The 57,671-nt window shown below is 41.9% G+C and carries 45 protein-coding genes and 1 tRNA gene (1 of these 46 running past the window's edge); 22 read left to right on the top strand and 24 right to left on the bottom strand.

The window, feature by feature from the left end:
* The 5 genes from AAE02nite_RS10940 to AAE02nite_RS10920 form a co-directional block, all read right to left on the bottom strand.
* Window positions 1-1,132 carry the 5' portion of a glycoside hydrolase family 88/105 protein gene (locus tag AAE02nite_RS10940; protein ID WP_218033473.1) on the bottom strand. 23 nt of this gene lie to the left of the window's left edge, so 1,132 of the gene's 1,155 nt are visible here — the first part of the coding sequence; its start codon is at window positions 1,130-1,132; its stop codon lies beyond the left edge, outside the window.
* Between the two features lie 230 nt (window positions 1,133-1,362).
* Window positions 1,363-3,597, bottom strand: a complete 2,235-nt coding sequence (locus AAE02nite_RS10935) for a glycoside hydrolase family 43 protein (RefSeq protein WP_246150962.1) — start codon at window positions 3,595-3,597, stop codon at window positions 1,363-1,365.
* 78 nt (window positions 3,598-3,675) lie between these two features.
* The gene (locus tag AAE02nite_RS10930; protein WP_146897772.1) at window positions 3,676-4,941 is read right to left on the bottom strand and encodes a DUF2264 domain-containing protein; all 1,266 of its coding nucleotides are present in this window, start codon (window positions 4,939-4,941) and stop codon (window positions 3,676-3,678) included.
* 114 nt (window positions 4,942-5,055) lie between these two features.
* Window positions 5,056-6,681 carry a RagB/SusD family nutrient uptake outer membrane protein gene (locus AAE02nite_RS10925; protein WP_146897771.1) on the bottom strand — a complete coding sequence of 542 codons (1,626 nt, stop codon included), beginning with the start codon at window positions 6,679-6,681 and terminating at the stop codon, window positions 5,056-5,058.
* Between the two features lie 24 nt (window positions 6,682-6,705).
* Window positions 6,706-9,663, bottom strand: a complete 2,958-nt coding sequence (locus AAE02nite_RS10920) for a SusC/RagA family TonB-linked outer membrane protein (protein WP_146897770.1) — start codon at window positions 9,661-9,663, stop codon at window positions 6,706-6,708.
* A gap of 954 nt (window positions 9,664-10,617) precedes the next feature.
* Between AAE02nite_RS10920 and AAE02nite_RS10915 the strand changes: the two genes are divergently transcribed.
* Window positions 10,618-11,814, top strand: coding sequence for a site-specific integrase (locus AAE02nite_RS10915; RefSeq protein WP_146897769.1), 1,197 nt, complete (start codon window positions 10,618-10,620; stop codon window positions 11,812-11,814).
* 272 nt (window positions 11,815-12,086) lie between these two features.
* Here the strand turns inward: AAE02nite_RS10915 and AAE02nite_RS10910 are convergent, their stop codons facing one another.
* Entirely contained in the window at window positions 12,087-12,959 is an 873-nt protein-coding gene (locus AAE02nite_RS10910; protein WP_170252576.1) for a DUF6371 domain-containing protein, read from the bottom strand.
* A gap of 101 nt (window positions 12,960-13,060) precedes the next feature.
* On the opposite strand from AAE02nite_RS10910, the gene AAE02nite_RS10905 reads away from it, so the two are divergent.
* Together AAE02nite_RS10905 and AAE02nite_RS10900 are read left to right on the top strand one after the other, a co-directional pair.
* On the top strand, window positions 13,061-13,318 hold the full coding sequence (locus AAE02nite_RS10905; protein ID WP_146897767.1) for a hypothetical protein: 258 nt from the start codon (window positions 13,061-13,063) through the stop codon (window positions 13,316-13,318).
* A gap of 58 nt (window positions 13,319-13,376) precedes the next feature.
* A complete protein-coding gene (locus AAE02nite_RS10900) occupies window positions 13,377-14,255 on the top strand; it encodes a DNA/RNA non-specific endonuclease (RefSeq protein ID WP_246150959.1) in 879 nt (292 codons plus the stop codon).
* 88 nt (window positions 14,256-14,343) lie between these two features.
* On the opposite strand, the gene AAE02nite_RS10895 is transcribed toward AAE02nite_RS10900, so the two are convergent.
* Window positions 14,344-14,817, bottom strand: a complete 474-nt coding sequence (locus AAE02nite_RS10895; RefSeq protein ID WP_146897766.1) for a hypothetical protein — start codon at window positions 14,815-14,817, stop codon at window positions 14,344-14,346.
* Between the two features lie 85 nt (window positions 14,818-14,902).
* Here AAE02nite_RS10895 and AAE02nite_RS10890 point away from each other — a divergent pair, with 85 nt between their 5' ends.
* On the top strand, window positions 14,903-15,145 hold the full coding sequence (locus AAE02nite_RS10890) for a hypothetical protein (RefSeq protein ID WP_146897765.1): 243 nt from the start codon (window positions 14,903-14,905) through the stop codon (window positions 15,143-15,145).
* A 12-nt stretch (window positions 15,146-15,157) separates the two neighbouring features.
* Here the strand turns inward: AAE02nite_RS10890 and AAE02nite_RS10885 are convergent, their stop codons facing one another.
* Window positions 15,158-15,406 (bottom strand): hypothetical protein, encoded by a 249-nt coding sequence (locus AAE02nite_RS10885; protein ID WP_146897764.1) that lies wholly within the window; start codon window positions 15,404-15,406, stop codon window positions 15,158-15,160.
* A 24-nt stretch (window positions 15,407-15,430) separates the two neighbouring features.
* Between AAE02nite_RS10885 and AAE02nite_RS10880 the strand changes: the two genes are divergently transcribed.
* Window positions 15,431-16,192: an SOS response-associated peptidase gene (locus tag AAE02nite_RS10880; protein ID WP_146897763.1), complete on the top strand. Its 762-nt coding sequence runs from the start codon at window positions 15,431-15,433 to the stop codon at window positions 16,190-16,192.
* Window positions 16,193-16,232: 40 nt separating this feature from the next.
* Here AAE02nite_RS10880 and AAE02nite_RS10875 read toward each other — a convergent pair whose 3' ends face one another.
* Both AAE02nite_RS10875 and AAE02nite_RS10870 read right to left on the bottom strand, forming a co-directional pair.
* A complete protein-coding gene (locus AAE02nite_RS10875; protein ID WP_146897762.1) occupies window positions 16,233-16,673 on the bottom strand; it encodes a hypothetical protein in 441 nt (146 codons plus the stop codon).
* Window positions 16,670-17,068 (bottom strand): hypothetical protein, encoded by a 399-nt coding sequence (locus AAE02nite_RS10870; protein ID WP_146897761.1) that lies wholly within the window; start codon window positions 17,066-17,068, stop codon window positions 16,670-16,672. Before AAE02nite_RS10870 ends, AAE02nite_RS10875 begins: the two co-directional genes overlap by 4 nt.
* A 215-nt stretch (window positions 17,069-17,283) precedes the next feature.
* Here AAE02nite_RS10870 and dinB point away from each other — a divergent pair, with 215 nt between their 5' ends.
* A complete protein-coding gene (gene dinB / locus AAE02nite_RS10865) occupies window positions 17,284-18,450 on the top strand; it encodes a DNA polymerase IV (protein WP_146897760.1) in 1,167 nt (388 codons plus the stop codon).
* 4 nt (window positions 18,451-18,454) lie between these two features.
* Window positions 18,455-21,397: a DNA polymerase III subunit alpha gene (locus AAE02nite_RS10860; RefSeq protein ID WP_146897759.1), complete on the top strand. Its 2,943-nt coding sequence runs from the start codon at window positions 18,455-18,457 to the stop codon at window positions 21,395-21,397.
* A gap of 2,965 nt (window positions 21,398-24,362) precedes the next feature.
* On the opposite strand, the gene AAE02nite_RS26280 is transcribed toward AAE02nite_RS10860, so the two are convergent.
* Complete coding sequence (locus AAE02nite_RS26280; protein ID WP_170252575.1) at window positions 24,363-24,539, bottom strand: hypothetical protein; 177 nt, start codon at window positions 24,537-24,539, stop codon at window positions 24,363-24,365.
* Window positions 24,540-25,283: 744 nt separating this feature from the next.
* Between AAE02nite_RS26280 and AAE02nite_RS10855 the strand changes: the two genes are divergently transcribed.
* The 3 genes from AAE02nite_RS10855 (at window position 25,284) to AAE02nite_RS10845 (ending at window position 27,435) form a co-directional block, all read left to right on the top strand.
* Complete coding sequence (locus tag AAE02nite_RS10855; protein WP_146897758.1) at window positions 25,284-25,907, top strand: DUF4145 domain-containing protein; 624 nt, start codon at window positions 25,284-25,286, stop codon at window positions 25,905-25,907.
* A 156-nt stretch (window positions 25,908-26,063) separates the two neighbouring features.
* Window positions 26,064-26,738, top strand: a complete 675-nt coding sequence (locus AAE02nite_RS10850) for a recombinase family protein (RefSeq protein ID WP_146897757.1) — start codon at window positions 26,064-26,066, stop codon at window positions 26,736-26,738.
* Window positions 26,739-26,796: 58 nt separating this feature from the next.
* On the top strand, window positions 26,797-27,435 hold the full coding sequence (locus AAE02nite_RS10845; RefSeq protein WP_146897756.1) for a hypothetical protein: 639 nt from the start codon (window positions 26,797-26,799) through the stop codon (window positions 27,433-27,435).
* Between the two features lie 82 nt (window positions 27,436-27,517).
* Here the strand turns inward: AAE02nite_RS10845 and AAE02nite_RS10840 are convergent, their stop codons facing one another.
* The 3 genes from AAE02nite_RS10840 to AAE02nite_RS10830 all read right to left on the bottom strand — a co-directional run bounded on the left by AAE02nite_RS10840 (window position 27,518) and on the right by AAE02nite_RS10830 (window position 29,517).
* A complete protein-coding gene (locus AAE02nite_RS10840; RefSeq protein WP_146897755.1) occupies window positions 27,518-27,769 on the bottom strand; it encodes a hypothetical protein in 252 nt (83 codons plus the stop codon).
* 157 nt (window positions 27,770-27,926) lie between these two features.
* Window positions 27,927-28,670 (bottom strand): TIR domain-containing protein, encoded by a 744-nt coding sequence (locus tag AAE02nite_RS10835; RefSeq protein ID WP_246150974.1) that lies wholly within the window; start codon window positions 28,668-28,670, stop codon window positions 27,927-27,929.
* A gap of 262 nt (window positions 28,671-28,932) precedes the next feature.
* On the bottom strand, window positions 28,933-29,517 hold the full coding sequence (locus AAE02nite_RS10830; protein WP_146897753.1) for a DUF3267 domain-containing protein: 585 nt from the start codon (window positions 29,515-29,517) through the stop codon (window positions 28,933-28,935).
* A 249-nt stretch (window positions 29,518-29,766) separates the two neighbouring features.
* Here AAE02nite_RS10830 and AAE02nite_RS10825 point away from each other — a divergent pair, with 249 nt between their 5' ends.
* From AAE02nite_RS10825 to AAE02nite_RS10810, 4 genes are all read left to right on the top strand, one after another.
* On the top strand, window positions 29,767-30,726 hold the full coding sequence (locus tag AAE02nite_RS10825; protein WP_146897752.1) for a hypothetical protein: 960 nt from the start codon (window positions 29,767-29,769) through the stop codon (window positions 30,724-30,726).
* Between the two features lie 198 nt (window positions 30,727-30,924).
* Window positions 30,925-31,317, top strand: coding sequence for a hypothetical protein (locus AAE02nite_RS10820; RefSeq protein WP_146897751.1), 393 nt, complete (start codon window positions 30,925-30,927; stop codon window positions 31,315-31,317).
* Window positions 31,318-31,572: 255 nt separating this feature from the next.
* The gene (locus AAE02nite_RS10815; RefSeq protein ID WP_146897750.1) at window positions 31,573-32,250 is read left to right on the top strand and encodes a DUF433 domain-containing protein; all 678 of its coding nucleotides are present in this window, start codon (window positions 31,573-31,575) and stop codon (window positions 32,248-32,250) included.
* Window positions 32,247-32,654 (top strand): PIN-like domain-containing protein, encoded by a 408-nt coding sequence (locus AAE02nite_RS10810; protein ID WP_146897749.1) that lies wholly within the window; start codon window positions 32,247-32,249, stop codon window positions 32,652-32,654. The genes AAE02nite_RS10815 and AAE02nite_RS10810 overlap by 4 nt, the downstream gene beginning before the upstream one ends.
* A 44-nt stretch (window positions 32,655-32,698) precedes the next feature.
* Here the strand turns inward: AAE02nite_RS10810 and AAE02nite_RS10805 are convergent, their stop codons facing one another.
* Window positions 32,699-33,646: a hypothetical protein gene (locus AAE02nite_RS10805; protein ID WP_146897748.1), complete on the bottom strand. Its 948-nt coding sequence runs from the start codon at window positions 33,644-33,646 to the stop codon at window positions 32,699-32,701.
* 101 nt (window positions 33,647-33,747) lie between these two features.
* Between AAE02nite_RS10805 and AAE02nite_RS10800 the strand changes: the two genes are divergently transcribed.
* Window positions 33,748-34,008, top strand: coding sequence for a helix-turn-helix domain-containing protein (locus tag AAE02nite_RS10800; RefSeq protein WP_146897747.1), 261 nt, complete (start codon window positions 33,748-33,750; stop codon window positions 34,006-34,008).
* Window positions 34,009-34,334: 326 nt separating this feature from the next.
* Here the strand turns inward: AAE02nite_RS10800 and AAE02nite_RS10795 are convergent, their stop codons facing one another.
* The 5 genes from AAE02nite_RS10795 to AAE02nite_RS10775 are packed head-to-tail and all read right to left on the bottom strand — an operon-like array spanning window position 34,335 to window position 41,655.
* Window positions 34,335-35,033 (bottom strand): M48 family metallopeptidase, encoded by a 699-nt coding sequence (locus AAE02nite_RS10795; RefSeq protein ID WP_246150957.1) that lies wholly within the window; start codon window positions 35,031-35,033, stop codon window positions 34,335-34,337.
* Window positions 35,030-38,269 (bottom strand): type I restriction endonuclease subunit R, encoded by a 3,240-nt coding sequence (locus AAE02nite_RS10790; protein ID WP_146897746.1) that lies wholly within the window; start codon window positions 38,267-38,269, stop codon window positions 35,030-35,032. The genes AAE02nite_RS10795 and AAE02nite_RS10790 overlap by 4 nt, the downstream gene beginning before the upstream one ends.
* 4 nt (window positions 38,270-38,273) lie before the next feature.
* Complete coding sequence (locus tag AAE02nite_RS10785; protein ID WP_146897745.1) at window positions 38,274-39,545, bottom strand: restriction endonuclease subunit S; 1,272 nt, start codon at window positions 39,543-39,545, stop codon at window positions 38,274-38,276.
* Complete coding sequence (locus AAE02nite_RS10780) at window positions 39,542-41,080, bottom strand: type I restriction-modification system subunit M (protein ID WP_146897744.1); 1,539 nt, start codon at window positions 41,078-41,080, stop codon at window positions 39,542-39,544. Before AAE02nite_RS10780 ends, AAE02nite_RS10785 begins: the two co-directional genes overlap by 4 nt.
* 14 nt (window positions 41,081-41,094) lie before the next feature.
* Window positions 41,095-41,655: a restriction endonuclease subunit S gene (locus AAE02nite_RS10775; protein ID WP_146897743.1), complete on the bottom strand. Its 561-nt coding sequence runs from the start codon at window positions 41,653-41,655 to the stop codon at window positions 41,095-41,097.
* Between the two features lie 388 nt (window positions 41,656-42,043).
* Here AAE02nite_RS10775 and AAE02nite_RS10770 point away from each other — a divergent pair, with 388 nt between their 5' ends.
* The 3 genes from AAE02nite_RS10770 (at window position 42,044) to AAE02nite_RS10760 (ending at window position 45,435) form a co-directional block, all read left to right on the top strand.
* The gene (locus tag AAE02nite_RS10770) at window positions 42,044-42,832 is read left to right on the top strand and encodes a hypothetical protein (protein ID WP_146897742.1); all 789 of its coding nucleotides are present in this window, start codon (window positions 42,044-42,046) and stop codon (window positions 42,830-42,832) included.
* 66 nt (window positions 42,833-42,898) lie between these two features.
* The gene (locus AAE02nite_RS10765) at window positions 42,899-43,186 is read left to right on the top strand and encodes a helix-turn-helix domain-containing protein (RefSeq protein ID WP_146897741.1); all 288 of its coding nucleotides are present in this window, start codon (window positions 42,899-42,901) and stop codon (window positions 43,184-43,186) included.
* Window positions 43,186-45,435 (top strand): DUF3987 domain-containing protein, encoded by a 2,250-nt coding sequence (locus AAE02nite_RS10760; protein WP_146897740.1) that lies wholly within the window; start codon window positions 43,186-43,188, stop codon window positions 45,433-45,435. The genes AAE02nite_RS10765 and AAE02nite_RS10760 overlap by 1 nt, the downstream gene beginning before the upstream one ends.
* Window positions 45,436-45,677: 242 nt before the next feature.
* On the opposite strand, the gene AAE02nite_RS10755 is transcribed toward AAE02nite_RS10760, so the two are convergent.
* The 4 genes from AAE02nite_RS10755 to AAE02nite_RS10740 form a co-directional block, all read right to left on the bottom strand.
* Window positions 45,678-45,749, bottom strand: a tRNA-Arg gene (locus AAE02nite_RS10755).
* A gap of 588 nt (window positions 45,750-46,337) precedes the next feature.
* Entirely contained in the window at window positions 46,338-46,574 is a 237-nt protein-coding gene (locus AAE02nite_RS10750; protein ID WP_146897739.1) for a hypothetical protein, read from the bottom strand.
* Window positions 46,575-47,264: 690 nt separating this feature from the next.
* A complete protein-coding gene (locus tag AAE02nite_RS10745; protein WP_170252574.1) occupies window positions 47,265-47,930 on the bottom strand; it encodes a metallophosphoesterase family protein in 666 nt (221 codons plus the stop codon).
* Window positions 47,931-48,090: 160 nt separating this feature from the next.
* Window positions 48,091-49,041 (bottom strand): aldo/keto reductase, encoded by a 951-nt coding sequence (locus AAE02nite_RS10740; RefSeq protein ID WP_146897737.1) that lies wholly within the window; start codon window positions 49,039-49,041, stop codon window positions 48,091-48,093.
* A 219-nt stretch (window positions 49,042-49,260) separates the two neighbouring features.
* On the opposite strand from AAE02nite_RS10740, the gene AAE02nite_RS10735 reads away from it, so the two are divergent.
* From AAE02nite_RS10735 to purU, 4 genes are all read left to right on the top strand, one after another.
* Entirely contained in the window at window positions 49,261-50,151 is an 891-nt protein-coding gene (locus AAE02nite_RS10735; RefSeq protein WP_146897736.1) for a TolB family protein, read from the top strand.
* A 96-nt stretch (window positions 50,152-50,247) separates the two neighbouring features.
* Window positions 50,248-53,223: a M16 family metallopeptidase gene (locus AAE02nite_RS10730; RefSeq protein WP_146897735.1), complete on the top strand. Its 2,976-nt coding sequence runs from the start codon at window positions 50,248-50,250 to the stop codon at window positions 53,221-53,223.
* Between the two features lie 129 nt (window positions 53,224-53,352).
* Window positions 53,353-56,328: a M16 family metallopeptidase gene (locus tag AAE02nite_RS10725; RefSeq protein WP_146897734.1), complete on the top strand. Its 2,976-nt coding sequence runs from the start codon at window positions 53,353-53,355 to the stop codon at window positions 56,326-56,328.
* A gap of 467 nt (window positions 56,329-56,795) precedes the next feature.
* Window positions 56,796-57,635 (top strand): formyltetrahydrofolate deformylase, encoded by an 840-nt coding sequence (purU, locus tag AAE02nite_RS10720; protein WP_146897733.1) that lies wholly within the window; start codon window positions 56,796-56,798, stop codon window positions 57,633-57,635.
* The last annotated feature ends 36 nt before the right edge of the window (window positions 57,636-57,671 follow it).

The following is a 57,671-nucleotide window of genomic DNA, read 5'->3' as shown; positions in this document are numbered from 1 at the left end:
CACAGGCCGCCAGCAGAAACGCCCCTACGCCAAAGCCTGTTGTAGAATTTGTATCTACTACCTGGCCAGGGATAGCCCGCTCGCCGATAGGCTGTACGTAACCCACTTTCCCGCTGGGCTGCAAAGCCACCGTGGTTAAATAATGATAGCCTTTGGCCGCTACCGGCAGGTAGGTTTGTTTATCCAGCAGGCCATTGTTTATGCCCCAGAGCATGCCATAGGTAAAGAAAGCCGTGCCGCTGGTTTCGGGGCCGGGCGCATGGGCCGGGTCCAGAATGCTCCGAGTCCAGTAGCCTTCGGGTTGCTGCGATTTGGCAATGGCTTGGGCCATATCCCGGAACCGTTGTTCATATTTTGTCCGATGCGGGTCGTTTTTGGGTACATCCTGCAATATTTTGGCTAAGCCGGCAAACACCCAGCCATCGCCGCGGGCCCAGAAATCTTTTTTTCTGTTGGCACTTTTATGTTTCGGGTACACGTATTTGGCATCACGGTAATAAAGTTGTTCCTCCGGGTCGTACATGATGGAATCGGCGTAGCTCAGGTAGTCGTGCAGTTTTTCCAAGTATAATTTATTCCCGGTTACTTGGTAGAGCTTGGTCATTACCGGCATAACCATGTACAAGCCGTCGGCCCACCACCAGTAATCATTTTTAGGCGTGCTTATCTGATATTCCATTACCTCCAGGGCGCGGGCAATTTTTTTCGGGTCTTTTCCTTTATCCAGTTGGTACAGGTCTATGTAAGTCTGAAAGCAAATTTGCCAATCGCCAAACAACACGTAATCGTCTTTCTCACCGTAAGAATATTTCCACTCGCTCTTGTCCGTAGATTTGGCACCCATCCATTGGTTTTTCTCGGCCCAGGCTTCGGAATATTTCCGGTAACCTTCGTTTTTGGTAAGCTTGTAAGCTTCCATATTACCGGTATGGTAAGCAGCCACATCCCAGAAAGCCCAGCCGTGGTTCGGGTTAGTCTGCTGCCAATACTGGTTCACCTGGTTTATAACCTTGGCTACCTCTTCTTCAGATTTAGGTAGAAGTAGATTTTGTTTTCTCGTTATCGAGGAGGTCGCGCAGGAACTGAGTAACCCTATTAAAAGTGTAAAGTAAATAAATGTTTTTGACTGCATACGTGGATATAAAACTACGGACTTCGATTTTATTTCTTTTGAGATAATACTCCTCATATTAAGCGCTTTACTGCATTAAAAGATAGGTTTCTGCTTTGCGTTCGCCTGCTACCTGCCCTGCTCGGGCTAAAAGATGCTTTCCAGAAATTTAATTTTAGCAATGGTCGATATTTGCAGTTGTGGAACATGTATTATCGGTTAATTTTCTTCGAAATAAAATCCTTTATAAATTACTTCAGGCGGATCGCCTTTATGCCTTCGTGGGTGGGCTTTACTTGTTTTATACTGCCATCGGGGTTAAACTCCAGTTTATCAATGCAAACCTCGCGGTTGTAACCGGCGGCCCCGCCCATGCTAATTCCTTTGGGGTAGTTAAAGCGGTGGTAAACCAGGTACCACTCATCTTTACCCGGAATTTGCAGTACCGCGTTATGGCCGGTGGCATAAATGCCCGCTTCCGGATTTTTGGCAATGACCAGGTTGTTGGCGGGTATTTTTATTTTGCCCAGCGGGGAATCGGCCGTGCCGTAACGGACCCGGTAATTTTCGCTCCGGGTATCGTCTTCGGACCACATAATGTAATAAGTGCCATTGCGGTAAAAAACAGTGGCTCCTTCCCGGAAAGTAGCATCGGGCGTTAATATTTTGGTAGTGCCGGGTTTTAAAGAAACCATGTCGTTATTCAGTTCAGCTCCGGCCATATAGCCGTTACCCCAATACAAATAGCTCTTGCCGGTTTTCGGGTCGGTGAATACGTCCGGGTCAATCTGCTGGCCGTTTTTAATACCTTCGGGAAATTTATCAATCAATGGTTTGCCGGAATCCACAAAAGGGCCGGTGGGGTTATCGGCCACGGCCACGCCAATTTTCTGGGCGGCGGTGAAGTAGTAAAAATATTTGTATTGGCCATTAATTTTCTTCTCGGTGATGCAGGGTGCCCAGGCATTTCGCTTGGCCCAGCTTACATCTTTTGGCAAATCCAAAATGATGCCTTCATCCTGCCAATCGACTAAATTATTCGAAGAAAAAGTTTTAAAATAGGTACCAGACCAACCCGTAAAACCATCGCTGGTGGGGTAGATATAAAACTTACCGGTTTTCTCGGCATATAGAACATCTGGGTCGGCATAATAACCTTCCAGCACCGGGTTGTGGGCCTCGCGGGCAACTGCCGTATAAGTTTGCGGAGCTTTGCCTTTTATGGTTACGGTATAAGTTACCGGTCCGGCGGTAAAATTCTGAGCCGATTGCGGGGTAATGGTAATGCCGGGAAAGGTGGTAAATTCCGGGTTAAAAGAATTTATATTGGTACCGGCTTTTACCGGCAGGCTAAGTTTTTTACCAACGGTGTCTAAGGCAATATTTATTTTCTTAAGTTCTTTCGCCCGGGCCGATTGCATCACATCATCGGTAGTTCCCCACTGGCTGACCAAGGCTTCGGCTTCCTGGGCGGTAATGGGCAGCACGGTGCCGTGCCGGGGATGAAAATTCATGGACACTTCCTGGTCAATAACCGAAAAATTCTGCAAGTCCTGGCTTTTGGTAAACTGGTACTTGCCTTTGGTGTACACATCGTACATCAAAATATAGCCCTCGCCGTTATTTAGTTTAAACACGCCCGAGCCTTCTACCGGGTCTTTGGTCTGCTGCAAATACTTATCTTGTAAGATATAGCCTTCGGTTAGCTTATCCGATACGGCCATTTTTATACCGGCACCTTCGCCTTCGGTTTTAAAGAACAAGTGGTATTTGCCATCTTTCAACACAATATCCCCATCAATACAGGCACCGTTGGTCGGGCTGAAAAAGAGTTGTTTGGGCGTAGTTTCTAAGGCAGTAAAGTCTTTGTTGGCATAGGCATAATATATTTTATCCGGATCGTTCCCGTGCTTCATGGAGAAGTAAATCATGTATTTTTTGGCTTGCGGATCGTAAATGGTTTGGGGCGCCCATACCCGGAGCAAGTTGTCCTGACCCGGAAATTGCTTTTGAATATTCACCACGCTGGAGGTCCAGTTAAGCAGGTCCGTTGATTTTAACAGCACCATGGCCCGGTTCGAGTTCCAGCCGTTGGCCGAAACCATATCGGTTACCACCATGTAAAAAGTTTTGCCATCGGCGCCGCGTAAAATATGCGGGTCGCGTACGCCCCCGGTAGAACTGATTTTGGCGGAGCTGATAACCGGCTTGTTATGGTTGAGCGCCTGGTAATTATAGCCATCGTTACTTAAAGCAAACCGGATAGCTTCTTCACTCTTGTTGTTACCGGTAAAGTAAGTAAATAAATAAGCGCTATATTTTTCATTTGCCTGTGCTGCCGCCGAATTATTACTCGATCGGCTGGTTAATTGCTGCCCGCAAGCGGAGAGGAGCAGGCCCAGGATTAGCATACAACGATATGGCGCAGGTACTTTTTTAAGAAAAGCAGGAGAGCTATTAAGCCAATTTGTAAAGCCGATTTTCATTATTTTAGATTCTAAATAAAGGTTTTGCCACTTATTAAATATTCAAAATTCTCTTTTAGCCGCTCCTGCTCGCTGTCACTACTTCAAATCCAATGCATGGTCGGCCGGAAAATCCTGCCCGGTCCAGGCCTTTACCGCGGTCCAGGGAGCTGCCGGTGCGGCCCAGAAGGGATCGCTTTCGGGTAAACCCAGCGGGAGAAAGATAGTAGCGCAAAGGTAAAGGCTGCCGGTGGTAATATAAAAATCGGCGGCATCGGGCTGGTGCCCGTATAGCCCAATATTCAACCAACCAGTTTTGGTGAAGGTGGTGGGCGCTTCCAAGGTTTTTTTAATAACGGCAGTTAAGGCTCCCCGGACCTGGGCCGGCTTCAGCGATTCCGGTAATTGCCGGCGGTTCGCCATATCGGCCAAGTGATGAAAAGCGCCGCCCCGGTAGGCAATAGACCGGCCAATTACCGGGAAAGAGCCATCGGTATTAATTAGCCTTTCCTGTATTTCGGCGTAGCGTTTACCTATTTTATCGAATTTAGGCACATAGCCTTTGTAGCGGTTATTCTTTTTATTTACCACTTCCAGAATAGTGGCCAGGTAAGGCTGAATAACATAGCTGTTATAATAATCCAGCGCGAAATTCATTCCATCGGCATACATGCCATCGCCCACGTACCAGTGTTCCGAGAACTCCCGGATACCGTATTCAATTCGCACCGCATCGTATTCTAATCCATAATTACAAAAAAAAGCCTCGATCATGCCCGTAAATAAAATCCAGTTGCTGTAAACCGGTACGGTACTGCGCGTAGCTTTAAAGGCCGTTACTACCTGCTCCTTTGTATTAGAATCCAGGTTTTCCCATAGCCAGGGGCATTTTATTAAACCTAGCGCCAGGAAAGATGCATCTACGAGTGGTTGCCCCCCGTTCCATTGCATATAGTCCTTCGCCGCTGGGTTTACCGCATTAGCTACCGCTTTTAAAGCCCATTGCCGGTACTGGTTCCGCAGGGCAACTTCTTCTTTAGAACCGCCTTCCAGGTTCAGCCACGGACCAATGCCGCTCATCACCCGGCCAAAAGCCTCCAGGTAAGCTACTTTTTCCCGCGAAGCTTTGTTATCAATTTTATTCGATAGGGCTACAGGCATTTTATCTTTTAGCTGGTCCTGGGACAGGTTAAATAAAACCGGTCGGGCTACTTTATCCATGTATTGTAGCCAGATTTGTCGCTCCTGGCCGGCGGCGGGCTTCTTTTTCTGGGCCAGTGCCGTATGCATCAGACTACCGGGCAACCAGCAAAGCAGGGCCAGTAACAGTATTTTTAAAGCTTTTGTTTTTTTGCGGAAAGGCATAAATATTAAATTTAGGGTAAAAATGGCATGGCGGCTGCTAAAGAAAAAAACAAGGCCTTTAAAGTTTTTTAAAGACCTTGTTTTGTAAGAAAGCAACTAACCTTGGAATAATGGTTATTTATAACCAGGGTTTTGCTCTAGTACAGCATCTTTATTTAAATCTATCTCGTTTTGCGGAATAGGCAGCAGCAAGTGCTTTTCGGCTAATCCGGTAATTCTCCGGTTGGCCGGTAATCCTGCCGGCTTTCCATTCAGCCGAGTTGCTCTATCTACCAAGGTTCCGGTACGCATCAGCGTCAGACGGCGGTTTTCCTCGCCAATTAACTCTCTTGCTCTTTCATCCAGTATAAAATTCAGGCTCATATCACCTGCAGTTACCAGCGGCGCGTTGGCTCTCCTTCTTAATGCATTAATAGATTCCGCGGCTTCAGCCAGTTTTCCTTGTTTAAATTGGGCTTCGGCTTGCAGCAAGTAGGTTTCGCCTAAGCGCATTAAAATAAAGTCTTTCCACATGCCATAACCAAATACATCCTGCGGATCGAAATGCCCCCACTTGGTAGTATAAGGATTAATAATGAATAAGGTATCCGGACCTTGGTAAGGTACTTTTGTTTTGTAAATAGAACTGTATTTAGAACCAGGGTCGTTGTACCAGAATTCGCGGCGGATATTATATTTGGAATTACGCATATCGCCTTCGTCGTACAAGCCATAGAGCACCCAGTCGTTCAGCCTGATTCTGGCAACTCCCCGGCCGCCCAGCGAATCGGCCGGCAGCATACCGGCTCTGTTATGATAAGAAGCAACCCAAACACGTCGCTGTTGCGGGTTATCGGTCATACCACCGGGTACATTTCTCGGGTTTTCGGCCTCCATCACCCAAATTGCTTCGGTATTACCCTGGCTGCGGCGTTGGTTACCGTAAATAAACATATCAGAAAAAGGGTCGCCGGGTTGATTAGATTTTACCCCGTAACGATTTTTAATTAAACTGAATTTTCCGCTGCTGATAATACTATTGGTTTGCGCTTCGGCCAAAGCGGGCTGATTAACCCGCAGATATACTTCTGCTAAAAGTTGCTGCGCCATGTATTTATTGGCCCGGGCTTGTTTGGCTGCTGGCAGTGCCGTAATATCCGGCAGGTGCTCGGCGGCAAATTTTAAATCATCAATAACCAATGTATTTACATCTGCTAACGGTGCCCGTACGAAATCGGTTTTAGGAGCGGTTAGCGGTTCGGTAACCAACGGCACCCCACCAAAAGCAGTTGCCAGTAAATTGTAAGCCAGGCCTCTGAAATAACGGGCTTCCGCACTTATCTGGTTTCTTTGGGCCTCGGTTATTCCGGTAATCTCAGGGCTTTCTACGTTTTTAATAATTACGTTAGCATTATTAATCATGGTATAAGACCAGTTCCAGGTATGGTCGGCGGCTCCATCCAGGGGTGTTAAGGTATTGTAGTCGTAGTAAGGATTTTCCATACCTTGGGGCTGCACCGGCCAAACAATATCGGTGCCTACCTGCCAGACTGCCGGCCAACCCTGCGCCCAGCTCACACTGTAAAACGTACTGTTGTGGTTATAAAGCCCAACCAAAGAGGCTTCCAAACCTGGTAAATCCTGTAACGTTGCCGGCGAGTAGGAACTTAATACTTCTTCATCCAGAAAAGATTCCTTACAGGCCGTTAAAGCCTGCAGGCCTATACAGGCACCAACTAATATTTTTATGTATTTCTTCATTTATTTCTAAAAATTAAATAATTATTAAAGGGTCAGGTTCACGCCAAACGAAACTGATTTGACCAGCGGGTAATTGTTTGTCCAGTCGCCGGAACCCCGGGAAGATTGGTTGCTTTCCGGATCCCATCCTACCCAGTCGGTGAAAGTATACAGGTTCCGGCCGGCGGTGTAGATGGTAAGGCCATTGATGCCGTATCTTTCCAGAAAAGCTTGTGGTACGGTATAACTTAAGCGAACATCTTTAATTCTGACATAGCTGTTATCACGGGCAAAGTTATAGCCATGCGGGTTGCGGTAGCTCAGCGATGGATATTCATTGCTTCTGTTCTCGGGGGTCCAGTAGCCAACCGCGGCCGGAATATTTCTTCTGCCGGCCTCATCGCCGTAGTATATATCCGGATTGCCTTTCAGGGAGCCTTGTGAAGTTTGCAGGAAAATGCTCAGGTGGAAGTTGCTGTAGTGGAACGTGTTGGTAAGGCCGCCGTACCACTTGGGCAGCGTAGAACCCAAGTACATCCGGTCATCGCCGGTAATCCGGCCATCATTATTAATATCTTCAAACTTCAGGTCACCGGGTTTGGCATTCATCGTAGCCGGAATGTCGTCACCTTCCTGCCATACGCCCAACCAGTTATAAGAATATACCGCTCCCAGCGATTTACCGATAAACCACCGGTTATTCACATCGTCCTGTTTATCGCCGTATAGGTCTACAATTTCGTTTTTGTTTCTTGAGAAGTTTAAGTCGGTTTCCCACCGGAATTTACCGGCCTCTACGTTAGCGCTGCTGATGGTAAACTCAACGCCTCTGTTCTTTACTTCGCCCAGATTGTAAAATACACTTGAGTAGCCCGTAATGTTTGGAATGTTCCGGCTGAGGAGTAAATCGTGCGTTCTGGAATTATAAACTTCCACCGCACCTCTGATGCGGTTATTCAGGAAACCATAATCCAAACCGAGGTTGGCCGACGTAGTGGTTTCCCAGTTCAAATCAGCATTGCCGAGTCTGCCGGCCAGCACCCCAATGGTACTGGTGCCGCCAAACGGAAAACGAACCGGATTGTATAGCGTAGCGGTCTGGTTAACGCCAATAGCCTGGTTACCCGACTGACCGTAGGAGAATCTTAGTTTAAGCTGGTTCACAAAGGTGGCTTGCTGCATAAAACTTTCGCTGGCAATATTCCAGCCCAAAGCCATAGACGGGAAAATGCCGTACTTATCGGTATTGGCGCCAAAAGCCGAAAAGCCATCTCGCCGGGCCGTTAAGGTTAATAAATATCGGCTATCATAAGAGTAGTTAACTCTTCCCATTTGGGAAAGCAGTGCGGTTCTGTCGCCGTAAGAAGAAGAAGTTCTGTTTTCAGCAGCGCCCAGGTTATAAAACGATAACTGGTCGTTGATAAAGGTATTGGCCTCGGCGCCGGAACGGAAGTACTCGGTGCCCTGAGCACTATAAAGGCCCGTAAAGGTTAGCGTGTGTTTGCCAAATTCTTTATTATAAGTCAGAATATTCTCCAGTACCCAGTTGTTGCTTTCGTTGTTATTTGCATAAGCCGCACCTACTAAATTGTTGGCCTGGCGTCCGGCGTAGCCGGCCTGACGGCCAATTTCATAGGTATAAGAAGCATTTAAACGGTATTTCAGGCCTTTGGCAAAGGCTGGTGTTAGCTCGGTATAGGCGGTGCCGGTTAAATATTTCCGCCGGTCAAGTCTGTCTCTGGTTAGGCCTAATAATGGGTTTTCAAATAATAGTTCCGGATTCATCGGAAAAATCTCGTAGTTGCCTGTCTGGTTATATACCCGTCCGTAAGGGCTCATAGCGGTGGCGTATAGTAAATTTACTCTTCCACCATCCGAATTATGGTCAGCAAAGTATAAAGAAGTACCCACTTTCAGGAAGTCGGTTAAGGTCGCATCTAAGTTGGAACGGATGCTGGCCCGCTGGAACTCGTAGCCTTTCACTACGCCATCCTGGTTCAGGAAACCACCCGTAACGTAATATTGAACCTTTTCCGTACCACCCGAGATGCTCACGTTGTGCTCGGTAATTCTGCCGGTTTGGGTTGCTTCTTTCAGCCAGTCGGTTGTAAGGCCGGCATTGTAGTTTTCTACTTCGTAGGTATTGGGCAGTACCTGCGTTTGGCGAAGTCCCTGGGCAATCATATAGTCTTTGTATTTCTGCACATAGGCTTCCGGCGACATAGGCTCTAGCTTATTGGCCAGACTTTCTACCCCGTAATAACCATTGTAGCTAATTCGGGGCTGCCCGGTCTTACCTCTTTTAGTTGTAATCAGGATTACGCCGTTCGAGCCCCTGGTTCCGTAGATGGCCACCGCCGAGGCATCTTTCAATATTTCAATAGATTCAATGTCATTTGGGTTAACGTCATTTATCTGACCAAAGAAAGGAGCACCATCTAACACGATAAAAGGTGAGGTGTTGGCACTTATCGAGTTTACACCGCGTATGCTCATCCCACCGGAGCTACCGGGCACCGATGAGCCCTGCGAAATATTCAATCCGGCCGTGGTTCCCTGTATGGCCTGCGTTAAGTCGGTAACCGGCAGATTAGATAGCCTTTCTTTTGGCACAGAGGCTACTGAACCCGTTATATCCGAGCGTTTCTGGGTACCGTAGCCAACTACCACTACTTCCTCCAGGGCCTTTGCATCCACGCCCATCTGCACGTTAATAGTAGTGCGGTTATTGATTGGAACTTCCTGGGTCTGATAGCCCATGAAGGAGAAAACTAAAGTTCCGTTGGCACTTGGCACATCAATTGAATAGCTGCCATCGGCTCCTGCTGCAGCCCCGGTAGAGGTACCTTTTAAAAGCACAGTTACGCCTGGCATACCACTGTTATTTTCGTCGGTAACCTTGCCTTGTACAGTAATGCCCTGCGCCCAAGCGCCGGTAATTGTTAAGAATAAAAGCGGAAGAACAAGAAAGTGTTTTAACTCCTTGAGTAAGTAATAATGCATAATTTGGGATTATTGTTTAAATTCTGGTTATTATCGGGTACGTTGGTGTTTATTAGTTTATATCTGGTTGCATAATCATAAATAGTGAGGTTTAATGGAATTGTGTTGCTGTAACATAATAAGCAGAGAGGTTACTCTCTTTTTAAAGTATTGTAAGATCAAAATTGCAACAACAGTACTAAAACCAAGGGGGGTAAACTCTGATTTAAGGGGGGGTAAACAGTTTTTCAGGTATTTCCCTGACGCGGAAAAGGGAGGTTGATAAAAGTAAACCTAGTATTTAAATTCTGATTATTGATAAGTATTTAAAAAGAGCGATTACATATTTAAAAATTTTAAACAAATCTTTGAATTTGGTGTAAATATGGTAATTTAAAAAATGTACACTAGCGTTTTTTGATTTCTTCACGGAGAAAGGCATGAATTACCTCGATAGATATTAGGACGGCCGTTCTTATTTGCTCTAGCAGAAATGGCTCTGTCTAATTAATATCATAAAATAAGGTAATACAGTCTCTTGAATCTGTTATGCAATTAAGGCTGGCTGTGGCACGCAAAGGCCTGGGGCATAGCTATGAATATCTGCTGCAATTATTTTTTTTGGAGCGATGCTTCTCTCAGAGGCTGACAAGAGACTAAAGGGAATAACGGAACTAACCGGTATTAAAGTTCTGAGACGTATAGAATAGGAAGACGGACTAATATTAAATAAAAAGGCCTTTAGCTAATTGCTAAAGGCCTTTTTGGTGCTCCCGAAGGGAGTGTAACTTATGATATCCATTTTTATCAAAGTTGCCTTTACTTTATTGAAAAAGCACTTCTAAGGCTTTTTTAACAATGTTTGGTTTTGTGGCAAAGTAAGTTGGACAAACATAATTATTATAAAACCGACCCCCAAATCAACCTCCATTAATTTATTATTTTTATATTTGCCTAATTAATACCTATAGCGTTATGGCAAGCGTAAATTTTAATCTCAGAAACCTTAAGACAGAATTCGAAACTCCAATCATTGCTATATTCCGGACTAAAGGCAAAACACATAAAATTGCTACTGGTAAATCAATCCCTCCAAAATATTGGAATTTGGACAAACAGGAAGTTAAAAGAACATTTAAGGACCACGAGGAATTGAATGATTATCTGAATGAATTGAAAAAGAGGATAATCAAGGCTTATGATGAATTTACAAAAGCAGGCATTGAGCCTAGTGCGGAAAGTTTAAGAATAGCTATTGCCCCTAAGGAGGAAAAGAAGGAGCCAGACTTTGTGGAGGTGTTCCAACAATTTATACATGTAAGAGAAACTGACCCTACTTACACCACTAGTGTTATTAAAAACTATAAAACTGCTTTAAGCCACCTTGGTAAATTTGCTTCTTTACAGAAGGTTAAGTTGAAGTTTGGTGACTTAAATAATCGGTTTTATGAATCCTACAAAGCATATTTGTTTAACAAGCAATTACAGCCAAACACAGTAGGCAACCAAATTAAACAATTAAAGGCATTTTTAAATTGGGCTACAGAAGAAGGTTATAACAATAATATGGCTTTCAGAAAATTCAAAAAGCCATCTGAGAGTACAGTAATTACAGTTCTGACTGAAGAGGAGCGGGATCTGCTTGCTAATTTTGATTTAAGCGAGAATGGCAGATTAGGAAGGGTAAGGGACCTGTTTATAATTGGTTGTTTTACAGGTCTGCGGTTTTCTGATCTGGCAAATTTGAAGCCAGAGAATTTTAAGGGGGATTTCCTTGAAATAAGAACGATAAAAACCAAAGACCACTTAAGAATTCCTATAGCACCTCAAGTGCGGAGAATAGTGGCAAAATACGAGACGGGTTTACCCACTATCACGAATCAAAAAGCAAATGAATACCTGAAAGAATTAGGAGAAATAGTTGGTTTGGAGGCTATGATTAATAAAGTGAAATACCCTGGCGGGAAACGAATGGAGGAAATGGTTAGTAAATTTAAATTAATGACTACTCATATGGCTCGGAGAACCTTTATTACGATTGCTCTTAAAAAAGGAATGCCCCAAGTAACATTAAGGAAGATAACAGGGCATAAGGACCTAAGAACGATGTTGAAATATGTAGAAATTGCAGCCGAGGATACTCATAATGAAATGATGAGGATTTTTGGCTAGAGATTGTCACTTTAAATCTAGTGAGCTATATCTGTGAAGAGGTAAGTTTTCAACCTAATTTATAATCAGTAGGTGTTTGATTCGAATCCAAGCTTGGTTGCCTAATTATTAATTGCTCACAAATTAAAACTGATAAGTGGCTGTTTTATTTGCAAACTTTTTATTCGTTTTTCTCTTTTACTTATTATTTATACGGTTACTTTTTATTATTTAACCAACCACAATAATTCTTTTCAAATTTACTAAAAATAGAAAGGTCCGATTTAATTAAGTTAAATCTTCTTATTTATTCTAGGACTTCCAATTAGAATATCAGCAATATCATCTCCATCATCCCGGGTTTTATCTATTTCTAAAATGCGGGTTCGACAACCTACTTCTTTCAAAATAGCTTGCATCTTATTAGCCCCTTCTCGACCAGTCAGATGCATATCTGGTATAATCATGACCTTTCGGCCTTTCAGTACCTGCGCCCTATCCTTTTTCAGGCTCATTGCTCCGCCTGTAGCTATCCAGACGAAATCTGGATAATGCACGTGTCCGATGATAGCAGATTTTTCACTTTCCACCATTACAACTTTCGCTGTGTCCGGATAGGTGGCTAACTGAAATTCTCCGAATAAGCAATATTCGTAGCCTTCCTGATTAGTAAATACCAATGGGCTTGGTTTACTTTTAAATTCATCTTCGCTAGGTTTTACCCGACTTCCATTAAGTTTATAGTAAATCCTCTTGGGTTTTCTGTAATGGCCATTAATGTCCTGATACCAAAAGATAGTGCCCCCAGCTTTGGTGGTGCCAACTGAAAAATAATTTAATATGTAATCAGCGGTAGTGGGATACTTCTCCTGCAACCACAAAGCAAAATTATTTATTCCATAACTTTTCAGGGTTCTTCTTACTAACCCAGTATCGACATATTTTATCTCCTTCTTAGGTAAGGGAGGGTAAACCGGAGTAGACTCCCCTTCTTTAACCTGCTTATTAGGAAAGAAACTCTTTCCACAGCTATGACAATGACCATAGTTTGGTTCTGCCTTGCCATTTATGATGATAGGAGAGAATTTACCATCTTTATTGCTTTTACCACAGGGGCAATTAGGAGCCACCTTAAAACGATTAGATTCAACAAATTTAAAGTTCATCAAGGAGAATATTGGTTGGCAATTTTAGATATTTTTTGCTTCATCGTTACTTTTAATCCGTAGAATAAGTTCATTAACAAAAAAACCGCTACTGCATACCCTTGGGTACCTCTGATAATTCATTAGAAATACCAGTAACTTATAAAGGTCAGGAGTTATGCTTTCCTGCTAAATTGCTGATGACTAGCTATACCTATAAAATACAGGTGGAGGTGAATGACCAACTAGTTATGTTTGAACCGGACGAAGATCGGAACTACCGGGCGATGCTCGACCCTGCGCATTTGGAGAATGGTGCTAAGCTGGAAGTCCAACTTCTTCAAGCTATAGCTGAGGTGATAGAATCAGTCGTAAAGTAATCCAGCCAATGGGGAGTAAAAACTAACACCGGGCCAAATTAATTTATCAAACATCCTTATGTGTGATAATAGCTTTAATCTCATGCGTTTCCATATTTATTCCGTTTACTTAGTTATTATTCTGTTCCTGGCTGGTTGTAAAGAAACAGAAGTAGCACCGGTTAAGAGCATAAATTTAACTCCCAATCAACACCTACTATTTGGTAATCCAAGTGGCGCTACCATAGACGAGGCCAACGCCAACAACTATTTATTACAAAAGCCACAATACGTATTATCTTACAGCCGAGACCGGGGCATTCCTAATTGGGTAAGTTGGCATGTAAGCAAAGAATGGCTGGGCTCGGCTCCCCGGCAGGATGATTTCAGGGCAGATAATAGCCTACCGGCAAATTGGTATAAAGTAACCGCTACTTCTTATTCGGGCAGCGGCTTTGACCGGGGCCATAATGTTCCATCCGCTGACCGGACCTCTTCAGCAGAAAATAACTCGGCCACATTCATGATGACCAACATGATTCCGCAGGCTCCTAAAAACAACCAGGAAACTTGGGCTAACCTGGAAGATTATACCCGTGATTTAGTTCAGGCCGGAAATGAGGTCTATGTTATTATGGGAAGTTACGGAGTTGGTGGAACCGGCACTAATGGTAAAAAGCAAACGATTGATAAGGGGAGGGTGACGGTGCCTACACAAATCTGGAAGGTGCTGGTGGTACTACCCGAAGGCAATGATGACCTGAACCGCATTAACAGTACTACTAGGATAATAGCTGTGGATACACCTAATAACAACACGGTGCGGGCGGATTGGGGTACTTACCGCACGAGTATAGATGTTATTGAAAAGAATACCGGTTATGACTTACTAACGTCCCTTTCGCCACAATTACAATCCGTATTAGAGTCTAAAGTAGATAGTGGGCCGACGCAATAAAAAACTTAATATTAACCAGGTAGGACTACTTTATTCGAACAAGCTAATCCGTAGAAAGCCATAGATAAAGAAGGCAGTAGTGGCAGCACTACTTTTGATAGTACAAGGCCTTAATTTCTTCTATGGTTAAGGCTTCCTCAGTCGTGTAGGATTTATAATGTTTGCGCAGGTATTTGGCTAAAGCTAATATCTCTTCACCATACCCCCGTTGAATACCTATTTTATCTGCATCCCGCTCTTCTAAAGATTCCAGCTTTGCAGATAACAATGATAGGATATCTCTGATTTTCCAGAGCAAGTAGAACTTACATTGCCTGGCTTGCACAATATGGGCTAGTTCATGGGCAACAAGGCCAGTTAAAACCTTATCTGGAAATTTACGGCAGGCTTTATCTACCAGCAATACAGCTTCCTTATTGGCCTTAATTTGGACAGCTAAGAAAAAGTCGTTCTTTTTACCCGCTTTTTTGACCTTTATCCTATATAGCGCTAAATCCCTAAACCCACCGGCGAGGAGAATATTTAACTGTAGTTCAACTTTAGGGAGTAATGAATCCGCCATTCCACGAAGATAAAATGAACTTTAATCTTATAAAAAGTGAGTATTTAACCTTGCAAAAAGCAATATATGACATTAAAGAACGGTGATGCAATATAAATTACGAGCAGAAAGCCGAAGCGATGCCATGTCCTTTATCGAAGTCACTTCGATTGAAGAATGGTCCATCAGCAGCCATCCGATTATCCCGGACGTAGAACTTAACTTTAAAACGGCTCTGATACAGGAAGATTTAATCGCGGCCCTAAAGACCCTGTCAGATAGCCATGTCATGTACCAAACGCTACAACCTGCTAAGGTGTATACCGGAGAACGTAATTATGATTTATGAAGGCTTTAGACCTTACCTTTCTAAATCCGACAAATCTACCGTTACCAAATACGGCTCCAGCGCTTTTCTGCTTTTAAAACCCCTTACCAGTTCTATTTGGTTATCTGGAACATGGTACCAGACTTCAGCAAAGAAGCTACCCATGTGATACAGCACTATCCTAAAATCATCTTCCTCTCGGAAACAGATAAAAGAACCGTATTGCCAGACCAAGGCTTCTCGATTTTCGTAGTTTTGGAAGTTGAATTGATATAAATCCATCAACAGCTTTAACGAATAAATTATATGTGCGGACGAGCCTCTATTGATAAAGATAATATTCCTAAACAACACCGGTTTGCAGCTAAACTGGAGGGCATTGCCTTTGAAAAGAACTTTGATGCCCGTCCTTCTCAGCAGTTGCCCATCATTCTACCCGATACGGATAAAGCTATTCTGGCCACCTGGGCTTCTCCCGAAAAAGAACCGGATGGTAAGCCTACCTTACCTTTTAATGTCCGGCAGGAAAATTTATTATTTATCTCCCGCTTCCGCAGCTTATTACCCCGCAACCGATGCATCATTCCGATTGACGGATTCTTTGAATGGAAAGAAATAGAGGCAGAAACACCAGAAACTATTTTGGAATCGGATGCCGGCTTAGTACTGGATATGTTTGGCAATCCAATTAGAAACAGTGCGGAGAAAAAACGATTGAAGAAAGCTAGGCCGCAGAAACAAAAATACCGCTTTACCCTGAAAGATAAAGAACCCTTCGGTTTAGCCGGCCTCTGGCGGGAAAGCCTTTATCCGGATACCGGGGAAGTGCGCCGCTATTTTACCATCATCACCACCCAGGCCAATGCGGCCGTGATGTCTTACCACGACCGTATGCCGGTTATTTTATCCCCAGAAGATGAGGGAAAATGGATGAATAACAAATTGCAGGAAAAACAATGGTATAGTCTCCTCAAGCCCTATGAAGCGAAACAAATGGCAGTAATGGCCATTGATGAGTACGAGAGTACGCTAGGGAATTATATTGCCCCGCAGCTTAACTCCAGGTAAATTAGTTAGGTGTAGCGCCTTAGAAATGTGATAAGCCACATCAATAATAGCAAACTGCATCAGTAAAAAGAGAACCTTGGACATATAGTTTTTCGGCTCGGCATTTCTTTTCATAAAGCTGCAGAAACGCTTTCCAGAAGGATACATCATGTTCTAAATACGCCACGTCTATTTCTAAGTGCTGTGAATCCTGGATAGCCTGTTCAATTCTGTTAATTACCGCAGTGCCCTTATGAGGTAGTTGTTTTAGCACACTTAATAGCTGGTCTAACTTTTCCTCCCGGCTGCTGGCAGGTAACTCGGCCACGTCAGAAAAAATGATTTCTTCTATCTTTTCGCTCACAGCATCCGGAACAGGTAAGGCTCCAGACTGATAAGCGCTCATTAACTCTTTGTCCTCAATGCCAAGTAAACTATCCAGGTGCGGTAAGGACAAAGACCTCCCTTTACAGAAGGTTTTAAATATTTCTGTCGTCATCATAGCTGCTGAATATGCAGTTCATTTTCCTTAGCCCCGGCTCTCGGTGCTTCGTAATAAGTATCCCGAACCTGAATCTCCCCCGAATCCATTATCTCACCGGTATTGTATTCGGCCAGCATGACCTTGTTCGCGGTACCATAATCTAAATACAGCTGTGCTCTTCCCGGACGGTTTAAGAATTTAATACAGGTGATTCTTTTCGCTCTAAAGTCTACTTCTTCTTTAGCAGAACTAAAAGTAAAGCCTAATGCTTTCAAACTTTCTTTTAGTTTTCCTTCGCGAAAGGCATCAATCTTTTGGTTTACCTCATCCAGGTAAGCCTGTGCTTCCTGCGATATTTTAGACTTTTCTTTTAGGTTACCATTTCCCAATTTCCATGGTTTAGCATTTTTCATAATTCTATTTTTTAAGGTTATCATTTACTAAGTTTTGTAAACAGGATTAACACGACTAAAAGCCCGTATAACAGCCTATATAAAACTAATATTATTGGCAAATATAAAGAACATGTTAATAAACGCTAATACGTGTGGATATTTATTTCTTAAATATATAGCTTATCTATATTAATTATCCGTATTTGCTAAAAATATTAGCTTTTCGGATAACTATGCTGCTCACAGAAAACAGTACCATTGCTCACCTGGACCTGGATACTTTCTTTATTTCGGTTGAGCGCTTACGCAACTCTCAGCTTGTTGGCAAACCCGTTATGGTAGGTGGTTCTTCAGACCGGGGGGTGGTCGCCAGTTGCAGTTATGAAACGCGGTATTTTGGGGTCCATGCGGGTATGCCCATGCGCATGGCCCGTCAGCTCTGCCCCGAGGCCCTGGTATTGCGGGGCGATATGGAAGCCTATAGTAAGTATTCCCAGGATGTTACCCAGATTATTGCGGCCCATGCACCCGTTTACGAAAAGGCTTCGATTGACGAGCATTACCTGGATGTATCGGGCATGGATCGCTTCTACGGTACCTGGCAATGGACAAAAGAATTACGCCAAACCATTATCAAAGAAACGGGTTTACCGGTTTCCTTTGGGTTATCGGTTAACAAGACGGTTTCAAAGATTGCCACCGGGCAGGCGAAGCCCAACGGTGAAATCCAGGTTCATCCGGACCAGGTGAAGCCGTTTCTGGCGCCTTTATCTATTCGCAAAATACCGGGTGTCGGGCAGAAAAATTACCAGCTTTTGCGCAACATGGGTATTCCGACCATTGAGGTACTGACCATGATTCCGGTGGAAATGATGCAGAAAGTACTGGGTCAGGAAGGCGTACATATCTGGGAAAAAGCCAATGGCATCGACCGCACGCCCGTTATTCCGTATTCCGAGCAAAAATCCATCAGCACCGAGCAGACCTTTCACACCGATACCACGGATATGGTAAAACTCAATAACCTGCTCGTCTCCATGACCGAAGGATTGGCATTTGAACTCCGGAAGCAAGGCAAACTGACGGGCTGCATTACGGTCAAAATCCGCTACGCCAACTTTGATACCCACACGCAGCAATTAACGATTCCCTATAATGCGGCTGACCATATTTTAATCCGCAAGGCCAAAGAACTGTTCGGGAAACTCTACAACCGCCGGCTGCTCGTGCGCTTACTGGGGGTACGCCTGAGCAACCTGGTGCAAGGTTTTCAGCAGATTGATTTATTTGAAGATACCGCCGAAATGGCTAATCTCTACCAGGCCATGGATAAAATCCGGAACCGCTACGGCGAGGATGCGGTGAAAAGAGCCGTGGGCTTAAAATCAGGATTAGCTTAAACCTATGCTGGCATTTGTTCACTCTTACTACAGCCTGCGTTACGGCACCCTTTCGCCGGAAGAACTCGCCCAGGAAGCCAGAGCCAAAGGGTATAAAGCGTTAGCCCTAACCGATATTAATAACTGTTCCGGCGTATTTTCTTTTATCAAAGCCTGCCTGGCGCAAGGAATTCAACCTTTGGTGGGCATCGAGTTCCGGCGTGATAACCAATGGCTGTATACCGGCATTGCTCAGAACCAGGAGGGCTTCCGGGAGTTGAACCGTTTTTTAAGCGCTTACCTACTTCGGCACCAGCCCTTGCCCGATGTTCCGCCGGAATTTAACCGTGCCTCTATTATTTACCCTTTTGTCAGCTACAATAGTGAAAAGCCGTTGCGGGCGAACGAATACATAGCTGTGGCTCCTAACGATATTAACAGGCTGTACTTTTCGGATGTAAGAAAACACCCGGATAAATTGTTGATGTGGGGGCGCTTTACCTGTAAAAGCCAGACGGGCCTGGCATTGCACCGGCATTTACGGGCCATTGACAACAACATCCTGTTAAGCCAGCTCAATCTGGTCCATGGTCTCTCCGATGATGCTTGTTTCCTGTCGTGCACGGATTTACTGACTAAATACCAGCAATTTCCGGCGCTTATCCGCAATGCAGAGAAACTGGCCACGACAGCGGTATTTAGTTTTGATTTTAACAGCCGCAAAAATAAGTTTACGTTTACCGGCACGGCCTCCGACGACAAAGAACTGCTGGAGAAACTCGCCTGGGACGGGCTGCGCAACCGCTACGGCGCTCAGCACCAGGAAGCCAAACAACGGGTAGCCCACGAGCTGGCCATTATCGACAAACTGGGCTTTAGCTCTTACTTTCTCATTACCTGGGATGTTATCCGGTATTCCCTATCGCGCAACTTTTACCACGTGGGCCGGGGCAGCGGGGCCAACAGCGTCGTAGCGTATTGTCTGTACATAACTGATGTGGACCCGATTCAGTTGGACTTGTACTTTGAGCGGTTCCTGAACCCCAAACGTACGAGTCCGCCCGATTTTGATATTGATTACAGTTGGAATGAGCGCGATGAAGTACTCGATTATATTTTTAAGCGCTACAAAAAAGAACATACGTCCTTACTGGGAGCCATGAGCACGTTCCAGCAAAATTCTATTCTGCGCGAACTGGGAAAAGTTTATGGGCTGCCTAAATCCGAATTGGATGCGCTGGTCGAACAACCCGATGCTCCGGGTAATGCCAATCACCTTACCCAACAAATATTCCAATATGGGAAACTGCTGACCGATTTCCCTAATCTGCGTAGCATTCACGCCGGGGGTGTACTAATTTCAGAGGAGCCGATTACCAGTTACACGGCTTTGGATATGCCTCCCAAAGGAATGCCTACTACCCAGTGGGATATGTATACCGCCGAAGAGATTGGGTTTGAAAAACTGGACATTTTGAGTCAGCGGGGTATTGGGCACATCAAGGACTGTGTGGACCTGGTGTGGCAGAACCAGCAAATTAAAATCGATGCCCACGATGTGGAGCGGTTTAAGCAGGACGAGAAAGTAAAAGAACAGCTAAAATCCGGCGATACCATCGGGTGCTTTTACATCGAGAGCCCGGCCATGCGGGGATTGCTCAAAAAGCTGCGCTGTGATAATTATTTAAGCCTGGTAGCGGCCAGTTCCATTATCCGGCCCGGGGTAGCCCAGTCGGGTATGATGCGCACCTATATCCAACGGTTTCATGCGCCCGACAAAATCCAGTACCTGCACCCGGTGATGGAAGAACAGTTGAAAGAAACCTTCGGGGTCATGGTGTACCAGGAAGACGTCATCAAAGTAGCGCACCACTTTGCCGGCCTGGACTTAGCCGATGCCGATGTGCTGCGCCGGGGCATGAGCGGTAAGTACCGGTCTAAAACCGAGTTCCAGAAGCTGGTAGATAAATTCTTTAGTAATTGCCGGGCCAAAGGCTATCCGGAAGCCTTAACCAAAGAGGTGTGGCGGCAGATAGAAAGTTTTGCGGGTTATTCTTTCTCCAAAGCCCACTCAGCCAGCTTTGCCGTAGAAAGTTATCAGAGTTTATATCTGAAAACGTACTATCCGCTGGAATTTATGACGGCGGTCATCAACAACTTTGGCGGCTTTTATAAAACCTGGGTGTACGTGCAGCAGGCGCAGAAAGCGGGAGCCGTGATTCACTTACCCTGCGTTAACCACAGCTCCCTGACTACCGCTATCTTTAGAAAAGATATTTACCTGGGGTTTATTCATATCCAGCACCTTGAGCAGAAAATAGCCAATCAGATTGTAGCTGAGCGGAGACAAAACGGCCTGTATACCAGCCTGGAGAGTTTTGTACAGCGGACTGGTATTACCTTAGAAGCGCTTTTGCTGTTAATCCGGGTACAGGCCTTACGCTTTACCGGCCAGGGTAAAAAAGCCTTACTCTGGGAAGCCCATTTCCTGCTGGGGCATCAGGTAAATCACCGAAATACTAACCTACTGTTCCAAGCACCGGTTAAAACATTTACCCTTCCGGCACTCACCCACACGCTCATAGAAGATGCTTACGACGAACTGGAGCTACTGGGCTTTCCGGTAACCTGCTCGTATTTTGATTTACTGCAAACCAAATTTCGGGGCGAGGTACCCGCCACTGACTTGTCCTCCTATGTGGGGCAAAAGGTTCGGTTACTGGGCATTTTGGTTACCACTAAGTACGTCCGCACGGTCAAAGGCGAAATCATGCAGTTCGGTACTTTTCTGGATGCGGCCGGGGACTTTTTCGACACGGTACATTTTCCGCCTTCGCTCAAAGCCTGGCCGTTTAAAGGTCCTGGCGTATATCTGCTTTACGGCAAAGTGGTGGAGGAATTCGGCTTCCCCAGTATAGAAGTGGAAAAATTAGCAAAGCTGCCTTTCCAGAAAGATCCTAGGTATTAATTTTTTAATTCCTGTTTAACCAAATATTCAATTGATAATGAGTTAAAGTGGAAAATTATATTTCCTCAAAACTGGCAGTAACTTGGATGTTGTTACTTCTAATAAAGGTCATTCACCTGATTAAATCTTATTAAAATGACCTCATTGCAAATTTGCTTCCTTTTCTTTTTTTCGGGCATTAGGTAGGTTGTAAGATAATGGTTTAGAGCCTAAAAGGTTAATTCTGACATAAGCAAATTAATATCCCAATTAGCAGGTTATTGTGAACTGGATAATTACTCATCAGGCATTACACGCACTTTTCTCTTAATTGATTTTCTAAGAGGCGCGACTTACGGAAATAGTCTTCTGTAAACCTTAAGACTTTATTCCTATCACCATACTCAACTGTGCAGTTATAGTCTGACAAGACCGACCATGCTAAAGAACAAACCCTAATTCACTTTCTGGATGACCTTACGGCAAAGTTTGCCAAGGATACGGTGAAAGTGGCCTGCCAAGGTACCAAAGAAAAGAAAGATTAGAATTTAAACCGAGACTTTCTATTTCCCTGCTATACGACCCGGCTGCAGGATATTGTAACCATTCAAATTTAAAAGAGAATTCTTTGGCATGAAAAAACTGGAGTCAGAGGATATTTAAATATCGAACCTGCTAGATACCTCTACCTTATGTTTGTTTTCTCGTAATGGCGCCTCTTGGGTATGATAAACTAAAATGTGATAACATTAAGGGTATATATACTGAAATAAATAAAGAGGAGGGGTGAGGGAAAGCGGCGCCCTAAAATAAACCGGGCCTAATTAAGTTCTTTAATAGCTTTCTTGCCTACTTTAATTGTATTGAATAAGTAGTGCCATGCGTAAACATTTGCTTCGATACCCCTGTTTGACTGGTTTCCAAATTACTAGATTGAAGGATAGGTCTTTACCCATACACGCCATTTTAAATTAGCTATTAGGAAAATGTAATGATTAGGAGTACAAGTAGTTATAGGTGCTTTCTCTTAAGTGTTTATCAATTAAAATTTTAGTATCTAACTTATTTAATTAATTGCCTTATTTATCTATTGTGGGGTGTTGCAAGAGATTGAAAGTGGTTTTTAGAGACAAATAACCACGTACGCAAAATTTGCGGACGTACTTGGCACGTACGCAAAAAACGACGTACGTCAAAAATTGCGGACGTACCCCTGTCTACTCGCTGGAAAGGGCATTTTCGTCAGGTATTTTGCATAGAAGTCACTTGAGGAGAGAAAGAACCCGAAACTTTGGGTAGGGTTCATTTACAGGGTGTTTTGTTTAAATAAATGGAGGTGGTTCGCCTGAATGGAAAGTTTTTGGTTCACCGGTTGGTTTCAATTTTGTTTCCCTGCCGTTTTTCTTTAAGTGATATAGTAATCTGAAACTGCCTCTGGGCAACTTCGTGTGCCAGAACAGGTCCGAAGAAAAAGCCATATTATTGGTATCCGGAATCATGGTGCTATTGAGTTATAACCGGGCAAACAAGGTGACATTAATATCCGGTCTAGGGGCTTTGCGAAGGTGTTAATGCCTACCTAAAGAAGGAGAAGAAAGGCCTCATTAGTTATTATTCCCTTACGGGCCACGGCGTACAACTCATCCGGGATGCGGTGAAGCTGGCAAAAGTATACCGGTTTGAAGTTTCCCAGATTGCAGCTTAACCTAGTTAAAAAAGAAAGCCCCGCTTCCAGCGAGGCTATCGAAAATAATTTAATCGCTTTATGCGAAATTTTGTAACTTTAGAGCGGATTCTGCACCAGACGCCAATCATGAATGCAGAATAGAAAGCACCTAGGGAGCCTGCTTGGTCTAACTGGCAGGCTTCTTTATTTATCGTTTATTTTTCCAGAATCGACGTATAAAGGGCCAAATTCTAAATAACTGATAAATAATCCCCAATACCATACTGATTATTTTCAGTATGGGGTACCATGGTAAAACATAGACCAGGATTATAGTAATCGTTGTCATTAAAATTATATGTCTGATTTCACCTACAGACAGCGGTTAATTCATTGTATTTGTTATTTTTAATAAATAGTATTAATTATATAAAAGATTAAGCAAAAGTTTTATCACTTTAATCTAGCCAGCATTTACTATTTGCGTAAAGGCCTAATCTTATGTTAAAAAAGTTAGGTATTCTTTTCCTATTCCTTTGTTAAAAATACTAAAAATACATTAAACTAAATAATGTATTTATTCTTAGGAATATGAAGGTGAAAATATCATATAAGTATATATATTGTTGATAATAAGATGATTATACATAAATTTAGCTTTTAATAATTGTACTTATATTATTTATTTATGGTACTTATTTTTATCGTAATTTTAAAAATCTTTATTTTATTATAATAATTTATGCTTAATACATAAAAATATTTTCCACATTTATAAAATACATAAACAAATTAGCACATAGCGTAAAAATGTGAGGTAATAAAACTGGATTTGAATCACTTTGGTCAACTGGGTATCCACCGGTATTATAGCCAGATGTTGCAGTAAAACTGGTGAAAGGTTTACCGGTTTGAAGTTTTCTAGACAGCAGTCTAATCAGGTAGAACAATCATAATCATTGAACTAAACCTTTACCAATTAGTTACGCTATAAAGTAAACAAGACCTCACCAACGGCAAGGCCTTGTAAAAGAATAAGAATTTGTTTTAATTAGAGCGATCATCTGCATCGGACGTAGGAAATCATTTGCAGACTACAATGCTACACACAGCCGGGCCTTGCCCGGTTTTGTTGTTTATTTACGGTATCTCCTCCAAAGTCGACGGACTAAGAGACAGAGATTCCACAAACCAACAACTGAACCTGTTAGTCCTGCGATAAACTGCAGCACTGGGGTAACGGTCAGAAGGGTAATAAAGAAAATCATTTTTTCATCTATTGTTTTTAAAGTTCTGGATTCCGCCAGGTCGGTAAGATTATTAGTATAAATCACAAACCACTTGCTTCCTTTGTTGGTCTTTAACTTTTAAGGCAATACTTTGGGTAAAAACCACCACGTCACGGTTATATTTAAATAGTGCCTGTTTAGAAAAGTATAGGCAAAAAGTGACCTGAACGGCAGTCTTTTTGTCTTTATTAAGTATTTTATTTTTCATATTCTATACAGCTAATCTATCATATTCTATACAGCTAATCTAAAGGATGCACTTGGCAGCACCAAAACGCTTTACTTACTAATTACAAGTATCCAGTAAATAACTTCATAGAGATAAGAAAGGGTAGCTTGAGAAAACAAGTTTGTCATCTTGAGAGGTAATGTATATATCAGTCATAGCTTCGCTCCTAGTGTTTTGTACCCAGGTGCTTAATAATAATATACAATAGGATTTGGTTATCACAAAATGAGAAGGATGCTAATAGGAGGGGAAAGGGCACATTTTCTCCACTAAATCGCTATGACAACTAAAAAAATATTCCGGTTCTAAACGAACTTTACCCCCGGCTGTTCCCTTGGAGTCTAACACTTGGATGTACCACTCCTGTAATAGATATAGCAGGTAAGTTTATACTGGGGGCTTGTAGTTTGGTGCGGGGGTGGTTAATGCGAATGGGAATCGCTTTGGGTCGACTGGGTACCCACTAACATCACGGCCAGGTAATTTATTCCAGGTTACCTATTTGTGCCGGTTTTGAATAGTAGCCTGTAAAAACAAACTTTCGCCCAACTCATAACTAAACCTACTCTAAACAGACTTCTACCGGAATGAAAACGAAGAACGGAAATTAAATAAGCCTTTTATATTAGTCAGAATATATAGTATATTCGTTAGTGTAGTTACGTATATAGGCTAGTTTTACTAGGTACTGGGGATTGACGTATTAATGGCATATAATCTATTATGAAATATATTGAACCATCAGTTTTTTCAAAGGCATTTACTTGCCCGCATTGTGGAGTCTTATCTAAGCAGGACTGGAGATTTGACAATTGGTACTTTACAGGAAATACTAGTCAAGGAGAGGCAGATTTAAGGAGCGGAATGTGCCATCATTGTAACAATCATACTCTTTGGGTAAAAGATAAAATGTATTATCCTGACAATGGAAATGTTCCTTTCCCTAACCCTGAAATGCCAGATAAAGTCAAAAGACTCTATTTAGAAAGTGCATCTATTTTGACAAAGTCCCCAAGAGCCGCTGCCGCATTACTCAGACTTTCAATACAAGTACTTTGTAAAGAGTTAGGGGAAAAAGGGGAAAATATTAATAATGATATAAAAGAACTTGTAAAAGCAGGGCTACCAGTAATTGTTCAACAATCTTTAGATATTGTAAGAGTAACAGGAAACGATGCAGTACATCCTGGACAAATTGATACTGATGATGCACAAACTGTAACAAAATTGTTTGAACTAGTAAATATCATCGTTGATTACATGATTTCACTTCCAAATAAGGTTAATGGATTATATAACTCATTACCAGAAGATAAAATAAATGGGATAAAAAAGAGAGACCAATAAAAATACGCCCAAAATACTAACACTTATTAAACGCAACTCAACAATAAGCCGCACATCTAAAATAGGTAGGCGGTATTTTTTTACCCAAAGTTTGGATTTGTCTTCCCCTTGGCTATTTTGGTTACAAAACTACTACGAACGTACAAGTCTTGTAACATGAGCCAAAATAAGCCAATCGTCGTTTATTATCGCGTATCAACCAAAAAGCAAGGGGAATCCGGTCTAGGCCTGGAAGCCCAGCACACTTATGTCAAGCACTTCTACCCGCAGGAGCCGCTGGCCGAACTGGTGGAAACTATGAGCGGCAAGGATGTAACCAATCGTCCCCAGTTGCAAAAAGCATTGGAGTTGTGTAAGCGGCACAAGGCTACTTTAGTGGTGGCTAAAATCGACCGGTTAAGTCGCAATACTGAGCAGGCGCTCCGTATCTATTCCGACCTGGAAGGCCGCTTAGAAAGTTGTGATATACCGAACCTGGACAAATTCACCTTAACGTTATTTATGGCTATTGCGGACCGCGAGCGGGAGTTGATTAGTCTCCGTACCAAAGCGGCCCTGGACGAGAAGATGAAGCAGCAGGGCGAATGGCGTAAGCCTTCTGAGGTCTTTAAACAGGGTCTTGCTTCACCGATGGGAGTAGCGACAAACAAAGAGAAAGCCCAGGCCAACGAGAACAATAAACGGGCCGCTGCCCATGTCAAACTATTGCGGGAAAAGGAAGAAAAGACCTGGCGAGAGATAGCCAGTGAACTGAACGAAAAAGGCTTTAAAACCAGTCAGGGTGGTATATTCCAAGCAACTCAGGCCATGCGGCTTTATAAGGAGGTATAAGGAAATAATTAATTGAATAATTATGGCATTCTGGACAAAAGTTATAAGAATTAATAAAATGAAATATAAAGACGATGTTTATCTAAAACCTTATCGACTTTCAGATGTCATCAGGCTTATTGTTGCTTTATCCATTGAAAAACCGTCATTTAGGAATCATAAAGCACTTGAAGAGTCACTTAGAGACACCCCTAAATCAGCCGATAATTGGTTGCAAATAGCGAGTGAACATCCCGAATTCTTTAGATTAAATAAAGACAACGACCATGTAATCTTACTTATTCGATTTATTAAACAACCAGGGCAGCCCATAGAAGGAGAATATAGAGCCCCTTTAACAGTAGAAGAAACTCAAAAACTGGTGGATCAAGCACTTGTCCTTCATGACAAGCAACTTGCACGTTATCAAAGAGATAGTTTTAAAACCCCAATTAGGGGTGCTATCATTACTGCCATAGTTTCTTTAATAATTGCAGGTTCTAACACATTTTTTATGATGTACAACAATAAAAACGCGGACATCAGATCAGAAAAAATATACACCAAATTAGATACACTTAGTTCTCAAATTGACAAGTCGATTTTGGTTAAAGAGAAAGTAAATTATAATAAAAGCGTGGCCGTCCTACCGGAAGAAAGAAATAACAAATTAGACACATTAAATTCTCGAACTGGTAAGTTGAAATCAAATAAGTAATTTAGTAAAATCTCAATACCAAAGAAAAAGCCCGGGTTAACCGGGCCTTCATTCAACTATTGAATTTAAATACCTTACCTAATTAATTCTTAAGGCCTGGGAAAAAGGCTCTAAACTCCTGCTGAATCTGTTCAAAGGATGGATACTCATCCTTCATCCGAAAGCCTACTTCTAAAGCAGGATACTTTTTAAACATTGCTTCCATAAAATCATACTGCAATTGTGAGTCCATGGAATCACAAAGGGTAAGATAGCCCTGTGCTTTTCTTTTTTCAGCGTGGTCCTGATGAAACTTACCTTGTTCTTCTGAATACTCTAATTTGTAATCGGGCATAAGAATTAAGATCTATTAAGTGGTTAAAAGATTTTTAAATATATAAAAACATTATATTATTACCACCAATTAGCTTTAAAATCATTAAAAGCGGCAGATTATAAGTAACCCAAGCCATGCAGTATTACAATGAGTATGTTAATGAGGCATTTCTATCTTAAATGATGTCATCAATATCAAGTTCCAAATCTCCTCGATGGCCAAAAACAATAGTCTGCTTACCCTTTCGTGCTGGAAAATACCCCCATTTATCTGCTGCTTTTTCAATAAATTTAATAGCGCTACCTGGTGGTAAACTCAATTCTTCATCTACGTCAGTATACCTGATAGCTTGTCTATTTGAATTTGATGACCTAGAACCCATCCATGTTTCTATTATTGAAATAATGTCATTGTCGTCAATTTCGTCTTCATCAACCGTAATTTCGTAAGGGGAGGTTTGGCGAGGTCTAATACGTGCTGCTGCTTTACATATTTTGCTGCATGCGGGTCCAAGTGCTGCATTAAGGTTGCCATCCTGACGATTAGGTTCAAAAGTTGCAGGTATTATTCCAAGTAAATCTGTTGGAAGGTATAAATTACTTATATCACGAGGCATTAGAATAAAATTTCGATCCCTTCCTAGGCGGCCAATGAATAAGCCTAATTCAAAAAGTACATTATCACGGACTGTTCTATGTTCTACATTACGAATTCTTGTTATATCGTCAGGTGAAAAAACAAACAAACCAAAGTCGAATTCGTCTAATGCCTCAAGCAAACCGTCAAGTATATATTGGGAAATATCAAACAGCCCCTGATTCCAAACAGTTACCTCAAATTGGTGTTCTAAATTTTCTTGTGCCGCATATGCCATTTCCAGACTTTCCTTGGAAGACCCTATAAACATTCGCAATTTCATGATTTCCACTAAACAGTTTTAATTGGTATGATATTATTTCGCATTATACAACCAAAAATGGCAATAAACCAACCATACAAAATTGCGTTTGTAGATATAGCCAATATTTAAAAACCAATTTATTAATTTAGAATAAACTAATGTTTATCGTAACACAGAAAGATTGACCAATAAACATGCTACATGTTGCAAATTCGGCCATTTTAACAGTAACCTTATTTTTGATACAGTTTTGGACCCATTATAGCCTTTCATAACCAATTTATTCCCTGATTGGCTTATAGATGTAACAGCCAATTTTAGAAGAGTGGTCCTGGACTAAATTATCAAAAGACTCATTCCGCAGGATGGCAACCATTAAGAAGTCTCCGCCGGCAGCAACGGTGAAAAATAAGCCAAACAGAAACAAAGTAAAACTACCCGTAACTAAAGATATTAAGGCTGGCAGTATGCCTAAGATAAGGCCGGGCATGGTGCCACCAATCAGGTAGTGCTTTAATTTCAAAGGTTCCTGGCAATGGCAATAAGGCGTTAAAGATTTCCAAAGGACGCCATACCGAATGGATTTATATCCTCTGGGAGCAAAGCAAGCCCAGGTTATGCCATGAATAAGTTCGTGTATCACAATTCCCCCTAACAGTACGCCCAGGAAAAGGGGGATTGCCCAAAGTCCTGGTTCTGCTAGCAGGTTTTTTAGAACCGTTTTAGTTATAGTATGCCCCCACAGTAGAAAATAAGGAACCCCGAACAAGATAATAAAAGGTACCACGTAGATAAGGGCCAGCATTTGTGCTTTTGTAGCATCAATGGTTAGTTCCTCGGTATGGTATTGCTCTGTTTTTAACATGTTTGTCCTGATTACCCTTTAATAATTAATTGTAACCTATTCCGGTACTTTAACATTTATTCATAAAATTCAGCGTTATTAAAGAATTGAAGGTGCCCACTTCAACCTATATTCTGATTTGTTCATTTCCTTGTTTTCGGAAATAGTTGCTCCTCATAATAAAATAATATTCTCTATATGATTATAAATATCAGCATTTTACCTAAAATATTCATAAATTAAGCAGGTAATATATAAAGGCAATTAACCATGAAAAAGCGAGTTATTGTCATTGGTATTTTTATTTTTTTGCTGCTCACCGTCATCATATTATTTCTCGGGAGCCTGAATAACAAGGGAGATTATGCGGTGGGTGATTATGACCCTGGCACGGATACAAGCACGGATACGGTGGGTATGGGATATGGAGTGGATACGGCAGGCATCGTGTTCGGCCCTAACCCGCAGTACCCAGTAAATTCAGACACGACCAGCGCCAAGCCAAGGCCTAACATACCCAAAGAACATCCCCGTTTTCCGATTAAAGCTGATACAATATCAAAGCCGATAGATGCGGAGAGCGCCCAAGCAGCAGTAGGTAACCTACTGAAAGGAAATATGGCTTATTATGTTCCGGATTCTATGTTAGTCAATCAGCCGAGGCGGGTATCCTTGACGGTTTCCAGGAATATGGCTTTAAAGGCCTTAGAAAAATCAATTGAAAAATCAATTGCCCATGAACCGGACGCGGATACTTCCCGGATTGTATCGGAAAGAATAAATATATCCAAGGTGATGACGGCTAACCTGTATGCCATGGATAGCACCAAGTTTCAAATACGGCGCATATCCGAAAAAGAGCAATACGTTCATCTGGCAGAAACCGACACTACTCAAACCAAATGGGAATGGTCGGTTAAACCCCTGGCAGCCGGTGACCACGAAATTATTATCAAGGTTAGTGCCTTAATTAAAGATGGTCAGAAAGAACGGCCAATAGAGTTCGAAGTGTACAATGGGGTAGTACCGGTTATGGCTGTACCACCGACTCCCGGGGAAAAGGTCTCAAATGTTCTTTCCGTAACGTTTAACTTTGTTAAGGAAAACTGGGAGTGGATAGCCGGTTTTGTCACGGCTCTGGCCGGACTAGTTGGATGGCTGAAATCCAGATTCGGCAAGCAGCAGCCGAAGCAAGACCAAGACAAAGAGCAACCAAAGGTTATTAGTTAACCAAAACTTAGGAGTAGCATCCGGAGAACTTTAGCCTTAGGCAAAAGTATATACCTAGTTAGTTGCCGATTTAACAGCGAGAAATGCCCTTCTTTTTTTGTAAATTGTAGTGGAGCAGGATAAAATTTGCGCCAGTTACATATATATGCGTTACAACCCCTGCTCAGATTTTCCTCTTTACTATTCCATATAATACACATGGCATTTTCTTCTGACCTGCCCGGCGTAATAGCCATTCAGCATCAGGTACTTAAGCGTTTAAAAAAGAAAACAGGTTTACGGCAAAGAGATTGGGAGATACTGTGCGCTTGTTATGTTTTATCCCTTGCTGTATATCCATTTACGGCTGCTGATTTGAATGGGTACTTAGGTGGTAGTTACTATTTACCCTGCTTGTACAATTCTATTAACGTACTCCTGGATAAGGCATATATTACTGTCTTCGTACCCGGTAAACCATTCCAGGCAGAACGTTACGAATTTACCTGGAAGGGTCGGGAGGTAGTAAAAGAGTATAGTAAGGAGATGCGGCACTTAGCTGATGAACAGCAATATAAAGCCACTGGTAAGTATCCTCGGCGGCTTTGGTAAAGATAAACTTAAGCACTATAAACAGGCAGGCTTAAACAATATTTTAAACAAGTTTGCCTAAACTTCAAGATGAGGTAATTAAGCCAGAGCCTAACATTAAATATTTAAATACCCTGCTATTGGGAAATAGCTTGCCTCTGGTAATATAATAATTTAGATATTTTTATGATTTTTTAAATTAAATCACTTTTATTATGTTGCAACGTTAAAAGATTGCTTTACTTTTTTAACCTTGCTATTAACCCCCTAAAGCACATGATAGCGTACGAGAATAAACCACAATTGGGAGGTGGTATATATACTATCCCTGATATTGCACAGATATTACGTGTGCCAACGAACAAAGCAAATCGTTGGATAAATACTTATTGGGAGGAAAAATTAGGGAAAGAATTTAACCATAAATATTCTTGGAATTTAGGACAAACCAAAGCTGTTAGCTTCCATACCTTAATTGAGCTGTATGTTTTTTATCAATTCAATCGTGCAGGGGTAAAACCTAATACAGTACTTCATGCCCACCAAATATTATCGAAAAGATTTAATACTTTGTTCCCATTTGCTAATGAAAAAGTATTAGCATCACTAAAAACTGATGGCAGAAGAATTTATCTAAACCATTGGAATGAAATTATAGTAACCCTTGATTCTACTAATCAGTTAAATCTGGATTTTATAAAACTATTCTTTAAGTTAGTAGATTTTGATGAAGAATCTACAGCCAAGGCCTTCTGGCCATTAGGTAAAGTAAAAAGTATTGTTTGTGACCCTAAAAGGCAGTTTGGTCATCCAGTAATTGCAGATACAAACATTTACCCGGAATCTATTTATAACCTTTTTAAAGCCGGTGAGCCAATAAGTTTTATATCGCAGCTTTATGAAATTACAGAAAAACAAGTTGAAGATGCAATAGAATATTGTATAGCGGCATGATTATCTATTTAGATGAAAATATGCCATCTTCATTAGCAGATGCGCTTAACATCCTTCAGGCACCACGGAATACGGAAAGCAGGAAAATAGAAGTTAAATCAATAAAGAAAGTTTTTGGTGCTGGTACAAAGGATGAAGACTGGATACCTATTGCTAGGAAAGAATGTGCTATAGTTATAACTCAAGATTATAACATCCAAAGAACACGACATCAAAAAGCACTATGCGACGCCAATAATTTAGGATTATTCTATTTGCGTTCACCCTCTAAAAGTGGGCTACTATATTGGGATATGGTTGGGTTATTGATTGAACAATGGCCTGAAATAACAAAAATATGTTTTAAAGAATCTAAGCCTTTTGCATATCGTTGTTCTTTAAGAAAATCACTAGAGAAAATTTAATCCTAGACTATTGTTTTAACTGATAAATAGTTAACCAAGTTTATTTACTTACCAAAATGTAGAGGAATAGACATTTGGATTGGCTTCTCAATTTTGTCTTTTTTTCTTCTATTTTCTATTTCCCATAGAGGCTGCAGGTTCGTGTAATGGAAACATATTCTTTGCTGCTCTGGATCAGTAAGGTCAAAGGATGCACAAGGAACGATATGGTCGATATGCCACTGGCCTCTGTTTTCCCAGGTCATTCCTGGTTTGAAGCATCTTTCCAAGTGAGCCTTAAAGGCTTCTATTGAGCAGCCTAAAAGTTCTTTTGTTTTGGCGGCTTTTCTTGTACCGGTGGCTTTTAGGGCATGTAGTATGCGGGACCTTAAACGGCACTCAATAGCGAAACCAGAATTGTTCTCTCTTTTGCTCCGTACGTATTCTCTCTTAAATTTTCTATACCTCTCCGGATTTTTAAGGAAGGACCGCCTACTAATCTCCATTACCTTCTGCCTGTTGTTCCTGGCGTATTTGTTCGATATTCTCTTTTTCAGTTCAGGGTTGCGAAGGATATAATCCTTTCGTTGCTGTTTGCTTTTATCCGTTTTATGGTATACTCTTTTTCTTTCCTGAATAATTTCCTTATTATTTTCCCGGTACTCCTTCCATTTATAGAAAAGAATTGCCTTGTTTTCTTCCACCCATTTTCGGTAGCAGGCCTTGCACCAGGAAGTTAAACCCTCGAACCCCAATTTGGCTTTGTTGTATTCACTCTTGGGCTTTTCTTCCAGGCAACTTTTACATATCTTAGTAGAACTGGCAAGTGCCTCTGAACGGGCTTTTTCCTTGGCCTCTCTCTTAGCCTGCAACTTTGGAGCCCTTTTAGCTCTTAGGTATGCAGCCTCACAAATCTTACAGACACTTCGCTTAAGATTACTTTTTGACGAGCGGTTGGTGAATTCGGTTTCCTCTAGTTTCGCAGTCCCGCATTTTGTACATGTTCTATACAAATCTCTTGAGTTTAATGGTTGAATGGATATATCCTACCTTTGACAGAATCGCAAATTGGGATAGTTTGCTTTTACTGAAATGGTAACATAATTGTTACCATTTGAATAAGGCTCAGGTGCAACCTTTGGGTGTGAAGTACCCTGGTAAAATTGAATCTTTTGGAAGGCACCTAAGAAAATTGAGGGAGGAAAAGGGTTTTTCACAGCAGGCCTTAGCCGACACCGCAGATATAGCCAAATTGACCATTCTTCGGATTGAGAACGGGAAGAATGCTCCCACTTTGGATATGCTTTTCGCTATCTGTGATGCCTTAGAAATCTCATTTCAGGAATTGATGAACTTTGATTCTAATAGAGAGTAAAATTTACGAGCAGCCACCTATTGATTTTGCTTTCTGGTGGAAATCAATAGTTTCATCCGCAACACTATCTTAATCGCGAATTCGAATTACAAAATCAGCAAGTACACCAATGCTACCGAGGCTTCCTTGGTTGACAACTACTTAAAATATATGAGGTTTCTTGGCTATAAGATTTTACTAGAAATGAATTCAACCCCAGCAGAATAGGGTATTATCCTCAACCAGTTCGTAATTATTCCCAGGGCTAATGTAAAATTGATTAATGGGCTGAACCTCCATTTACAACCTTCTTTATACACTGTACATTTTAAAGAACGTAATCTTTGTTACGCTAATAAAACCTCTAACCTCATCTTCCATTTCTCCCATTCTGGCAATTCCTTCGCCTGAAGTTCAAAGAAAGTTTGCGTATGGTCGCGGTGTACAAGATGGCAGAGTTCATGAATGATCACGTACTCAATGCATCCTTTAGGAGCCTTAATAAGGTCGGGATTGAGAATGATTTTACCTTTCGGGGTGCAACTGCCCCAACGCGTGGGCATTTCACGTAAAACAATGCTAGATGGTTCAACTTGGTATTGCTTAAAGCGTTCTATCCAAGGTTTCGCGTACTGGCTGAATCGGGCACGTGCATGTTCCAGATACCACTTTCTTAGTAGTTCTTCTGGATTTGCATTTTCAGGACAAATAACCTCAATAAATTTCCCCTTTAGCTTCACTTCATTGGTTTTGCCTTCAGATACTTTAAGCCTGTACTGCCTGCCTAAATATAGATGAGATTCACCACTGACGTATTTTTTGGCAGAAGTCTTTGGATGGAATGGCAAGAAGAAACTTTGTTGCTTAAGTATCCAAGGAGCCTTATCCTTTAGTTTCTTCTTTACCTTATCCAGAGTGACATTTACTGGCGCCTTTACTAAAACCTCCATTTCTGGGGTAACAGTAATACCTAAACTCTTACGGTCGCTAAAGGTGAGCTGAAAATCGATTGTTTTAGAACCGAACTGAATACTGTCCTTAATCACTTATACCTAATCTTTGCTACCTCTATACATTTTTCTGCGAGTGCATCCATCTCTCCAAAGGACAATTGGATGCCATACTTATCACGTACTTCGTCAATTAGAAAATCTCCAATATCGATGTTTAACTTACCGAGCAAGTCTTTGTTTTTATGCCAGTCTATTTTAGGCTTTCCGCTGTCGAGAATGGTATTATTCATGATTGCATCAATGGCCAGCGCCGTAGATACGGAAATATCTTTTCGTTTAGCCAGTTCTTCTACCTTGGCAGTTAAGTATTCATGACACAGACCAAAATAAGCCCTTGCAATCTCCTTACCTTTTAATTGCTCCGGTATGTCGCTGTCGGTATGTGACAAGACAGCCTCCATCATCTCTTTTGCTCGTTTAAGATATTCTGCTTCTGAAATGCGCTTCTCTTCATACTCCCGGATGGTGTCCTTCAACATTTCAGAGAATTTCTTATAGAAGGCAGGGTCTTCTTCCATCTTTGTAGAAATGTGCTTGGCTGTACGGGAAGCAATACGGTCTGCTTTGGCTGCGTCACCAATTGCTTTCTCTACTTCTAAATCGAATTTCTCTTTGTCAAAAATGTTTACCAGTTCCACGACCGTTTCAACACGGTCTGTCTGGATGTGCTTGTCAATAAGTTTTTGAATCTGTCCTTCGTACTGTTTAAAGTCTACTGTGTCGGAGTAGCGCTGAGTAACAGAGGCACGGAGCCTCAGAAAGAATGCAGCATCATCTTTGTACTTGTCTACTTCCTTTGTATCTGTTTTGGTAACAAACTCCAGTGAGGAAAGCGCTATTTTTAAGGTGCGTGCGAAAATGGATAATTTATCGTAGAAGGTCGAACGCAGCGCCTCATCCCGTAATAAGTCTTCGTAGGCTTCAGCATCACGTTTATTGGGTACAGCTTTGAATATATCCCATAATTCAGAGTATCGTTGTGGCAGTTTCTTTACCTCCTCTGTAATATTGGTTAGGGTACCAGCTAATTCTTCCTCATCAAAGTCTTCTAGGCCCGAGAATAAATTTAGTGCCTCATCCAGGTGCCCTAATATTCCATAATAGTCTATCACAAAACCAAAGTCTTTACCTGGATATAACCGGTTTACACGGGCAATAGCCTGCAGCAGTTTGTGTTCTTTCAGGCTGCGTGTAATATACATTACTGTATTATTAGGGGCATCAAATCCGGTGAGCAGCTTATCTACCACAATAATTATTTCTGGTTCATCCTGATGTTTATAGCGGCTGATAATGTTTTTTTCATATTTCTCCGGCGTGTTATGCTCATTCATCATCTTTGCCCAGAATTGTTTTATTCTGTCCTGCGATTTACCAAAAGCGCTATCCTCGCCTTCCCGGTCGTCGGGGCCGGATATAACTAACTCGGTAGAGACAAGGCCTATTTCATCTAAAAACTCTTTATATTTTATGGCGGCAATTTTACTAGGGCATACCAGTTGGCCTTTGAATCCTTTACCTTGCCAGTTGTCGCGGTAGTGTTGGCTGATATCCCAAGCAATAGCATACATTTTCTGCTCCGCCTGGTTTAGCTGGTCTGCTCGGCTAAACTTCTTCTTGAGGTCTACTTTCTGATAATCGGTTAAAGTTTCAGATACTTTCTGAAAGAAGTTATCAATGGCTTTCTCGTTTACCTGCTGGAAAGCATGGCGGCCTTCATAAAGGATTGGCACCACAGCTCCGTCTTCCACGGCTTTGGTAACTGGATAATCATCTATAATGCCGCCAAACTTCACTGCCGTACTTTTCTCCTTCTTCATGAGTGGTGTGCCAGTAAAGGCAATAAAGCAGGCGTTTGGCAAGGCTTGTAACATTTTTACGTTAAAAGTGCCATACTGTGTGCGGTGACCTTCGTCTATTAATACAAAGATGTCTGGTGAAGTGAGTGGATTCTTAAGATTTTGGACTGCCTTTTCGAACTTATTGATGATGGTAGTAATAACGGCATCACTTTTACTTTGCAGCTTGTCGGCTAAGTCCTTGCCGGTTGAAGCACGCTCTACTAATATATCACACTTTTTAAAGGTGTTAGAAATTTGCTCATCAAGGTCGGTACGGTCGGTAACGAGCACAATCTTTGGATTACGGATGCTTTTATCCATCGCAATAGCCTGCGCCAGCATGACCATGGTAAGCGATTTGCCGCTACCCTGCGTGTGCCAGATAACACCGCCCTGACGCTTACCGCCTTCCAAGTGATGCACACGTTGCCTTATCTTTTTAATGGCGAAATACTGCTGATAACGAGCTATCTTTTTAATGCCTCCATCAAATACGATAAAGCTGTATACCAGGTCCAGCAGGCGCTGCGGGCGGCAAAGGCTGTGTAGCAGTGCATCTTGTTTGGTAACCTTCACTTCAACTTGTTCCATCGTCTCGAAATGCTGACGCACATAGGCGTAGCGGCCACTGAAGAGTTTCTGGCGTTGTGCAGGCTGAAAGGGCATGTTTTTCAGTGCCTGCATTTGCTTCCGGTATGCAAGCGCTGCCACTTCTTTTTCGTGTTTATCTTTTCCAGGATGTTTTTCCTCCCACTGCGCCCAAAACTTTTCTGGGGTAGCATTGGTGGCGTACATGCCCTGATTAGTGGCAATGCTTAAGCAAAGTTGTGCGTACACATACAGTGAGCGAATGCCGTCTTCCTGCTGGTTCCTCAGGTGTTGCGATATGGCTTGGTGCAATGGTTCTTTTATATCGGAGCGTTTACACTCAATAATGCAGAACGGAATTCCATTTACAAAGAGTACAATATCAGGGCGATAGTGCTCTTTACTAGCGGCCCGCATCACACTGTATTCTTCCGTTACATGAAATACGTTTTTATTCCACTCCTGCCAATTGATGTACTGCAGCGTGTAGCTTTTTTTGTCTCCCTCTATGCTTTGTTCCAGCGATTTGCCCAACGTTAGCAGGTTATACACATACTCGCACGAAGCCATATAACCTTCCTGCATCGGCACATCCTTCAGGGCTTGGATACCTGCCTTGATGTTACTGACAGCAAACTCATGGCTCTCTCCTTTGTAGGTAATTCTATTGATACTTTCCAGTTGCTCGCGGAGTACCCCTTCCAGCAGTACAGCTGTGGTTTTTCCGCCTCTCATTTCCAATGCTTCTTCTGTTGTAAGGTAAGTATAATCGACCTTCTGCAGAAACTGCAATGCTGGTATTTGGCTGATGTGGTCTTCTAAGAAAGAGGGAGTTTCCATAGGTTTAATCTACCAATTCCTTTTTAAGATTTACCCGCACCTGCCCTGTTAGAAGTTTATGCATCAATCCTTTCTTTTGCTGATTCAGAGTATTTAGCTTTTGCTGGAGTATTTCAAGTTCTTTTTCAGCGGCATTAAGGACATTCACAATCTTTCTTTGTTCTTTTATAGGTGGAAGTTGAGTTGAAAGTTTTAGGAAAGTTTTAAAATCGAAAGTCATCTTCTCTATGTGAACGCCATAACTTGCTATGTAAGTCTGATGGTAGAAGTTTGGAAGTTTTGACAACCAACAAAAGAATTCAATGTCAAGTTTGTTAGAATTTTTAGCAACAACAGAAATGTAAGAGCCAGAAACTTTCATGCCATCAAACTCCTCAGTTGTTAATCCAGAAGCACCATGCAGAATTTGCATCTTTGATATAAGGAAGTCACCTTTTCGAGCAGTGTAAAGGTCCTTTGTAAGAATTTGATGACCAAAGAGGCTTTCACGATGAAACAAGCCTCCGGACCTTCTCCTTACACTAATTAAATCATAAAGTTCTTCATCATTCCACTCAACAGGCCTTTTTACCTGCTTCAGCATATCTCCATACTTTACCTCCTGCCACTCATCTGTGAACTCCTTAAACCGTTTTTTGCCAGTAAGAAGTTGCTGCATAAGAGCCTCCTTTTGCTTTTTTTTGGCGGAAATAAGCTGCTGCAATTTCTCAATTCCTTTATCCCAAGTAGAAAGTGTATCTGCTATAGCTTTTTGTTCTGGAAGAGAGGGGATTGCTACAAGGTAATCTTTAACAATTTTACAGTTGATTGCATCTTGATTACCACCTCTTCCTTCACCTCTAATTTGTAGGTATTGATATTCCAAATAATGGAATAGAAACCAAGAATATATATTATCATTGGGCTTGATGTAAGCAAAATTTTGATTGATACAAGACTCAATGTTCAGGTAAGCAACTTTCCCACGAGTTTTGCCTTGGCCAATCATAGCAAGTAAAATTGTACCTATTGGAAGCAGCTTAACAGAACTCTCCTTTAATGCAATATCTGTGATAAATTCTTCAGCATAAGAAATTACCCGTTCATTTACTTTTCCTGTGGGTAGCCAAGGGAAGCGCCCATCATGCCAATAATCCTTTCTGTCTCTTCTTGGTGTTGCACCATTTCCAACTTTAGCTATCTCCCCAATTTGCTTAACCTGCCAATCCTTAGGAATAATTCCTAATTTAGTATGCTTATAAGCTATTCTTTCTTCTAAATCTATTTTTTCCTTCATGCTATTAGACTTAGTTCTTCCAAATACTTCTTCATTTCCTGCTGCACGGCCGCCAGCTCCTCTTCTAGAACATCAATTTCCTGCTGCACGGCCTGTATGTCGATGGCTTCTTCTTCCACAAAAGTTTCGACATAGCGTGGAATGTTAAGGTTAAATTCGTTCTCCTTTACTTCATTAAAAGTGGCAACAAAAGCAAACCTTTCTTCCACAACACCTGCTTCCAATTCACCACTGCTGAATCGACGGTAGGTGTCTACTATTTGCATTATATCAGTATTACGCAGTTTGTTCTGGTTTTTGCCTGCGTCGAAGCGTTGGCTGACATCGATAAACAGCACGTTCTTGTTAGAACCTTTACCACGATTAAAGATAAGAATGGCGGCAGGTATACCAGTACCGAAAAACAGATTAGTAGGTAATCCAATAACAGCCTCCAGCAAGTTCTCTTCAATCATCTTCTGGCGTATCTTGCCTTCCGATGCTCCCCGGAACAACACACCATGTGGTACTACTACGCCTACTTTGCCTTTGCCTTCATAGGTAGTTTCTACCATATGCGTGATAAATGCCCAATCCCCTTTACTGGTAGGTGGTACTCCACGCCAAAACCGGTTGTAAGGGTCTGCTGTTGCATCGTCAGCTCCCCACTTATCCAGCGAGAAAGGTGGGTTGGCTACTACCGTATCAAACTTCATCAGGGTATCACCTTCTATCAGTTTTGGGTTGCGGATTGTATCGCCCCAGCGTACAGTGGCATTGTCGAAGCCATGCAGGAACATATTCATTACGGCCAACGCCCAGGTACTACCATTGGCTTCCTGGCCATAGAGCGAGAAGTTATCTGAACCAACTTCACGGGCTGCTTTTATCAGAAGAGAACCGGAGCCGCAAGTTGGGTCGCAGATGCGGGCACCGGGTGCAGATTTCGTTAGTTTGGCAATTAGGGTGGATACCTCGCCTGGAGTATAAAACTCGCCCGCTTTTTTGCCTGCATCAGAGGCAAAGTGCGCAATTAGAAATTCATAAGCATCACCAATAATATCATTGCCAGCCAAGTGCGAAGGGCGAAGGTCCAGTTTTTTGTCGCTGAAGTCGTTGAGTAGGTTCTTTAGGCGTGTTTTTTTATCCTTTGCGTCCCCTAAGTTACTGGAGTTAAAGTCAATGTTACGGAAAATACCAGAACCATCCTCACCACCCAATTTTTCACGATTGGCATCCTCCAGGTCATTTAGGGCAATGTTTATCAGTTCACCAATGTTGGTTTCGTTTCGGCGCTCATACAGGTAATCAAAGGTGCAATGCTCTGGCACTACAAAGCGTTCATGCCGCATAGCACGCTCAGCACGTTTCTTGTCCCCGTTATACTTCTCCAGGTAATTAGTAAATTTGTCCTTATGTACATCGCTTACATACTTTATAAAGAGCATGGTCAAGATGTAATCTTTATACTGACCTGGGTCAATAACACCTCTAAAAGTGTCACAAGCCTTCCAGACTATATTATTTATTTCTTGTTGGGTAATCTTATTTTCCATGATTAAATGTTATTCTATTCTTGTGCAAGTTTTAATAATTGACCTTGTATGAGTTGCTCTCTTAGTTCTTCTAGTCTATGCATTATCTTCTTTTCTCTATTTCTCAGTTGGTGAACCTCTAATATTTGTTGCTGTTTTTCTAAACTAGGTACGGGTATTATCATTTTTTCCAATATTTTTTTAGAAATAGAAAGTATGGAAGAGCCCTTTGCTTGGGATTTTAGATAATCCTGGCTAATAGGATGATTCAGAAACCAAACTAAATACTGCGGCAAAAGATTTTGTCTGTTAGGTCTTAATACCAAGAAGGTAGATGATGCAACTGCTGGTCCAATATCTGAATTGTATTTTATAGCAAAGTTGTAAACGCCTTTGGCTGCAAATATTACATCCCCTTCAATAAGTAAGTGTTTATATACACTAGTATCTATAGTTACATTCGGCGTTATTCCTTCATATAAATCCCCAAAGTCATTAAACATATTAGCCTGAAGGTATATAGCATTACCAGAGATATTGGGCTTTGCATATAGTCCCGAGTGAACAGAAACGACATCTTTAACTGAAAACTCCACTTATATCTTTTCTTAAAACTAAACAATATTAAAATTATAGAAACTAAAAATAAAATATCTAAGTATAAAATCTACAAAAATTTATAAACATAAATAATAAAAACTGTATTTATAAACTTTTTAACCCTAAACTATTAAAGTGAATAAATCATTTTCTACTTAGTTACCAGGTTTTATTATCTAAGAAAACATAAATATGATTTAGCAGCGGAAAATAATATACTAGGACAACTTACGGAGGAATGAAAAATTGAATATGGCAATAAAGACTCTGGTCGATATATAGTTCCTGAGTTTGCGCTTACTTAATCAGGCTACGGATTACTTATCATGGAGCCTTAAGAGTCACCAATTTTTGCTTCTCCTGGAAAAATTAAAATAAATAATAATGAAGGAAGATCATATAGAAAAGTATTTAGTAAGTGAGTATAATTATTCTATTTATAATGATTTACTAAAAAATGGTTTTTTTGAACCATCACAATTTTTTAATCTGCTTTACTCAAATATTGATTTTGTTTACGCTACCAGGGATAAGCCCTTAACCTGCTTAAATCAGGTAAAAAGCACTATAGAAAAATTTGACGAAAAGTCTTGTAAGTTCTTTTATGAAGCTATTTTGGGAAGTTTATATCGGGAAGCTGATGAGTCCCTCCACGTATTTATAAAAGTAATGCACGATGATTATAAAAAGAGGTTTGGAGAAAGCTATAGTCCTATTGTTAACTATTTTATTTCATATAATTATTTCCTGGATAGAAAACTGGAATTTCCTAATAAGGAATGGAGTGATTTTATTGTCAGTAAGAAAAGAAAGCCTGCCTCTTCGTTAACGGGTGTACCGGTTAATAAAAATAATATTACAGCTGAGGAGGAGCCTGTACCTCCGGAAAAAAATAAAGAGTTTACTACAAAACGGCAGGTTATAGCTATTCATTACTTAAATAAACATATTAGAATTAATAAAACACAGGAGGCCAGTAACTTGGCCAGGTTTATAGAGTTTCTCACAGGAAAAAATTACGGTAATATTTATAAAATACTGCTGAATCCTTTAGAATACAATTCACCTGCCCAACATAAAAAGGATTTAAATTATGTTAAGTCAATATACGAAAGTCTGCAACAATATGAAATTATTAAACTGATAGACAATGATTTGCGAGACATTGGGTGACCCATAGGGTGACCCCTGCCTCTGTTTTGCCCTTAGTTTTGCAGAGTACTTTAATAAACAGCACATATGCAAAACACAATTTTATTAACTATTCCTATCGACGATTTTTTAGGTTTGATAGATGAAAGGCTATCGATAGCTCTTTGTAATTTTCAACCCACTACGCTGGTGTCGCAACCAGAAAAGCCTATTACCATTGATCGGGTTTGCGAACTGCTCGGCAAATCCAAAGTTACGGTACACAAATGGAAGCGGGAGGGCCGCTTACCATACCACCGGATTTCGAATAAAGTATATTTTTACGAGAGTGAGGTGCTTGCGGCTCTGAAACCAATAAGAAGGAGGGCAGCCTAATGGAAGATAAGTTATACTTACCAGTTTTAAAAACACCGGTAAACCTTTACAAAAATGCAACTGATAAATATGGGTTAGACCAGCCTTTAGAAGTTGGTGAAGTAATTTCAAGAATTCAGGAACCGGTATTTGCGACCATAACTGAAGAATTGCGGAACTTATCGGATAAGGAGTTCTCAGAATATAAAAAATCAATGTTCCCAGCAGTTTCGTGGAGCGGTTTGTTTAGTCCAACCAGAGCGAAACAAAATTTAATTCAGCATTCAGGACTGCTTTGCTTAGATATTGATGATTTATCGTCAAGGCGCTTGGAAGAGGTGCGGGAGCAAATCAAGGCCGACCCCTTTACCTTTATCAGCTTTATTAGCCCAAGCGGCAAAGGAATAAAGGTGATAGTTAAAGTAGATTTACTAGAACCTGAGCAGCATGAGCAATTTTTTGCGCAATTACAAACTTATTATTACAACACTTATGAAATAGTAATTGACCCTACTGGTAAGAATGTAGATAGGCTATGTTTCCTGTGTTACGACAAAGATATCTTTGTTTATCCGGATAGTAGATTATTTGGCCCTGCAGATGGAGTAATGGTTACTGAGTCCCTTCCTAAGCAAATAAAAGAAGATTTAAATAATGATGCATCCTACGAATCAGCAAAGGATGACGAAATATTTGATTGGTGCTTCCAGATTCATAACAGAACCCATGAATTTGTGGTGGGAAAAAGAAACCACTATTTAACCGGATTAATCAACTTTTGCAATGATTATGGGGTAAGTCAGGAATACTGCAAGGCAGAGTGTATCAGTAGATTTAGTACTGTGGAATTTACCAAACGTGAAATTTTAGCAACGGTAAGAAGTATTTATCAAAAGACGGGACAGCATGGGAGTAAAGTTTACAATAATATTTATAGTAGCAAAGGTACTAAGAATAATTCTCCCAATGGAATAAACGATAGGGACGAAGATGGGAAAAGTGAAAATGAAGATTCCCCCATTATACCTTCTTTTGTTTACCAGGATTTGCCTAATTTACTTAACCGAATGTGTCAGGCGTTTAACACGGATCGAGAGAAGGATACATTTTTAACTGGAGCATTAGTTGTTTTGAGTGGCTGTTTTCCTGTGGTTTCAGGGTTATACGATGGGGTTTCTGTTCACACAAACTTATTTGGCTTTATTGTGGCACCTGCAGCAACTGGAAAAGGTGCAATGGGTTGGGCAAAAACGATTGCCCTAAGTTACCACAAAGAACTTTCAGAAGAACAATACTTTCCTGACCAACATGGCTCTCAACCAAGTAGGGGTGAAGATATTGAAAGAAGTGAGTTAGATGTTTCTGCCGCTCCTAAAATACTCTTTTTTCCTGCTAATAGTAGCGCCCCTAGTGTTATCAGTGCTTTAAACGAAAACGATGAGCGAGGAATTATTTTTGAAAGTGAAGCAGACACCTTAAGTGCGACCCTTTCAAATGATTGGGGAAATTATTCGGATATGCTCCGTAAGGCTTTTCACCATGAAGCAATATCTTATATGCGGAAAACCAATAATGAATATAGAGAAATTGCAAAGCCTCAGTTATCTGTATGCCTTTCTGGAACTCCTGGTCAGGTGCAACGATTAATTCCAAATGCAGAAGATGGCCTTTTTAGTCGATTTATTTTTTACAATTTTGCTCTTCAACCAAAATGGCGTAGCGTAAGTCCATATGCAGGTAGAGTGAACCTAAATGAATATTTTAATTTAATTCAAGGTGAAGTTTTAGGGCTTATCCACCTGGTCAACGATAATGTTAGAGTAAATTTTACCCTACAGGATGAGCAATGGGAGCATTTAGACAACACTTTTAGTATTTGGCTTGATGAGGTTACTACTTCAATAGGAGGAAATGCAGGTAGTGCTGTTAAGCGCTTAGGATTAATTACTTTCAGAATAGCCATGATTCTCTCTATTTTACGTCGGGCAGAAACAGGGGAGATAGGTGAAGAAATGGAGTGTACTGAAACCGATTTCATGATTGCTATGGCTTTAGCAAAAACCTACAGGCAACATTCTTTTACAATGTATAAGAAGATGCCTCAGGAAAAGACTGATAACCGGGTTAACAGCATTTCTGAAAAACAGGCTAAGTACTTAGAAGCCCAAATACTAAAGCAATTTGGGTTATCTAACCGAAAAATAGCGGAGAAGCTAAATGTTACTGAAGGTACAATACGGAATTGGTTTAAAGGGGATAGAAGTGCGTAAAAAAGGGCTGCGTAATAAATTACGCACCTTAAAAATTACGCAGTAACCCATTTATCCAACAGACTGCTGAAGTAAATACGTTTTCCTGAGATTTACTTAAAACTATTTTTGAATCTTATATTAATGGTTTACTCATCCTAGGGATACGAGTATTTAAAAGAAATGCAGCCCCCTAACCGACCCCAGTTAATACAAAAAGGCCTGTAAGTCTTTGATTTACAGGCCTTTATTTAATCTTAATGTGCTCCCGAAGGGATTCGAACCCCTATCATTGGTACCGGAAACCAACATTCTATCCATTGAACTACGGAAGCAGATTTATTGGAATGCAAAATTAAGGTTTTTTATTTGAATTGCCAGTATTCTTCGTTAAAATTTTTTAAGGCAGATTAGGTAAGACGCGCAGCACGGGTTACAATACCGGGTAAAAATTGTAATACATATCTTACATATCTGGATAGAAATACTGATGTAATAATGAAAGTTTACTGATTTAGTGCTTTCAAAAAACAGTACAGGTGGCGAAGTGAGCATTGAAGTAACGGATCTAACCCGGTAGCCAACTATTGGGTAATACCGATCTTGGTGCTGAAGACAAGGATAAAGTCTCGTAGCTTTTTAGGGGCTCTGAAAATATTTAGGGCGATGTTACATGGTTACCGGGTGCTATTAACGCTAACCAGTATTTTGGGCTAAACAGGTTTAAAGGCAGATAAGTCTTGTAATGAAAAAGGATATTGTCGAATAGAAAAATTTATAAACAGTAAAGGCCGCATCTGTGGGCGGCCTTTGCTCAAACTGTATCAGATCAGAGTAGTATTCTGCTCCAATTTCTGAACTAGCGCAAAACAGTTGTAATTAATATAAGAATTTTAAATAAAGCCTTTATAATCAAAAGGTTATTAGTGCTTTAAATACTTCATGGCTTCGTTTTCTGATATTAATTCAAAGGCATCTAGTACTTTATCGTTGGTGCCGGTGTTATAGCCTTTAATGTAATATGAACCATTGGCTTTGTAAACTGCAAAATTATGAGCGCCATAAGGAGCAGCCAAATTGCGGGCAAATGGAAAAGCCCGTGATAAATCGAAGCGTTTGCCACAGTTGGTTTGGATTACGGTGTTTGTTGGTCTTTCCATAACATGAAATTGAATTAAAATGTACTCGTTAAAATTGGTGAATAATAAAATATTTTAGCAGGTGCTAAACTTTTTATAAATCCTTTAAAAGGTAGTCCAAAAAAGTCTTCTAAATTTAATAATATTTAATAACATATACAAGTATCTCCATATTTTATTTTTGTTAAGTTTTTGTATAATCAGGATTATTCAAATTTGTAATAGTATAATCAGTAAAATGTTTGAATAGCAAAATGCCTGATAAGTTAGAAAAGTTTAATTTTTTGCTATTATAATTATAATATGCTTTGATATAAACGATCTTACTAAAACTATTAGTTCCATGATTCACTTGGTTATCAGGAGTTTATTCCAAATAATATAAATATCCAAACAGAGGTAAGCAACAGGAAGTAAAGGGTAACCTGATGCAAAGGGTTGTTCTGATTACCGGCAAAACGGAAAATACTAAGAAATAGCTTAAGAGCGGAGTCGTTTCAACTAAATGCCGTGAGGTTAAGAAGAGAAAGTTTTAAGCGATATGTCGTATGATTACCTATAGCGGCCGGAGGATGGTAAAAGCCGGCACGGGTGGGGTGTGCCGCGCTGGGTGAAAGGCATTATTTATTACCGGAAGTGCGGGTTTGATTTCGATAGAATATTTGATATAAAAGACCTGGTTAGAAAATACATTATCTTGTCGCTTAATCTCTAATCCATGTTCCGGACAGCGTGCAATTGGCGGGTGTCCAGGTTAAGAGCAGTCAGGTGGCCCATCCGCATTTTAAATACGCAGCCTCCATCTATATCTATCACTTCACTCGTTGGGTCAGCTACGGCATCTTCTATCTCAAAAACCGGGATGGGGGTATGGCCGTGAATAATGGTTTTTCCCTTGGTGTATGTGTCGATAACCTTAAAATCCCGAATCCAGAGCATAGCCTTTTCGTTCTGAAATGGATTCGGCGATTCAAAATCGAAGCCGGCGTGTACAAGTAAATAATCTTCCAGTTCTACGTAAAAGTCTAATTGGTGCAGAAAACGCCAGTATTTTTCCGGAATATCTCTAATATCGTCCAGCCCAAAACTATCCAGGGCCTGGTTCCCGCCGTTCAAAAACCAATGGTGCAGGTATTCTGGCCCTTCGAGGGCCTGGAGCATCATGTCTTCGTGGTTACCCATAAGGGTGGTAACCTGGTATTGCTGTTCCTGTAGTTCTAAAATAAAATCAAGTACGCCTTTGGTATCCGGACCCCGATCTATGTAATCGCCCAGTAAAAACAATTCGTCCTGCGGCTTCAATTTTATTACCTCCTGCACCAGGTATCTAAATGTTTTATTGCACCCGTGAATATCTGAAATAGCGTAACGACTCAAAACAACAATTTAATTTTTTACAAATAAGCTGGCCTCATTTCTACTGCTTGACAAAATTAACGAGTTATTGGGTATGCCGGTTAGTATTTTTTGAATAATCTTCCGGATTAAACATTTAACGCTAAATTAATTCCCGCATTGTTTGGGGCCTGCTAGCAACTCAGCTAAGTTTCTGAATAAATTCTTTCATTTTTTTGCGGGTTGCTTCATCGGGTAAGCGGCCATACCCCGCCTGCATGTTGTCTGTTAAATGCTTGGGTTTAGCGGTAGCCGGAATAACGCAGGTAATGGCCGGATGGCCTAGAATATATTTCAGGAAAAACTGGCCCCAGCTCTGGCAATCGAACTCGCTGGCCCAGGCGGGTAGGGGTTTGCCTTTAACCGAACTAAACAAAGCGCCGCTCTCGAAAGGCCGGTTTACAATTACGGCTACTTTCTTTTCGGCGGCCAGGGGTAAAAGCCGGTTGGCCGCCTGGCGGGTAACAATGTTGTAGTTCAGTTGTACAAAATCAACGGGCTCGGTTTTAATAATACGCTCCAGATCGTCGAAAGCGCTTGCCAGATAATGCGTAATGCCCAGGTAGCGGATACGTTGTTCTTCTTTCCAGCGGCGTAAAGTTTTCAGGTGAATGCGCCAGTCTACCAAATTATGAATCTGGATTAAATCCAGCGGCCGGGCCTGCATTTCCTGCATCGAGGTTTCCATTTGCTTAATGCCGTTTTGCTCGCCTTGCGTCCAGACTTTGGTAGCCATAAACAGTTTTTTTTGCAACTTCAGGTCCACACTTAAATCGCCTACTACCTCTTCCGAGCGGCCGTACATCGGCGAAGAATCAATGAGTTTGCCGCCCAGTTCGGCAAATAACCGCAACACTTCTTTTACGTCGGCGCGGCTCACCGGCGAGGGGCCCACATCAAAAGTTTGCCAGGTGCCTAAACCCATTACAGGTAGCAGTTCGCCGGTGCCCGGGATAGCGCGTTTTATTAGAGTAGCTTTAGCGGTAATAAAATCCATATAGTTAGTTGGGTTTATAAAAGGAACCAGGCAGGAGGCAGCCCCAGCCTTTAAGGCCAATTGTAAAAGTTTGCGGCGGGAATATTGGGGGCGCATTATTTTTAACAGGGTTCCTCGGGTATTTAACTCCCTACGCACCCGGCGGGTGTGGAGTTTAATGGTTTTCGTATAGTCAAAGGAAGATTAGTTATAAACCTAATCAGAAGGGTATCTTTTAAAAAGATAATTATTCGTTTAAATCAATTTTACCTGAATCATAGCTGTTTTTTATAAGTATCTTCGTTAAATAATCAGCCAACTCCGCCTGAATCAAAAATGTTTAAAGTTCTTCCGTACCTGAGCACCCTGTTGCTGCTCCTGTTTTGCTTAACCCAGGGCCAGCCGGTTGTTGCCCAAACCATGCCCGAAACCGAAATCTATCTTTGCCGGGTAAAAAACAAAAAAGGCCAGTGGAAAATAAGCCAGCCCCAAAATATTACCCGGCGCCCCGGCTACGATAACCAGCCGGCCTTTACGCCAAACGGCAAGAATATTCTGTTTACGTCTATCCGCGAGCGGCCTTCTACCGATATTTATTCTTATGAAATAAAAAAGAACCAGTTATTCCAGCTCACCAATTCGCCTGAGGGCGAATATTCGCCGACTATCACCCCCGATAAAAAAGGTATTTCGGTGGTGCGGGGCGAGGAACAGCAAATCTGGCGGTTACCGCTGACTGGAGATTCGGAACCAGTGCCGGTTTTTCGTAATGCCGGTAAAGTTGGCTATTATGCCTGGCTGTCACCCGAAAATCTGGCAGTTTTTATATTGGGCGATCCGCATACCTTACACCTGGCTACTACGGCCGGCGACTTATCGGAGCCTTTGGCCGCCAATATTGGCCGGGGATTGCAAAAAATACCGGGCCAGGAAGCAGTTAGTTTTATTAGTAAGGAAAACGGCGACGCCTGGGAAATAAAGCAACTGGATTTACGCACCCGGCAAATTACAACCCTGGTTAAAACCTTACCTGCCAGCGAAGACTTTATCTGGACGAAGGACGGTCGAATATTAATGGCGCAAGGCCCCAAACTTTACCAGTACCATCCCCAGCATTCCATCGACTGGACCGAAATAGCTGATTTTTCGGCGATTGGTATAAAAAATATTACCCGCTTAGCCTTGGATGCCAAAGGGAAGCAACTGGCTTTTGTGGGAGTAATGTAACAAGCTATATGGCATCATTTTAGCTTTCAGGATGAACTTTAAGGTGCCATTAATAATTTTAAGTATATATTCTATTATTCAGAAAAAGCGTTTTTCATGTTTAAAAAGGTTAAATTAATAGTTTTGGGTTTGGCTTTAGCTGCCGTGCAGGAGCCAGTTCTTGCCCAAAAAGCAACTACCCAAACCAAATTAGTAGAAAAAGTTACCCGCAAAGGCAGCGAGCTGGTAATTCCCTACGAAAAATATGTGCTGCCCAATGGCTTAACTGTAGTGGTGCACGAAGACCATTCCGACCCCATTGTACACGTGGATGTAACCTACCACGTTGGTTCGGCGCGCGAAGAAGTAGGTAAATCGGGTTTTGCGCACTTTTTCGAACACATGATGTTCCAGGGTTCCGACCACGTAGGTGACGACGAGCATTTTAAAATTGTATCCGAAGCCGGTGGTACGCTCAACGGTTCTACCAACCGCGACCGCACTAATTATTACGAAACGTTGCCCGCCAACCAACTCGAAACAGCTTTGTGGTTGGAAGCCGACCGCATGGGTTTTTTACTCGATGCTGTAACGCAAAAGAAATTTGAAAACCAACGTTCTACGGTTAAAAACGAGCGCGGCCAGAACTACGACAACCGGCCTTACGGGTTGGTAAGCGAAAAAGTAGCCCAGGCTTTGTACCCGTACGGTCACCCGTATTCCTGGACCACCATTGGCTACCTCGAAGATTTGAATCGCGGAACCCTAGACGATTTAAAGAATTTCTTTTTGCGGTGGTACGGGCCTAATAATGCTACTTTAACCGTGGGCGGCGATGTAACCCCGCAGCAGGTATTAAAATTAGCCGAGAAATATTTCGGTTCTATTCCGCGCGGACCGGAAGTAAAGAATATGAAATTGCCGGCCCCAACTTTAACCCAGGACCGTTATATTTCTTACGAAGACAATATCCGTTTCCCGTTGCTGCAGCTAACTTACGCTTCGGTGCCGGCTTACCACCCCGACGAAGTAGCTTTGGATTGTTTGGCCGAAATATTGGGTCAAGGAAAAACGTCTATTCTTTATAAAAACCTGATTAAAACCCAGAAGGCCACCAGCGCCAGTGCTAGCAATTATACTTCCGAACTAGCCGGTCAGTTTTCGTTATCAATAATGCCGTTCCCGGGCCAGTCTTTAGCCGATATGGAAAAAGCGGTGCGCGAAGCCTTTACGGAGTTCGAGAAAACCGGGGTTTCTGACGATGCCCTTACCCGTTATAAATCATCCGCCGAGGCAAATGCTATTTATGATTTGTCCAGCGTAGCCGGCAAAGTAGCCCAATTAGCCGCTTACCAAACTTACCTCGGCACGCCCAACCAACTGCCCCGCGAACTGAAAAAGATTCAGAGCTTAACCAAAGCCGATGTTATGCGGGTATACAACCAATATATTAAAGGCAAGCACGCCGTAGTATTAAGCGTGGTACCAAAAGGAAAAGCCGATGCGGTGGCCAAAGCTGATAATTTTAAAGTAGACCCGACTGGCTATAAAGCACCTAAAGATGAATACGAAGGCCTGAAATATGTAAAAGCGAAAGATAATTTCGACCGCAGCAAGCGCCCGGCTTCCGGCCCGAATCCGGTCGTAAAAGTGCCGCCCTTCTGGACCGACAAAATAGCGAACGGCATTAAAGTAATCGGCACCAAAAACGAAGAAATCCCGACGGTTACGTTATATTTTACTTTAAAAGGTGGTCACCGTTTGGAGGCCAAAGACCCAACTAAAGCCGGAATTGCTTCGCTTACCGCGGCTATGCTAAACGAAGCTTCCGAAAAATATACCGCCGAAGAAATTAGCAGCCAGTTAGATAAATTAGGCAGTTCCATCAGTTTCGGGAGCGATGCCGACGAAATGACCGTTTCGGTACAATCGCTGGTGAAGAACCTGGATGCCACGCTGGCTTTACTCGAAGAGCGCATGCTGCACCCGCGTTTCGACCAAACGGATTTTGATCGTCTGAAAAAACAACGCCTGGAAGCCATTGCCAACCAAAGCACCCAGCCCACGGTAGTAGCCAACAATGTGTATAACAAACTGCTGTACGGCGAAGGCAATATTATGGCCGTTCCGGTTATTGGTACTACGTCAAGCGTACAAAATATTACCCTGGCCGATGTGAAGAAATTTTATCAGGATAATTTCTCGCCATCGGTCACCAACCTGGTAATAGTAGGTGATACCGAGCAAAAAAAAATATTGCCTAAACTCGCTTTCCTGAATAAATGGGTACCCAAACCGGTAGAAATACCAACGCAGGCTACCAATGCCGGCATCGATAAAACCAAAATATTTTTGATTGATAAAGAAAAAGCCGCGCAGTCCGAAATTCGGATTGGTTACATTGCCCTGCCTTACGATGCTACCGGCGAATATTACAAAGCCCGGATTATGAACTATTTGTTAGGTGGCGCTTTTAGCAGCCGGATTAACATGAACCTGCGCGAAGACAAAGGCTTTACTTACGGCGCTCGCTCTGCTTTTTCGGGTACCGAATACGCCGGACCTTTCACGGCTTCGGCTGGGGTGCGTTCCAATGCCTCGGACAGTTCGGTGGTAGAGTTTATGAAAGAAATAAAGCGCATGCGCGATGAAGGTGTTACGGATGCCGAGCTGGCTTTTGTAAAAAGCGCCATGGGCCAAAGCGAAGCCCGCAGCTACGAAACGCCGATCCAGAAAGCCGCTTTCCTGAACAATATTTTACGCTATGACCTGGATAAAGATTATGTAACGAAGCAGAACCAAATTTTGCAAAATATTACCAAAGCCGAGATAAATGCGCTAGCTAAAAAATATTTGCCTTACGAAAAAATGAATATTTTACTCGTGGGGGATAAAGCGGCCATTAAGCCCGGTTTAGAGAAATTAGGCTACGAAATAGTAGAACTGGATACCGAAGGCAATATTTTAAAACAAACTTCAGCTATACCAGAAAGTACGAAGCAGGTAAACCTGCCGATGGAAGATACCAAACGCAAAAAGAAGAAGTCTAAAAATACCGAGAAAACCGGTCCAGCCGTAATCCGGACCTTCTAATTGTTTTTAAGTATTGCTGACATAAAAAAGCTCCCCATAAACCGGGAGCTTTTTTATGACTTTACAAATGCTATAAATAATCGAAGAAATTTTAGTATACTTACATAAGAACTACCCTTCTAAAAAAACATGATAAAACCATTTAAAGTAGCCCTGCTCGGTTGTGCTTTACTTTCCTTACAACTTCCGGTACAGGCGCAAAAAGCTTCACCAACCAGGTTGGTGGAGAAAGTGGCCCGCAAAGGCAGCGAGCTGGTAATTCCCTACGAAAAGTACGTATTGCCCAACGGCTTAACCGTAGTAGTTCACGAAGACCATTCCGACCCCATTGTCCATGTTGATGTTACCTACCACGTAGGTTCGGCGCGCGAAGAAGTAGGTAAATCAGGTTTTGCGCACTTTTTCGAGCACATGATGTTCCAGGGCTCCGACCACGTGGGCGACGAAGAACACTTTAAAATTGTATCGGAAGCCGGCGGTACGCTTAACGGAACCACCAACCGCGACCGGACTAATTATTTTGAAACGCTCCCCGCTAATCAACTCGAAACGGCTTTGTGGCTGGAAGCCGACCGTATGGGCTTTTTATTAGATGCCGTTACCCAAAAGAAATTCGAAATTCAACGGTCTACGGTTAAAAATGAGCGGGGCCAAAATTATGATAACCGGCCTTATGGTTTGGTTTACGAAAAGAATTCGGCTGCGCTTTATCCGTACGGTCACCCATATTCCTGGACCACCATTGGTTATATGGAAGATCTAAACCGAAGCGATGTAAACGATTTAAAGAATTTCTTTTTGCGCTGGTACGGTCCCAATAACGCTACCTTAACGGTAGGTGGTGATGTTACGCCGCAGCAGGTTGTAAAATTGGCCGAGAAATATTTTGGTGCTATTCCGCGCGGACCGGAAGTAAAGAATATGAAATTGCCCGCGCCCGTATTAACCCAGGACCGTTATATTTCTTACGAAGACAACGTGCGGTTCCCGCTCTTGCAAATGACTTTCCCAACGGTACCAAACTTTCATCCAGATGAAGTGCCTTTGGATTTATTAGCCGAAATATTAGGACAGGGTAAAAATTCTATTCTGTACAAAAATTTAGTTAAAGCGCAGAAGGCCGTGCAAGCCGGTTCAAATCACCCGTGTACCGAATTAGCCGGTGAGTTCTCTGTACAAATATTGCCTTACCCTGGGCAAACGCTGGCCGACATGGAGAAACTGGCCCGCGAAGCATTTCTGGAGTTTGAAAAAACCGGTGTTACCGATGATGCCCTGGCGCGTTTTAAATCTTCTTACGAAACCGGCCAGATTAACAGTTTATCCAGCGTATCGGGCAAAACTTCTATTCTGGCTAATTACCAAACCTTTACCGGCAACCCTAATTATTTGCCGGTCGATTTGAAACGGTACAAAGCCGTAACCAAAGCCGATGTGATGCGCGTGTACAATAAATATATTAAAGGTAAGCCCGCCGTAATATTAAGCGTGGTGCCTAAAGGTAAAGCCAATGAAGTAGCCAAAGCCGATAACTTTAAAGTAAATACCACCGGTTACAAAGCGCCCAAAGACCTATACGCCGGCCTGAAATACGTGAAGGCGAAAGACAACTTCGACCGCAGCAAACGCCCGGCTGCCGGCGCTAACCCGGTAATAAAAGTGCCACCTTTCTGGACCGACAAAATGGCTAATGGCATTAAAGTTATTGGTACCAGAAACGACGAGGTGCCAACCGTAGCTATGCTGTTCTCGATAAAAGGCGGGCATAAACTGGAAGCCAAAGACCCGTCTAAAGCGGGTATTGCGGCCCTAACCGCTGCCATGCTGAACGAGGCTTCTCAGAAATATACCGCCGAAGAAATCAGCAGTAAACTGGAAATATTGGGTTCATCTATCAGCTTTGGCAGCAGCACCGATCAAATGACTGTTTCGGTGCAAGCCCTGACGAAGAACCTGGATGCCACGCTGGCTTTGGCCGAAGAACGCATGCTGCACCCGCGTTTCGACCAGGCCGATTTTGACCGCTTGAAAAAACAAGCATTAGAATCGATTGCCAACCAGAGCACCCAACCTACGGTAATTGCCAACAACGTTTATAACAAACTGCTGTACGGCGAGAACAATATTATGGCAGTGCCTACCATCGGCACGGCCGCCAGCGTAGCTTCTATTACTTTGGATGATGTAAAGAAATTCTATGCTGATAATTTCTCGCCTTCGGTAACTAACCTGGTAATTGTGGGTGACACTGAGAAAGACAAAATATTGCCGAAGCTTACTTTCTTAAATAAATGGGCGCCTAAACCGGTAGAAATTCCGGCGGATGTTAAAGTTGCCAACCTGGATAAAACTAAAATATTCCTGGTAGACAAAGAAAAAGCAGCGCAGTCCGAAATCCGGATTGGTTACATGGCTTTGCCTTACGACGCAACCGGCGAATATTACAAGTCGCAGATTATGAACTACATACTGGGTGGTGCGTTTAACAGCCGTATAAACCTGAACTTACGTGAAGCTAAAGGCTATACCTACGGCGCTGGTTCTTACTTTTCTGGCACCGAATCAACCGGCCCATATACGGCTTATGCCGGCGTGCGGTCAAATGTATCGGATAGTTCGGTGGTAGAGTTTATGAAGGAAATTAAGCGGATGCGCGAAGAAGGCATTACCGACGAAGAACTGGCCTTTGTGAAAAGTGCCATGGGCCAGAGCGATGCCCGCAAGTACGAAACGGCTTTCCAGAAAGCAGCCTTCCTAAACAATATTATCCGCTATAATTTAGATGCGGATTACGTAACCAAGCAAAACCAGATTTTGCAGAACATTACGAAAGAAGAAATTAATGCCTTAGCCAAAAAATATTTACCCGTAGAAAAAATGAATATTATGCTGGTAGGCGATAAAGCTTCTATTAAGCCCGGTTTGGAAAAATTAGGCTACGATGTGGTGGAACTCGACCCGGATGGTAATCTGCTAAATAAAGTAGCCGATACACCCGAAGTAATGATTGTAGCACCCGAACCCACTGATCCAAAATCTAAAAAAGCCAAAAAGAAAGCCGTAAATAAAGAAAAAGTTGGTCCATCGGTAATCCGGACGTTCTAATTTTTTTCGGAAATCTTTGCCAAAGCCCCTGGATTACCGGGGGCTTTATTTTTTATAGCGGGTGCAGAAGTAATTCGAAACCTATCCAATAAAACCCATCACACCTGATTCCCTCTTAACTAAGGCAAGAAGCTAAATTACTTTTTCCTGCAAGCGTTTTTTCGGATAAGTAATGACCAAGGAACTATATGGTATTTAAAGTAAAAGCAGCAACGGTTGCCATTGGTGGTGTTATCACCGCCAATTCTAAAGCCCTGCTAAACATTTTGCAGCTAAAAACACCAGGCAAAGGCTACTGATTAGCCAATTATTAATATCCTAAACAGCATTCTTCCTCATATATTCGTCAGGTTAAAAAAACAATAATCATATTTTTGCCTGTAGCTTACAAAATATGTTTCATCTTTAGCAAACTTTGTTCCTTTACGTAGTGGCAATAGCTTCATCATAAACCAGTTTCTAATCTGATGTCTAATAATCATACTTTACTTATTCATTGCACCGACCGTAAAGGATTAATTTACGCGGTTACGCAAGTCTTATTTCAGAACGATTTAAATATTATCAGCAACGGCGAATTTGTAGATAAAGAGAACAACCATTTTTTTATGCGGGCCGAAGTAGCCGGAGATATTAACCGCGAAAAAGTGCTGCAGGAATTGCACGATGCCTTACCCGAAAAGATTATTTTCGATTTATTGCCGCAGCAGAAAAAGAACATTGTTATTCTGGTAACCAAAGAACACCATTGCCTCGGCGATTTATTGCTTCGCGAAAAGTTTAACGATTTAAATGCCAATATTATGGCTGTAATTGGCAACTACGACACGTTGCAGCCGCTTACCGAAAAGTTTGATATTCCGTTCCATTATATTTCGCACGAAAATAAAGCCCGCGAAGAACACGATGCCCAGATTTTGGAAAGGGTAAAACAATATAACCCAGATTACCTGGTACTGGCCAAATACATGCGGGTACTCAGTCCGGCATTTGTAGAACAGTTTCCCGCCCGGATTATTAATATTCATCATTCTTTTTTACCGGCTTTTATTGGGGCCAATCCTTATCGGCAAGCCTATGAACGCGGCGTTAAAATTATTGGGGCTACGGCCCACTTTGTAAACAGCAGTTTAGACGAAGGGCCAATTATAGCTCAAAACGTAATTCAGGTAAACCACACGCACAACGCGCAGGATATGGCCCAATCGGGCCGTGATGTTGAAAAAATAGTGCTGGCGCAGGCCCTAAAACTAGTTTTTGCTGATAAGGTTTTTGTGAGTAACAACAAGACCATCATCTTTAATTAAAAAGAAACAACGCCTTAAATTGCCAGTTTTCTCCGC

The organism is Adhaeribacter aerolatus (assembly GCF_007991635.1).
GTDB lineage: Bacteria > Bacteroidota > Bacteroidia > Cytophagales > Hymenobacteraceae > Adhaeribacter > Adhaeribacter aerolatus.
The sequence above is the reverse complement of the archived record's forward strand: the minus strand, read 5'-3'. Positions and strand labels throughout refer to the sequence as shown.

Bases quoted from the DNA above. Each gene is read 5' to 3' on its own strand.
- AAE02nite_RS10880 (WP_146897763.1), top strand. From the start codon at position 15,431: ATGTGCGGACGAGCCTCTATTGATAAAGATAATATTCCTAAACAACAC.
- AAE02nite_RS10890 (WP_146897765.1), top strand. From the start codon at position 14,903: ATGCAATATAAATTACGAGCAGAAAGCCGAAGCGATGCCATGTCCTTT.
- AAE02nite_RS10825 (WP_146897752.1), top strand. From the start codon at position 29,767: ATGAAAAAGCGAGTTATTGTCATTGGTATTTTTATTTTTTTGCTGCTC.
- AAE02nite_RS10735 (WP_146897736.1), top strand. From the start codon at position 49,261: ATGTTTAAAGTTCTTCCGTACCTGAGCACCCTGTTGCTGCTCCTGTTT.
- AAE02nite_RS10900 (WP_246150959.1), top strand. From the start codon at position 13,377: ATGTGTGATAATAGCTTTAATCTCATGCGTTTCCATATTTATTCCGTT.
- AAE02nite_RS10810 (WP_146897749.1), top strand. From the start codon at position 32,247: ATGATTATCTATTTAGATGAAAATATGCCATCTTCATTAGCAGATGCG.
- AAE02nite_RS26280 (WP_170252575.1), bottom strand. From the start codon at position 24,539: ATGAAAAATAAAATACTTAATAAAGACAAAAAGACTGCCGTTCAGGTC.
- AAE02nite_RS10730 (WP_146897735.1), top strand. From the start codon at position 50,248: ATGTTTAAAAAGGTTAAATTAATAGTTTTGGGTTTGGCTTTAGCTGCC.
- AAE02nite_RS10850 (WP_146897757.1), top strand. From the start codon at position 26,064: ATGAGCCAAAATAAGCCAATCGTCGTTTATTATCGCGTATCAACCAAA.
- AAE02nite_RS10875 (WP_146897762.1), bottom strand. From the start codon at position 16,673: ATGATGACGACAGAAATATTTAAAACCTTCTGTAAAGGGAGGTCTTTG.
- AAE02nite_RS10860 (WP_146897759.1), top strand. From the start codon at position 18,455: ATGCTGGCATTTGTTCACTCTTACTACAGCCTGCGTTACGGCACCCTT.
- AAE02nite_RS10770 (WP_146897742.1), top strand. From the start codon at position 42,044: ATGAAGGAAGATCATATAGAAAAGTATTTAGTAAGTGAGTATAATTAT.
- AAE02nite_RS10840 (WP_146897755.1), bottom strand. From the start codon at position 27,769: ATGCCCGATTACAAATTAGAGTATTCAGAAGAACAAGGTAAGTTTCAT.
- AAE02nite_RS10820 (WP_146897751.1), top strand. From the start codon at position 30,925: ATGGCATTTTCTTCTGACCTGCCCGGCGTAATAGCCATTCAGCATCAG.
- AAE02nite_RS10815 (WP_146897750.1), top strand. From the start codon at position 31,573: ATGATAGCGTACGAGAATAAACCACAATTGGGAGGTGGTATATATACT.
- AAE02nite_RS10750 (WP_146897739.1), bottom strand. From the start codon at position 46,574: ATGGAAAGACCAACAAACACCGTAATCCAAACCAACTGTGGCAAACGC.
- AAE02nite_RS10895 (WP_146897766.1), bottom strand. From the start codon at position 14,817: ATGGCGGATTCATTACTCCCTAAAGTTGAACTACAGTTAAATATTCTC.
- AAE02nite_RS10785 (WP_146897745.1), bottom strand. From the start codon at position 39,545: ATGAAGGAAAAAATAGATTTAGAAGAAAGAATAGCTTATAAGCATACT.
- AAE02nite_RS10935 (WP_246150962.1), bottom strand. From the start codon at position 3,597: ATGAAAATCGGCTTTACAAATTGGCTTAATAGCTCTCCTGCTTTTCTT.
- AAE02nite_RS10740 (WP_146897737.1), bottom strand. From the start codon at position 49,041: ATGCGCCCCCAATATTCCCGCCGCAAACTTTTACAATTGGCCTTAAAG.
- AAE02nite_RS10830 (WP_146897753.1), bottom strand. From the start codon at position 29,517: ATGTTAAAAACAGAGCAATACCATACCGAGGAACTAACCATTGATGCT.
- AAE02nite_RS10780 (WP_146897744.1), bottom strand. From the start codon at position 41,080: ATGGAAAATAAGATTACCCAACAAGAAATAAATAATATAGTCTGGAAG.
- AAE02nite_RS10930 (WP_146897772.1), bottom strand. From the start codon at position 4,941: ATGCCTTTCCGCAAAAAAACAAAAGCTTTAAAAATACTGTTACTGGCC.
- AAE02nite_RS10915 (WP_146897769.1), top strand. From the start codon at position 10,618: ATGGCAAGCGTAAATTTTAATCTCAGAAACCTTAAGACAGAATTCGAA.
- AAE02nite_RS10835 (WP_246150974.1), bottom strand. From the start codon at position 28,670: ATGAAATTGCGAATGTTTATAGGGTCTTCCAAGGAAAGTCTGGAAATG.
- AAE02nite_RS10760 (WP_146897740.1), top strand. From the start codon at position 43,186: ATGGAAGATAAGTTATACTTACCAGTTTTAAAAACACCGGTAAACCTT.
- AAE02nite_RS10885 (WP_146897764.1), bottom strand. From the start codon at position 15,406: ATGGATTTATATCAATTCAACTTCCAAAACTACGAAAATCGAGAAGCC.
- purU (WP_146897733.1), top strand. From the start codon at position 56,796: ATGTCTAATAATCATACTTTACTTATTCATTGCACCGACCGTAAAGGA.
- AAE02nite_RS10855 (WP_146897758.1), top strand. From the start codon at position 25,284: ATGAAATATATTGAACCATCAGTTTTTTCAAAGGCATTTACTTGCCCG.
- AAE02nite_RS10765 (WP_146897741.1), top strand. From the start codon at position 42,899: ATGCAAAACACAATTTTATTAACTATTCCTATCGACGATTTTTTAGGT.
- AAE02nite_RS10725 (WP_146897734.1), top strand. From the start codon at position 53,353: ATGATAAAACCATTTAAAGTAGCCCTGCTCGGTTGTGCTTTACTTTCC.
- AAE02nite_RS10910 (WP_170252576.1), bottom strand. From the start codon at position 12,959: ATGAACTTTAAATTTGTTGAATCTAATCGTTTTAAGGTGGCTCCTAAT.
- AAE02nite_RS10925 (WP_146897771.1), bottom strand. From the start codon at position 6,681: ATGAAGAAATACATAAAAATATTAGTTGGTGCCTGTATAGGCCTGCAG.
- dinB (WP_146897760.1), top strand. From the start codon at position 17,284: ATGCTGCTCACAGAAAACAGTACCATTGCTCACCTGGACCTGGATACT.
- AAE02nite_RS10790 (WP_146897746.1), bottom strand. From the start codon at position 38,269: ATGGAAACTCCCTCTTTCTTAGAAGACCACATCAGCCAAATACCAGCA.
- AAE02nite_RS10920 (WP_146897770.1), bottom strand. From the start codon at position 9,663: ATGCATTATTACTTACTCAAGGAGTTAAAACACTTTCTTGTTCTTCCG.
- AAE02nite_RS10870 (WP_146897761.1), bottom strand. From the start codon at position 17,068: ATGAAAAATGCTAAACCATGGAAATTGGGAAATGGTAACCTAAAAGAA.
- AAE02nite_RS10845 (WP_146897756.1), top strand. From the start codon at position 26,797: ATGAAATATAAAGACGATGTTTATCTAAAACCTTATCGACTTTCAGAT.